This window comes from Actinomadura chokoriensis (assembly GCF_039529475.1).
GTDB classification, from domain to species: domain Bacteria; phylum Actinomycetota; class Actinomycetes; order Streptosporangiales; family Streptosporangiaceae; genus Spirillospora; species Spirillospora bangladeshensis.
In genome coordinates this window covers 1-54841 of record NZ_BAAAMW010000026.1, presented here as the reverse complement: position 1 = coordinate 54841, position 54841 = coordinate 1, and the positions used below count along the sequence as shown (strand labels likewise).

55 protein-coding genes and 2 pseudogenes (1 of these 57 cut by a window edge) are annotated in these 54841 nt (G+C 73.6%); 22 read left to right on the top strand and 35 right to left on the bottom strand.

Annotated features, from left to right (window positions below; all coding sequences use genetic code 11):
• From ABFX46_RS36275 to ABFX46_RS36260, 4 genes are all read right to left on the bottom strand, one after another.
• Positions 1-1039 carry the 5' portion of an acyl-CoA dehydrogenase family protein gene (locus ABFX46_RS36275; protein ID WP_346048494.1) on the bottom strand. Its footprint begins 110 nt before the window's first position, so only the first 1039 of its 1149 coding nucleotides appear in the window; it begins with the start codon at positions 1037-1039; its stop codon lies beyond the left edge, outside the window.
• A 4-nt stretch (positions 1040-1043) separates the two neighbouring features.
• Positions 1044-1967 carry a hydroxymethylglutaryl-CoA lyase gene (locus tag ABFX46_RS36270; RefSeq protein ID WP_346048572.1) on the bottom strand — a complete coding sequence of 308 codons (924 nt, stop codon included), beginning with the start codon at positions 1965-1967 and terminating at the stop codon, positions 1044-1046.
• Between the two features lie 76 nt (positions 1968-2043).
• Positions 2044-3996: an acetyl/propionyl/methylcrotonyl-CoA carboxylase subunit alpha gene (locus tag ABFX46_RS36265; RefSeq protein WP_346048493.1), complete on the bottom strand. Its 1953-nt coding sequence runs from the start codon at positions 3994-3996 to the stop codon at positions 2044-2046.
• Between the two features lie 8 nt (positions 3997-4004).
• Positions 4005-5618 carry a carboxyl transferase domain-containing protein gene (locus tag ABFX46_RS36260; protein WP_346048492.1) on the bottom strand — a complete coding sequence of 538 codons (1614 nt, stop codon included), beginning with the start codon at positions 5616-5618 and terminating at the stop codon, positions 4005-4007.
• 88 nt (positions 5619-5706) lie between these two features.
• Between ABFX46_RS36260 and ABFX46_RS36255 the strand changes: the two genes are divergently transcribed.
• Positions 5707-6297 carry an SACE_7040 family transcriptional regulator gene (locus ABFX46_RS36255; RefSeq protein WP_346048491.1) on the top strand — a complete coding sequence of 197 codons (591 nt, stop codon included), beginning with the start codon at positions 5707-5709 and terminating at the stop codon, positions 6295-6297.
• On the opposite strand, the gene ABFX46_RS36250 is transcribed toward ABFX46_RS36255, so the two are convergent.
• Complete coding sequence (locus tag ABFX46_RS36250) at positions 6294-7643, bottom strand: extracellular solute-binding protein (RefSeq protein WP_346048490.1); 1350 nt, start codon at positions 7641-7643, stop codon at positions 6294-6296. The two genes, ABFX46_RS36255 and ABFX46_RS36250, sit on opposite strands and share 4 nt — an antisense overlap.
• Positions 7640-9742, bottom strand: coding sequence for a vWA domain-containing protein (locus tag ABFX46_RS36245; RefSeq protein ID WP_346048489.1), 2103 nt, complete (start codon positions 9740-9742; stop codon positions 7640-7642). Before ABFX46_RS36245 ends, ABFX46_RS36250 begins: the two co-directional genes overlap by 4 nt.
• 247 nt (positions 9743-9989) lie before the next feature.
• Here ABFX46_RS36245 and ABFX46_RS36240 point away from each other — a divergent pair, with 247 nt between their 5' ends.
• Entirely contained in the window at positions 9990-11540 is a 1551-nt protein-coding gene (locus tag ABFX46_RS36240) for an AMP-binding protein (RefSeq protein ID WP_346048487.1), read from the top strand.
• A gap of 77 nt (positions 11541-11617) precedes the next feature.
• A complete protein-coding gene (locus ABFX46_RS36235) occupies positions 11618-12952 on the top strand; it encodes a chromosome segregation ATPase (protein WP_346048486.1) in 1335 nt (444 codons plus the stop codon).
• Between the two features lie 114 nt (positions 12953-13066).
• On the opposite strand, the gene ABFX46_RS36230 is transcribed toward ABFX46_RS36235, so the two are convergent.
• The 4 genes from ABFX46_RS36230 to ABFX46_RS36215 are packed head-to-tail and all read right to left on the bottom strand — an operon-like array spanning position 13067 to position 16550.
• The gene (locus tag ABFX46_RS36230; protein WP_346048485.1) at positions 13067-13738 is read right to left on the bottom strand and encodes an adenosylcobinamide amidohydrolase; all 672 of its coding nucleotides are present in this window, start codon (positions 13736-13738) and stop codon (positions 13067-13069) included.
• Between the two features lie 13 nt (positions 13739-13751).
• Entirely contained in the window at positions 13752-14522 is a 771-nt protein-coding gene (locus ABFX46_RS36225) for an ABC transporter ATP-binding protein (protein WP_346048484.1), read from the bottom strand.
• Positions 14519-15592, bottom strand: a complete 1074-nt coding sequence (locus ABFX46_RS36220; RefSeq protein WP_346048482.1) for a FecCD family ABC transporter permease — start codon at positions 15590-15592, stop codon at positions 14519-14521. The genes ABFX46_RS36225 and ABFX46_RS36220 overlap by 4 nt, the downstream gene beginning before the upstream one ends.
• 25 nt (positions 15593-15617) lie before the next feature.
• A complete protein-coding gene (locus tag ABFX46_RS36215) occupies positions 15618-16550 on the bottom strand; it encodes an ABC transporter substrate-binding protein (protein ID WP_487046974.1) in 933 nt (310 codons plus the stop codon).
• 281 nt (positions 16551-16831) lie between these two features.
• Here ABFX46_RS36215 and ABFX46_RS36210 point away from each other — a divergent pair, with 281 nt between their 5' ends.
• Together ABFX46_RS36210 and ABFX46_RS36205 are read left to right on the top strand one after the other, a co-directional pair.
• Positions 16832-17707 (top strand): TetR/AcrR family transcriptional regulator, encoded by an 876-nt coding sequence (locus tag ABFX46_RS36210; protein ID WP_346048481.1) that lies wholly within the window; start codon positions 16832-16834, stop codon positions 17705-17707.
• The gene (locus ABFX46_RS36205; protein ID WP_346048480.1) at positions 17704-18090 is read left to right on the top strand and encodes a VOC family protein; all 387 of its coding nucleotides are present in this window, start codon (positions 17704-17706) and stop codon (positions 18088-18090) included. Before ABFX46_RS36210 ends, ABFX46_RS36205 begins: the two co-directional genes overlap by 4 nt.
• On the opposite strand, the gene ABFX46_RS36200 is transcribed toward ABFX46_RS36205, so the two are convergent.
• Positions 18068-18979 carry a TIGR03564 family F420-dependent LLM class oxidoreductase gene (locus ABFX46_RS36200; RefSeq protein WP_346048479.1) on the bottom strand — a complete coding sequence of 304 codons (912 nt, stop codon included), beginning with the start codon at positions 18977-18979 and terminating at the stop codon, positions 18068-18070. The genes ABFX46_RS36205 and ABFX46_RS36200 overlap by 23 nt on opposite strands.
• A 95-nt stretch (positions 18980-19074) precedes the next feature.
• Positions 19075-19371, bottom strand: a complete 297-nt coding sequence (locus tag ABFX46_RS36195) for a hypothetical protein (RefSeq protein ID WP_346048478.1) — start codon at positions 19369-19371, stop codon at positions 19075-19077.
• Between the two features lie 102 nt (positions 19372-19473).
• Here ABFX46_RS36195 and ABFX46_RS36190 point away from each other — a divergent pair, with 102 nt between their 5' ends.
• Positions 19474-20229 carry an alpha/beta hydrolase gene (locus ABFX46_RS36190; RefSeq protein WP_346048477.1) on the top strand — a complete coding sequence of 252 codons (756 nt, stop codon included), beginning with the start codon at positions 19474-19476 and terminating at the stop codon, positions 20227-20229.
• A 117-nt stretch (positions 20230-20346) separates the two neighbouring features.
• Positions 20347-21246: a hypothetical protein gene (locus ABFX46_RS36185; protein ID WP_346048476.1), complete on the top strand. Its 900-nt coding sequence runs from the start codon at positions 20347-20349 to the stop codon at positions 21244-21246.
• 9 nt (positions 21247-21255) lie between these two features.
• Here ABFX46_RS36185 and ABFX46_RS36180 read toward each other — a convergent pair whose 3' ends face one another.
• From ABFX46_RS36180 to ABFX46_RS36170, 3 genes are all read right to left on the bottom strand, one after another.
• Positions 21256-21591, bottom strand: a complete 336-nt coding sequence (locus ABFX46_RS36180) for an MmcQ/YjbR family DNA-binding protein (protein WP_346048570.1) — start codon at positions 21589-21591, stop codon at positions 21256-21258.
• 57 nt (positions 21592-21648) lie between these two features.
• Positions 21649-21828, bottom strand: coding sequence for a hypothetical protein (locus tag ABFX46_RS36175; protein WP_346048475.1), 180 nt, complete (start codon positions 21826-21828; stop codon positions 21649-21651).
• A 148-nt stretch (positions 21829-21976) separates the two neighbouring features.
• Complete coding sequence (locus tag ABFX46_RS36170; protein ID WP_346048474.1) at positions 21977-23530, bottom strand: carboxylesterase/lipase family protein; 1554 nt, start codon at positions 23528-23530, stop codon at positions 21977-21979.
• A 333-nt stretch (positions 23531-23863) separates the two neighbouring features.
• Between ABFX46_RS36170 and ABFX46_RS36165 the strand changes: the two genes are divergently transcribed.
• Positions 23864-24766: a PDR/VanB family oxidoreductase gene (locus ABFX46_RS36165; RefSeq protein WP_346048472.1), complete on the top strand. Its 903-nt coding sequence runs from the start codon at positions 23864-23866 to the stop codon at positions 24764-24766.
• 4 nt (positions 24767-24770) lie between these two features.
• Here the strand turns inward: ABFX46_RS36165 and ABFX46_RS36160 are convergent, their stop codons facing one another.
• On the bottom strand, positions 24771-25709 hold the full coding sequence (locus tag ABFX46_RS36160; protein ID WP_346048471.1) for an alpha/beta hydrolase: 939 nt from the start codon (positions 25707-25709) through the stop codon (positions 24771-24773).
• A gap of 125 nt (positions 25710-25834) precedes the next feature.
• Here ABFX46_RS36160 and ABFX46_RS36155 point away from each other — a divergent pair, with 125 nt between their 5' ends.
• The 6 genes from ABFX46_RS36155 (at position 25835) to ABFX46_RS36130 (ending at position 31331) form a co-directional block, all read left to right on the top strand.
• Complete coding sequence (locus ABFX46_RS36155; RefSeq protein ID WP_346048470.1) at positions 25835-27061, top strand: helix-turn-helix domain-containing protein; 1227 nt, start codon at positions 25835-25837, stop codon at positions 27059-27061.
• A gap of 141 nt (positions 27062-27202) precedes the next feature.
• Positions 27203-27847, top strand: a complete 645-nt coding sequence (locus ABFX46_RS36150) for an ABC transporter permease (RefSeq protein ID WP_346048469.1) — start codon at positions 27203-27205, stop codon at positions 27845-27847.
• Complete coding sequence (locus tag ABFX46_RS36145) at positions 27844-28866, top strand: ABC transporter ATP-binding protein (RefSeq protein WP_346048468.1); 1023 nt, start codon at positions 27844-27846, stop codon at positions 28864-28866. The genes ABFX46_RS36150 and ABFX46_RS36145 overlap by 4 nt, the downstream gene beginning before the upstream one ends.
• The gene (locus tag ABFX46_RS36140) at positions 28863-29630 is read left to right on the top strand and encodes an ABC transporter permease (RefSeq protein ID WP_346048467.1); all 768 of its coding nucleotides are present in this window, start codon (positions 28863-28865) and stop codon (positions 29628-29630) included. Before ABFX46_RS36145 ends, ABFX46_RS36140 begins: the two co-directional genes overlap by 4 nt.
• Positions 29631-29665: 35 nt before the next feature.
• A complete protein-coding gene (locus ABFX46_RS36135) occupies positions 29666-30649 on the top strand; it encodes a glycine betaine ABC transporter substrate-binding protein (protein ID WP_346048466.1) in 984 nt (327 codons plus the stop codon).
• A 94-nt stretch (positions 30650-30743) separates the two neighbouring features.
• On the top strand, positions 30744-31331 hold the full coding sequence (locus ABFX46_RS36130; RefSeq protein WP_346048465.1) for an HU family DNA-binding protein: 588 nt from the start codon (positions 30744-30746) through the stop codon (positions 31329-31331).
• 33 nt (positions 31332-31364) lie between these two features.
• On the opposite strand, the pseudogene ABFX46_RS43645 reads toward ABFX46_RS36130, so the two are convergent.
• From ABFX46_RS43645 to ABFX46_RS36115, 4 genes and pseudogenes are all read right to left on the bottom strand, one after another.
• Positions 31365-31784, bottom strand: a pseudogene (locus ABFX46_RS43645) (acetyl-CoA hydrolase/transferase C-terminal domain-containing protein); the annotation flags it as partial.
• Between the two features lie 321 nt (positions 31785-32105).
• Positions 32106-32381: pseudogene (locus ABFX46_RS43640) on the bottom strand (4-hydroxybutyrate CoA-transferase); the annotation flags it as partial.
• Between the two features lie 215 nt (positions 32382-32596).
• On the bottom strand, positions 32597-33217 hold the full coding sequence (locus ABFX46_RS36120; protein WP_346048463.1) for a CBS domain-containing protein: 621 nt from the start codon (positions 33215-33217) through the stop codon (positions 32597-32599).
• Positions 33218-33350: 133 nt separating this feature from the next.
• A complete protein-coding gene (locus ABFX46_RS36115) occupies positions 33351-34742 on the bottom strand; it encodes a GntP family permease (RefSeq protein ID WP_346048462.1) in 1392 nt (463 codons plus the stop codon).
• Positions 34743-34878: 136 nt separating this feature from the next.
• Between ABFX46_RS36115 and ABFX46_RS36110 the strand changes: the two genes are divergently transcribed.
• Positions 34879-35673 (top strand): FadR/GntR family transcriptional regulator, encoded by a 795-nt coding sequence (locus ABFX46_RS36110; RefSeq protein ID WP_346048461.1) that lies wholly within the window; start codon positions 34879-34881, stop codon positions 35671-35673.
• Here the strand turns inward: ABFX46_RS36110 and ABFX46_RS36105 are convergent.
• On the bottom strand, positions 35610-36461 hold the full coding sequence (locus ABFX46_RS36105) for a DUF72 domain-containing protein (protein WP_346048460.1): 852 nt from the start codon (positions 36459-36461) through the stop codon (positions 35610-35612). The two genes, ABFX46_RS36110 and ABFX46_RS36105, sit on opposite strands and share 64 nt — an antisense overlap.
• A 149-nt stretch (positions 36462-36610) precedes the next feature.
• Here ABFX46_RS36105 and ABFX46_RS36100 point away from each other — a divergent pair, with 149 nt between their 5' ends.
• A complete protein-coding gene (locus tag ABFX46_RS36100; protein WP_346048459.1) occupies positions 36611-37024 on the top strand; it encodes an OsmC family protein in 414 nt (137 codons plus the stop codon).
• A gap of 15 nt (positions 37025-37039) precedes the next feature.
• On the opposite strand, the gene ABFX46_RS36095 is transcribed toward ABFX46_RS36100, so the two are convergent.
• The 9 genes from ABFX46_RS36095 to lexA all read right to left on the bottom strand — a co-directional run bounded on the left by ABFX46_RS36095 (position 37040) and on the right by lexA (position 45007).
• Positions 37040-38434: a B12-binding domain-containing radical SAM protein gene (locus ABFX46_RS36095; protein WP_346048458.1), complete on the bottom strand. Its 1395-nt coding sequence runs from the start codon at positions 38432-38434 to the stop codon at positions 37040-37042.
• An 88-nt stretch (positions 38435-38522) separates the two neighbouring features.
• Positions 38523-39947, bottom strand: coding sequence for a mycofactocin biosynthesis glycosyltransferase MftF (gene mftF, locus ABFX46_RS36090; protein ID WP_346048457.1), 1425 nt, complete (start codon positions 39945-39947; stop codon positions 38523-38525).
• Positions 39944-40684, bottom strand: a complete 741-nt coding sequence (gene mftE / locus ABFX46_RS36085; protein ID WP_346048456.1) for a mycofactocin biosynthesis peptidyl-dipeptidase MftE — start codon at positions 40682-40684, stop codon at positions 39944-39946. The genes mftF and mftE overlap by 4 nt, the downstream gene beginning before the upstream one ends.
• 1 nt (position 40685) lies before the next feature.
• Positions 40686-41891: a pre-mycofactocin synthase MftD gene (mftD, locus tag ABFX46_RS36080; RefSeq protein ID WP_346048455.1), complete on the bottom strand. Its 1206-nt coding sequence runs from the start codon at positions 41889-41891 to the stop codon at positions 40686-40688.
• 44 nt (positions 41892-41935) lie between these two features.
• The gene (gene mftC, locus ABFX46_RS36075; protein ID WP_346048454.1) at positions 41936-43189 is read right to left on the bottom strand and encodes a mycofactocin radical SAM maturase; all 1254 of its coding nucleotides are present in this window, start codon (positions 43187-43189) and stop codon (positions 41936-41938) included.
• Positions 43186-43461 carry a mycofactocin biosynthesis chaperone MftB gene (gene mftB / locus ABFX46_RS36070; protein ID WP_163064634.1) on the bottom strand — a complete coding sequence of 92 codons (276 nt, stop codon included), beginning with the start codon at positions 43459-43461 and terminating at the stop codon, positions 43186-43188. Before mftB ends, mftC begins: the two co-directional genes overlap by 4 nt.
• A 9-nt stretch (positions 43462-43470) precedes the next feature.
• Complete coding sequence (mftA, locus tag ABFX46_RS36065) at positions 43471-43593, bottom strand: mycofactocin precursor MftA (RefSeq protein WP_346048453.1); 123 nt, start codon at positions 43591-43593, stop codon at positions 43471-43473.
• Between the two features lie 73 nt (positions 43594-43666).
• Positions 43667-44308 carry a mycofactocin system transcriptional regulator gene (mftR, locus tag ABFX46_RS36060; RefSeq protein ID WP_346048451.1) on the bottom strand — a complete coding sequence of 214 codons (642 nt, stop codon included), beginning with the start codon at positions 44306-44308 and terminating at the stop codon, positions 43667-43669.
• A gap of 36 nt (positions 44309-44344) precedes the next feature.
• Complete coding sequence (lexA, locus tag ABFX46_RS36055) at positions 44345-45007, bottom strand: transcriptional repressor LexA (RefSeq protein WP_346048450.1); 663 nt, start codon at positions 45005-45007, stop codon at positions 44345-44347.
• 107 nt (positions 45008-45114) lie between these two features.
• Between lexA and ABFX46_RS36050 the strand changes: the two genes are divergently transcribed.
• Complete coding sequence (locus ABFX46_RS36050; protein WP_346048449.1) at positions 45115-45441, top strand: histone-like nucleoid-structuring protein Lsr2; 327 nt, start codon at positions 45115-45117, stop codon at positions 45439-45441.
• 296 nt (positions 45442-45737) lie between these two features.
• Positions 45738-45974, top strand: coding sequence for a hypothetical protein (locus ABFX46_RS36045; protein WP_346048448.1), 237 nt, complete (start codon positions 45738-45740; stop codon positions 45972-45974).
• On the opposite strand, the gene ABFX46_RS36040 is transcribed toward ABFX46_RS36045, so the two are convergent.
• A complete protein-coding gene (locus tag ABFX46_RS36040; protein ID WP_346048447.1) occupies positions 45958-46227 on the bottom strand; it encodes a metal-sensitive transcriptional regulator in 270 nt (89 codons plus the stop codon). The genes ABFX46_RS36045 and ABFX46_RS36040 overlap by 17 nt on opposite strands.
• Positions 46228-46457: 230 nt before the next feature.
• Between ABFX46_RS36040 and ABFX46_RS36035 the strand changes: the two genes are divergently transcribed.
• The 4 genes from ABFX46_RS36035 to ABFX46_RS36020 all read left to right on the top strand — a co-directional run bounded on the left by ABFX46_RS36035 (position 46458) and on the right by ABFX46_RS36020 (position 50076).
• Entirely contained in the window at positions 46458-47819 is a 1362-nt protein-coding gene (locus tag ABFX46_RS36035) for an MBL fold metallo-hydrolase (protein ID WP_346048446.1), read from the top strand.
• Positions 47820-47901: 82 nt separating this feature from the next.
• Complete coding sequence (locus ABFX46_RS36030) at positions 47902-48480, top strand: rhodanese-like domain-containing protein (RefSeq protein WP_346048445.1); 579 nt, start codon at positions 47902-47904, stop codon at positions 48478-48480.
• Positions 48477-49379: a sulfite exporter TauE/SafE family protein gene (locus ABFX46_RS36025; RefSeq protein ID WP_346048569.1), complete on the top strand. Its 903-nt coding sequence runs from the start codon at positions 48477-48479 to the stop codon at positions 49377-49379. The genes ABFX46_RS36030 and ABFX46_RS36025 overlap by 4 nt, the downstream gene beginning before the upstream one ends.
• A gap of 82 nt (positions 49380-49461) precedes the next feature.
• Positions 49462-50076: a class I SAM-dependent methyltransferase gene (locus ABFX46_RS36020; protein ID WP_346048444.1), complete on the top strand. Its 615-nt coding sequence runs from the start codon at positions 49462-49464 to the stop codon at positions 50074-50076.
• A 104-nt stretch (positions 50077-50180) separates the two neighbouring features.
• Here ABFX46_RS36020 and ABFX46_RS36015 read toward each other — a convergent pair whose 3' ends face one another.
• The 4 genes from ABFX46_RS36015 to ABFX46_RS36000 all read right to left on the bottom strand — a co-directional run bounded on the left by ABFX46_RS36015 (position 50181) and on the right by ABFX46_RS36000 (position 54481).
• Positions 50181-51797, bottom strand: a complete 1617-nt coding sequence (locus ABFX46_RS36015; protein WP_346048443.1) for an FAD-dependent monooxygenase — start codon at positions 51795-51797, stop codon at positions 50181-50183.
• 401 nt (positions 51798-52198) lie between these two features.
• On the bottom strand, positions 52199-52843 hold the full coding sequence (locus tag ABFX46_RS36010) for a methyltransferase family protein (protein WP_346048442.1): 645 nt from the start codon (positions 52841-52843) through the stop codon (positions 52199-52201).
• A 290-nt stretch (positions 52844-53133) separates the two neighbouring features.
• Positions 53134-53508 carry an ArsR/SmtB family transcription factor gene (locus ABFX46_RS36005; protein WP_346048441.1) on the bottom strand — a complete coding sequence of 125 codons (375 nt, stop codon included), beginning with the start codon at positions 53506-53508 and terminating at the stop codon, positions 53134-53136.
• A 115-nt stretch (positions 53509-53623) separates the two neighbouring features.
• The gene (locus ABFX46_RS36000; protein ID WP_346048440.1) at positions 53624-54481 is read right to left on the bottom strand and encodes an SAM-dependent methyltransferase; all 858 of its coding nucleotides are present in this window, start codon (positions 54479-54481) and stop codon (positions 53624-53626) included.
• Between the last annotated feature and the right edge of the window lie 360 nt (positions 54482-54841).

The following is a 54841-nucleotide window of genomic DNA, read 5'->3' as shown; positions in this document are numbered from 1 at the left end:
ACTCGTTCATGAACCCGTAGCCGCCGAAGACCTGCGTGGCGTCGCGGGCGTTGTCCATGGCGGCGTTGGACGCGACCAGCTTGGCGATCGCCGCCTCCTTCTTGAACGGCTCGCCGCGCAGCATCTTCGCCGCCGCCGCGTAGTAGGCGAGCCGGGCGGTGTGCGCCCGCGTCTCCATGTCGGCGATCTTGAACTGGATCGCCTGGTAGCGGCCGATCTCCTTGCCGAACGCCTCCCGCTCCCGGACGTAGCGGAGCGACTCGTCCACGCAGCCCTGCGCGAGGCCGACCGACAGGGCGGCGATCGCGATGCGGCCCTCGTCCAGGATGCGGAGGAACTGGGCGTAGCCCCGGCCGCGCTCGCCGACCAGGTTCTCGGCGGGGACCCGCACGTCGTCGAACGACAGCTCGCGCGTGTCGGACGACGACCAGCCCACCTTGGAGTACTTGCGCCCGACCGTGAAGCCGGGAGTGCCGTTCGGGACGAGGATCGTGGAGATCTCGTTCTCGCCGGTGAACGCCGTGACGGTGACGAACGCGGTGATGTCGGTGCCGGAGTTGGTGATGAACGCCTTCGACCCGTTGATCACCCAGGAGTCGCCGTCCAGCCGGGCGGTGGTCCGCATGCCGCCGGGCACGTCGGAGCCGCCGCCCGGCTCGGTCAGCCCGAACCCGGCGAGCCGCTCACCGGAGGTGAGCAGCGGCAGCCAGCGCTCCTTCTGCTCCCGGGAGCCGAAGCGGTAGATCGGCATCGCGCCCAGCGAGACGCCCGCCTCCAGCGTGATCGCCACGGACGAGTCGACGCGGGCGAGCTCCTCCAGGGCGAGGCACAGCGTGAAGTAGTCGCCGCCCATGCCGCCGTGCTCCTCGGGGAACGGCAGCCCGAACAGCCCCATCTTCCCCATCGCGGCGACGATCTCGTACGGGAACTCGCCGCGCTCGTACAGGTCCCCGATGACGGGGGCGACGCTCTCGCGGGCGAACCGCTCGACCGTGCGCCGCAGCTCCTCCTGCTCGTCGCCGAGCCTGAAGTCGATCATGGTCTTACTCCGATTCCGGGGACAGTGCCTGGACGACGCGGGACGGGCTCGGACGGCCCAGGTGCCCGGCCATCCAGCGGCTGGTGGAGACGAGCTTCGCGAGGTCGACGCCGGTGTCGATGCCGAGTCCGTTCAGCATCCAGACGAGGTCCTCGGTGGGCAGGTTGCCGGTGGCGCTCTCGGCGTACGGGCAGCCGCCGAGGCCGCCCGCCGACGCGTCCACGACGGTGACGCCCGCCTGGAGCGCGGCGAGGGTGTTCGCGAGCGCCTGCCCGTAGGTGTCGTGGAAGTGGACGGCGAGCCGCTCGGTGCCGATGCCCGCCTCGACGAGCGCCCTGATCAGGGCGGTGACGTGGCCGGGCGTGCCGACGCCGATCGTGTCGCCGAGGCTGAGCTGGGAGCAGCCCATCTCCATCAGGCGCGACGCCACGGACACCACCTGCGGGATGGGGACGTCGCCCTCCCACGGGTCACCGCACACCATCGAGACGTAGGCGCGCACCCAGAGGCCCTCGGAGCGGGCGCGGTCCACGACCGGGGCGAACATCGCGAGGGACTCCTCCACCGTGCGGTTGAGGTTGCGGCGGGCGAACGTCTCGGTCGCGCTGCCGAAGACGGCGATCTCGGTGACGCCGTTGGACAGCGCCCGCTCCAGGCCCCGCTCGTTCGGGACGAGGACCGGATAGCGCAGCCGCGGCGAGCGCGGCAGGATGTCCAGGAGCTGCTCGGCGTCGGCGAGCTGCGGGACCCACTTCGGGTGCACGAAGCTGGTCGTCTCGATCGTGCGCAGGCCCGCGTCCGCCAGCCGGGTCACGAACTCGGACTTCACGTCGACCGGGACGACCGCCTTCTCGTTCTGCAGCCCGTCCCGCGGCCCGACCTCGTAGATCGTGACCCGCTCGGGGAGCCCGGACAGGGGAACCCGCATCGTCATGCTCTCCTTCCTGGGGGGCGACCCCCGGACCCCCGGGGCGGGAGTCCCGACGGTCCTCGCCTCGCCGCGGTCATCGCGCCTCCTCGATGACGGCCAAGACCGCGTCCAGCGCGACCTGCGCGCCCGCGCGGACCGGTAGCCGCGCCACCACGCCGTCGAGCGGCGCGGTGACCGTGTGCTCCATCTTCATCGCCTCGACGACCACGAGCGGCTGCCCGGCCTCGACCCGGTCGCCCTCGGCCGCCTTCACGGCGAGGACCGTCCCCGGCATCGGGCTGCGCAGCACGCCGTCGCCGGCGGCGGCCGACGCGGCGCCGCCCTCGGCGCGGACGTGCTCGCTCAGCGCCCACGCGCGCCCGCCGCGGCCGAGCCACAGCGTGCCGCCGTCGCGGGCCGCCGCGAACGAGGTCGTCCTTCCACCGTAGGTCAGGACGAACGGGCCGGTCAGCGACGCGGCGACCGGTTCGCCGCCGCCGATCGCGACGCGGGCGGACGCGGCCCGGCCCTGCACGCGGACCTCGACCGGGTCGCCGCCGGACGGCGTGATGATCCACGGCGCCCACGCGTGCGCGCCGGGCCGCCAGCCGTCCGGGATGTCCCACGGGTCCCCGCCGCCGTCCGGGCCGGCTTCGAGGGCGCGCATCCGCTCCAGCGCGGCGGCGGCGAGCACCTCCGGCGGGACGGTGTCGCCCGAGGTCAGCTCGTCCAGGGCGCGCTCGACCAGGCCCGTGTCCAGGTCGCCGGACACGACCGAGGGATGCCTCAGCAGCGCCCGCAGGAACGCCACGTTCGTCGGGACGCCCAGCAGCGTGTACGAGGCGAGCGCCCGGTCGAGGCGGTGCAGGGCCTCGGCGCGGTCGGCGCCGTGGACGATCGCCTTGGCGAGCATCGGGTCGTAGGAGCCGCCGACCTCGGTGCCGACGTCCAGCCCCGAGTCGACGCGGACGCCGTCGGGCTCGCTCAGCGCCAGCACGCGCCCGCCCGTGGGCAGGAAGCCGCGCGCCGGGTCCTCGGCGTAGACGCGGGCCTCGATGGAGTGGCCGTCGAGCCGGACATCGTCCTGCGTGAACGGCAGCGGCTCGCCGCAGGCCACCCGGAGCTGGAGCTCCACCAGGTCGAGGCCCGTGACCAGCTCGGTGACCGGGTGCTCGACCTGGAGGCGGGTGTTCATCTCCATGAAGAAGAACTCGTCCGGGCGGTCGGCGGAGACGATGTACTCGACCGTCCCCGCGCCCACGTACCCGACGGCCTGCGCGGCGGCGACGGCGGCGGCGCCCATCCGCGCGCGGGACGCCTCGTCCAGCAGCGGCGACGGCGCCTCCTCGATGATCTTCTGGTGCCGGCGCTGCAGGCTGCACTCGCGCTCGCCGAGGTGGACGGCGCCCCCGTGCGCGTCGGCGAAGACCTGGATCTCGATGTGCCGGGGGTTCTCCACGAACCGCTCGGCGAGCAGCGTGTCGTCGCCGAACGAGCCGCGCGCCTCGCGGCGGGCGGACGCGATCGCCTCCGGCAGCTCCGCCGCGTCCCGGACGAGCCGCATGCCCTTGCCGCCCCCGCCCGCGGACGGCTTGAGCAGCACCGGCAGCCCGACCTCCAGCGCGGCGGCCTCCAGCTCGGCGTCCGAGAGGCCCGGCTCGTCCCGCCCCGGGACGACCGGGACGCCGGCCGCCGCCACGGTCCGCTTCGCGCGGATCTTGTCGCCCATCGCGTCGATCGCCCCGGCCGGCGGGCCGATGAACACCAGCCCCGCCTCGCCGCACGCCCGCGCGAACGCCGTGTTCTCCGCGAGGAACCCGTACCCCGGGTGGACGGCCTCCGCCCCGGAGACGCGAGCCGCCTCGATCACCGCCTCGATGTCCAAATACGACGGGATGCGGAGGGCCTCGTCAGCCTCCCGCACGTGCCGCGCCCCCGCGTCGGCGTCGGTGTGGACCGCGACGGAGCGGACGCCGAGCCGCCGCAGCGTGCGGAACACGCGGACGGCGATCTCCCCGCGGTTGGCGACCAGGACGCTGTCGAACATCAACACCCTCACATCCGGAAGACGCCGTAGCCGACCGGCTCCAGCGGTGCGTTGGCGGCCACCGACAGCCCGAGCCCCAGCACGCGCCGGGTGTCGAGCGGGTCGATCACCCCGTCGTCCCACAGCCGCGCCGTCGAGTAGTACGGGTTGCCCTGCGCCTCGTACTGCTCGCGGATCGGCGCCTTGAACCCTTCCTCGTCCGCGGCGGGCCACTCCTCGCCGCGCGCCTCCATCTGGTCGCGGCGGACGGTCGCGAGGACGCTCGCGGCCTGCTCGCCGCCCATGACCGAGATGCGGGCGTTCGGCCACATCCACAGGAAGCGCGGCGAGTACGCCCGGCCGCACATCGCGTAGTTGCCGGCGCCGAACGAGCCGCCGATGACGACGGTGAACTTCGGGACGCGGGCGCACGCGACGGCGGTGACCATCTTCGCGCCGTGCTTGGCGATGCCGCCCGCCTCGTACTCGCGCCCGACCATGAACCCGGTGATGTTCTGCAGGAACACCAGCGGGACGCGGCGCCGGTCGCACAGCTCGATGAAGTGCGCGCCCTTCTGCGCCGACTCGCTGAACAGGATGCCGTTGTTGGCGACGATCCCGACCGGGTGCCCGTGGATGCGGGCGAACCCGGTGACCAGCGTGGCGCCGTACTCCTTCTTGAACTCTTGGAAGCGGCTGCCGTCCACGATCCGGGCGATCACCTCGCGCACGTCGTAGGGGGTGCGCGAGTCGGGCGGGACGATCCCGTACAGCTCGGACGGATCGGCGGCCGGCTCCTGCGACGGGACGACGTCCCACGGGCGCGGCTCGCGCGGGCCGAGCGTGGAGACGATGTCGCGGACGATCCGCAGCGCGTGCGCGTCGTCCTCGGCGAGGTGGTCGGTCACGCCGGAGGTGCGCGAGTGCAGCTCGCCGCCGCCCAGCTCCTCGGCCGTCACGACCTCGCCGGTCGCGGCCTTCACCAGCGGCGGCCCGCCGAGGAAGATCGTTCCCTGGCCGCGCACGATGACGGCCTCGTCGCTCATCGCCGGGACGTAGGCGCCGCCCGCCGTGCACGAGCCCATCACCGCCGCGATCTGCGGGATGCCCAGCCCCGACATCACGGCCTGGTTGTAGAAGATGCGGCCGAAGTGCTCGCGGTCGGGGAACACCTCGTCCTGCCGGGGCAGGAACGCGCCGCCCGAGTCGACCAGGTAGACGCAGGGCAGCCGGTTCTGCAGCGCCACCTCCTGCGCCCGCAGGTGCTTCTTCACCGTGACGGGGTAGTACGTCCCGCCCTTGACGGTGGCGTCGTTGGCGACGACCACGCATTCGCGGCCGGAGACGCGGCCGACCCCGGTGATGATCCCGGCGCCCGGCGCCTCGTCCCCGTACATGCCGTCCGCGGCCAGCGGCGACAGTTCCAGGAACGGCGAGCCGGGGTCGAGCAGCGTGTCGACCCGGTCGCGGGGGAGCAGCTTGCCGCGCGCGACATGCCGCTCGCGGGCCCGCTCGGAACCGCCGCGCCCCGCCCGGTCGACCCGGTCGCGCAGCTCGGCGGCCAGGGCCTCGTTGTGCGCGGCGCTCGCCTTGAACGCCTCGCCCGCGACGTCGGCGCGGGTGCCGATCTCGGGTCCGCCCATGCCCCCTCTTCCGGTTAACGGTCATTAACAATGCTCAGCGAAGACCGATGTTAACGCTGATTAACAACTCTAGTCTAGACTGCCCCGCATGACCTCCCAACGGGCCGAGCAGCTCACCGGCGCGCCGAACCCGCGCCGCGCCGAGATCCTCGGCGCCGCCGCCGAGCTGTTCGCGCGCCGCGGCTACCACGGCGCGTCCATCGGCGACCTCGGCCGCGCGGTCGGGCTCACCGGGCCCGCCCTCTACCGGCACTTCAGCGGCAAGGAGGCCGTGCTCGCCGAGATGCTCCTCGACATCAGCGAGCGGCTGCTCGCCGAGGGCGTCCGCCGCGCCGCCGACCCCGACCCCGCGCGCGCCCTCGACGCGCTGCTGCGCTGGCACATCGCGTTCGCGCTCGACAACCCCGCGCTGATCACCGTGCACGAGCGGGAACTGGACAATGTGCCCGAACCGCAGCGGCACCGCGTCCGCCGCCTCCAGCGCGCCTACGTGGAGGAATGGGTCGCCGTCCTGCGCAGGCTGGCCCCCGGCCTGCCGGACGACCGGACGCGCGCCGCCGTCCACGCGTGCTTCGGCCTGCTCAACTCCACCCCGCGCAGCGCCGCCGGCCTCGACCGCGGCGCCATGGGCGACCTCCTGCACGCCATGGCCCGCGCCGCCCTCGAAGGCGCCCGCTAGCAGGACGCGGTGCGCCCGTCCAGGGACCGCTCGACCGCCCGCGCGAACGACTCGGCGTCCGTCCCCGCCCGGTCGAAGATCTTCTGGACGCAGCCCCGGAACGTGCCGGTGAACGTGCTGTAGTGCGGCGTCACCGGGCGCGGCGCGGCCCGGCCCAGCGCGGTCACCACGGCCCGTCCCAGCTGGGTGAGCTGCTCCTCGTCGGGCAGCTCGACCTCGCCCGGCCCGGGCACCTGCCCGGTGAGCGACGAGCACGCCTGCACCTTCACGTCGGCGGGGGAGTGGCGGCCCGGCGAGAGGCCGAGCGCCGAGTAGCGGCCCGGCGCGAAGCCCCCGCAGGAGAACAGCAGCCGCTGGCTGCCCGTCCCGCTCAGGAACTCCACCAGATCGGCGGCGTCGTCGGGGTTGGGGGAGTGCTTGGACACGGCGAGGTTCTGCCCGCCGAGGACGGTGCGCCCCGGCAGCGCGGTCACCCCGAACCGCAGCCGCGCGCCGTCGCGCATCCGCGGCTCGGACGCGAGGGCCGAGAACGCGTACGGCCAGTTGCGCATCAGCCCCGTCCCGGACGCGAACGCCTCGATGCTCTGCGCCTCCCCGTACTGCCGCGACGCCGCGAGCGGCCCGTGCACGCGCGGCGCCAGCCGGGCGAGCGCCGGGTACACCTTCGTCCGGAGGTCGGCCTCGCTCGGGCGGCGCGCTCCCGTCAGGCGCCCGGCGCCGCCGTCGTTCCACACGGCCTCCAGCGCGTTCACCGTCAGGCCCTCGTAGTCGGCGAGCTGCATCGCGACGCCGGCCGTGAGGAGCCCCGGCCACGCGGCCGGCGGCGTCACGCCCTCCCGGTGGTAGAGCAGCCCGACGTCCACGTTGAACGGGACGGCGTACTGCTCGCCGTCCCACTCGCCCGTCCGCAGCGCGGCGGGGAAGAAGTCGTCGAGATCGCCGATGCCGTCGAGCGGGCGCAGGTAGCCGGCGTCGGCGAACTGCGCCGTCCACGTGTTGTCCATGATGAGGACGTCGTAGGCGCAACCGCCCGACTCCTCCACCGCCTTGATCTGGCTGTGCTGCAGATCGGTGGACTCCGACACCTCCACCATCGTCGCGTGCGGATGCGGGCGGCCGTCCGGGTAGCGGCCCTCGTTCCACTGCCGGATCAGCGCGCGCCGCTGGTTCTTCAGGCTCACGTCCGTGCCGCCGGCGACGAACAGCTCGGACCGGTCGCAGCCGCCCTTCATCGCCGGGTACGACGCGTCCGGCCACAGGACCACGGCCAGCCACGCCACCAGCACCAGCGCGGCCCCCGCGGCGGCGCTGACCCAGGCCCTCCGGCGGTGCGGCAGCGGTCTCATCGCAGCTCCGACAGCAGTTCGGCGGCCTGCTCGGCCTCGGGCGCGTCGGTCAGCGCCACGCAGCCCTTCCCGTCCTCCGGGGCGAGCGCGGCCGCGATCTCCTTCACCGGCGAGGAGCCGCACGTGGCCGGGCCCGTCAGCACCACCGTCAGCCGCACTCCCGGATGCCGCTCGCGGAACTCGCCCGACAGCCACGTCACCCGCGACCCGAGCGCCGGGTTGCCGGCCGGGCTCTGCCCGTCGGTGACCAGGATGAGCTGCTGCCTGCCCGGCCCGAGGTCGGCCGCGGCGATCGCGTCGCTGAGCGGCTGGTCGGCGCCGCCGGACGCGACCGCCTGCAGCCGGCTCGTGATCGCGTTCTTCTGGTCCGGGGACGCCGCGTCCCGGGGGACGTTCCCGAACGTCTCGGGGCTGCTCGGCGACGCCGTCGCCGACGACACCTGCAGGCCCGCCCGGTCGTTGCTCTGCAGTTGCGACACCAGGCTGCGCAGGAACGACGTCCCGCGGGCGAGGCGCGAGCCGCCGCGCGCCTGCGCCGCGCCGCCCATCGACCCGGACACGTCCAGCATCAGCGACACCGACGTCCGGGGACGGGCCGCGCCGATGCGGTTCAGCGTGTCCTGGACGCCCTCCGGCGGCTGTAACCCGACGACGGTCGGCATCACGCGGTTGCCGACGACGCCCTGCAGCCGCGACAGGTAGTAGTGCCGGGTGTCGCCCTCGCGGGCGGGCGGGATGACGCCGCGGTCGTCGCGGAAGCCCTGCAGGGTGAGCGGGTTGCGGTCCAGCCATCGGCGGAACGCGGTGACCGCCGCGTCCCGCTCCCGCGTGTCCTGGCCGCGCCATCTGACCTGGACGAACGGGTAGTCAAGCGTGGGCAGGTCGGTCGCGTAGTAGGGGTTCAGCCGCCAGTCGGCGTACGGGGCGGCGTCCGGGTCGACGGCGCCGCAGCGGTCGCCGAGCGGGCGCCCCAGGTCGTAGTCGTGCAGCACCTGCTCCGGCACGGCGACCGCGATGTCGTCCGGCGGGTCGGACTGCTGCGCGGCGGCCCGCTCGCGGAACCGGCACAGCAGCGACACCGCGTCCGGCGCGACCAGGTCGGCGGGCTCGGCGAACCGCTCGTCCGCCGCGTCGCCGCCCGGCGTGGCGCCGTACAGCGCGGGCGTGACGGCGAGCGCCGCCGCCGAGGTCTCCGGGACGGGACGGGCGATCGCGCGCAGCCGCACGCCCGCGTCCGCGACCCGCTCCAGCAGCGCCGCCGTGCTCGGCGCGATCGGCGCGGCGATCGGGTCGGCGACGGACTCGTGCGCCCGGGTGAACAGCGCCAGCACCAGCGGCGACGTCCCGACCGAGCCGCGCACCCGGAACACCGGGTCGCCCTTCGCGGACGGCGCGCCGCCTCCCGCCGTCGCCGCCGTGGTCTGGCCGGGGCCCTTCGGGACGAAGTCGTACTCCGCCGTCGACGACGGGATCCAGATGTCGGGCTGCGGGCCGAACAGCTGCTGGTCGTCGGCGTGGCCGGCGTCGGCCGCCTCGCTGCGCCGCCACAGCAGCCGGAACCCGTCGTACAGCGGGACAGGCCCGGCCTCCGGGACGACCGTGACGCTGTACTCGCGGCAGCCGCGGTCCTCGCTGTCGTCGGCGAACTCGGCGGCGGCGGCGCGCAGCGGCGTGAGCGTCTCCGGCGCGGTCAGGACCCGCAGGTCGAGCGGCTGCCCGCAGGAGCCGGTGCGCTCCCCGAGCCGGACGGCGGCCGTCCCGGCGAGCAGGACCAGCGCCATCGCCGCCGCGCCGCCGAGGCCCCAGGCGAGCGTCGCGCCGCCCCACCGCAGCGTCCGCGACACGCGTTCCAGGACGGCGTGCGCCGTGCGCGGGTAGAAGGCGAACAGCGCCCCCGTCAGCACCGCGACGACCAGCAGCGTGACCGCCGCGTTCAGCCAGAAGGCGCCGTGCACCAGCGTGACCCCGATGCTGACGATGACGGTGGAGCACAGGTCGAGGAACATGACCTGCAGGAACCTGCGGAGCCAGGGCGGGAGGCCGTCAGGGCGCTCCGGCGGCCGCGACCGGCCGCCCCGGCCGCCCTGCGGTCCCGTCATGCACGCCCCATCGCCGCGTAGGTCTCGATCCTCGGCCCCCCGGCACTGACCGAGTTCATGATACGTAACCGGGCCGTCGCGGTCAGGTGAGTTCGCTGACCGGGGCCGGTCGATCCGCGCGCCTCCTCCCGCCCCGCGCCTGCCAGGCCGCGCCGGTCGCCGGAGTCTCTTGACGTACCGCCAGCAAGGCGGGTCAGATGGATTCCGAGGTCGCCCGGCCATCAGTCCCGGACAGAGGAGATGCCGTATGGGTGTCGAGGGTGTCGGCTTCTACGAGATCGCACGGAACGACCCGGACCGCCCCGCCGTCCTGGCCGACGGCGGGACGGTGTCGTACGGCGGGCTGCACGCCGAGGTGAACCGCCTCTCGCATGCGCTCGGCGGCATCGGCCTCGGCCCCGGCGACGTGCTGGCGACCGTCCTCGGCAACCGCCGCGAGTTCCTCACCGCGATGCTGGCCGCTATGCAGTCGGGGCTCTACCTCGTCCCCGCGAGCCGCCACCTGACCACCCCAGAGATCGGCTACATCCTCGCCGACTCCGGCGCCAAGGCCGTCATCACCGAGAGCGCGTTCGCCGCCGCGGTGTCGGCCGCCGCCGACGAGGCCGGCATCCCCGCGGAGGGACGGGTGAGCGCGGACCCGGCCGAGGGGTACCGGCCGATGGCCGAGCTGTGCGCCTCGGGCAGTGCCGAGCCGCCCGCCAAGCGGCAGATGGGCTCGGTCATGCTGTACACGTCCGGGACGACGGGACGGCCGAAGGGCGTCCGGCGGCCGCTGCTCGACATCCCGCCCGAAATGCTGTTCGAGGTCATGCGGGGCACGCTGATGAAGCACCTGAGCCTCGAACCCGGCGACGACGAGGTGCACCTCGTCGCCGGGCCGCTGTACCACTCGGCGCCCTGCGTCCACGCGCTGATGGCGCTCAGCCTCGGCCACGCCGTCGTCGTCTCCGGCCACTTCGACCCCGAGCGGACCCTGGAGCTGATCCAGCGGCACCGCGTCACCAACGCGCTGATGGTGCCGACCATGTTCCACCGCATGCTCGGGCTGCCGGACGACGTCCGGGCGAAGTACGACGTGTCGTCCTTGCGGCAGGTGTTCCACACCGCCGCGCCCATCCCGCTGGAGACCAAGCAGCGGATGATGGACTGGTGGGGGCCCGTCCTCTACGAGTACTACGGCTCCACCGAGAGCGGCCCCGTCGTGGTCGCCGCCCCGCACGAGTGGCTCGCCCACCCGGGCACGGTCGGGCGCGCGGTCGAGGGCGTCCAGATCAAGATCCTCGACCCGGAGGGCGCGGAGCTGCCGCCGGGGGAGACCGGCCTGATCTACGCGAGCGGGCAGCCCGGCTTCGAGTACCACGCCGACCCGGACAAGACCGCCGCGTCCATGCACGGCGACTTCTACACGCCCGGCGACCTCGGCCACCTCGACGCGGACGGCTGGCTCTACATGAGCGACCGGCGCACCGACCTCATCATCTCCGGCGGCGTCAACATCTACCCCGCCGAGATCGAGGCGGTGCTGCTGCAGCACCCGGCGGTCGGCGACGCCGTCGTGATCGGAGTCCCGGACGAGGACTGGGGCCAGTGCGCCGTCGCCCTCGTCGAACCGGCCGGCGGCGCCGAGCCGGGCGGCGGGCTGGCCGCCGACCTGCTGGAGTTCTGCGGGCCGCGGCTGGCGAAGCTGAAGCACCCGCGCCGGATCGAGTTCCGCGCGTCGCTGCCGCGCACCCCGTCCGGCAAGCTCAGCCGGCGGCGCGTCCGCGAGGACTACCTGGGGGAACGCTCGGACTGAACCCGTCGCAGCGCGCCGATCGAAACTCGCCGCCGGAAACGTCGAACGCCTCCCGCGTCCCGTGCGTACAACGGCACATGGAAGACCAGAAGGTCGCCCCGCTCGACGACGTCGCTCCGACCACCGCCGCCCCGACGAAGACCGACCTTCCCGTCATCACCGACCCGGCCGCCTACGCCGAGGGGGAGGCCGCGTCCGGCGGCGGTCCCGGCGAACCCGGCCCGGCCGCCGATGACGACCGCGCCGGGATCGCACGCCTCGGTGACCCGGTCGCGGTCTGGCCGTGCGCCGGCTGCGGACGGCCCGTGCCGCAGCCGGTGCGCGGCGCCCGCACCGTCCGCTACTGCCAGGACGGCGGCGGCGCGTGCGAGCGGGCCGCGCGGGAGGCCCGCGAGCGGGGGCTGGAGTCCCCGGGGCTCACCGGGCAGGTCGCCTGGGCGTGGGAGATGGTCGACCGGCTGGAGGGCGTCGCCGACCGGCTCGCCGGCTCGCTGATGTCGGAGCTGAGCGTCGCCGGCGTCGAGCGGCGGATCGCCGACGCCCGCGCCGACGCCGCCGGGCACATCGCCATCGCGCAGCGCGAGCGGGACGCCTCGCAGCGGCAGGCCGAGCTGGCGTGGCGGGAGACCGCGACCGCGCGGGCCCGCGCGGAGGCCGCCGAGCAGGAGGCCGCGTCCGCCCGCGCCACCGCCGAGCGCCTCACCGCCGAGCGCGACGCCGCCCGGCAGGAGTCGGCGGACGCCAAGGACGAGGCCGAGGCGGCGAAGGCGGCCCGGCTCGCCGCCGAACGCGAGCGCGACCGCGTCGCCTCCCGCGAGGGGGAGCTGCTGGCGTCACTGGAGAGCGCGCGGTCCGAGCTCGTCGCCCTGCACGGGCGGGTCTCGCAGGCCGAGACGCTGGTCGAGGGGCAGCGGGTCGAGGCCGCCGCCGCCGAGCGCACCGCCGAGGACCTGCGCTCCGCCGTCCGCGACGCCGAGGCCAAGCGCGGGCAGGCCGTCGCCGACCGCGACCAGATCCAGGCGCGGGCCAGCGAGCTGGAGCAGCGCAACTGGCAGCTGGCCCGCGCGGCCGACGAGCTGCACGCGGCGGTGCGGGCGCTGACCGCCGAGCGGGACGCCGCCCGGGCCGAGGCCGACCGGGCGCGCCGCCGCGTCGACGCGCTCACCGCGCTCACCGACCGCCACGACACCGGGCCCCGCCCGGTCGCCGACCGGGAGCCGCCGACCGGGCTGCACGCGCTGCCCCCGGTGAACGGGATGCCCGGGGGCTCCCTGCTGGACGGGGGCGACCCGCTCGCCACCGACCCGCGCCTCGGCCCGCTGAGCCGGAACGGATACCCGGACCGGAACGGGCATCCCGACCGCAACGCGCATCCGGACCGCAACGGACATCGCCTTCCCCATGCCGGCTGACGGTCACGCCGGCGGAGTACCGCACACAGGTAGGAGGTGAGGCCCAAGCCCCCACACTGCACTGGCCCTGAAACCGGCCGCCGTACCGCACCGGGGTGGTACGGCGGCCGGTCGCTAGCCGCGGCCCTCCAGGTAGCGGACGTAGTCGAGGGCCCCGGCGCGGACCGCCGCGTGGACGGCGCGGGCGATCCGCGCGCCCCACACCGAGCGGGGACCCGCGAAGACCTCGGGCTCGCCCTCGGTCGCCGCCGCCACGCAGACGGCGTCGGACGCGGTGCCCGTGCACGGGAAGCCCGCCTCCAGGAGCGCCTGCGTCTTGGCCTCCGTCGCGGTGATCACCGCGTTGACCAGGGCCGCGTCGCTCAGCGGGACGGGCACGGCGACGACGATGTTGACGGTGCCGGGCGTCCAGGCGTCCAGCGGCGCGAGTTCCGGGTCGGGGGCTCCCGCGGGGGACGCCGCCCAGGTCGGGACGCGCAGCCCGACCGTCGCCGACACGTGCACGCCCTCGTCGTCCCGTCGCATCGTGCGGGTGACGGAGGCGGCGGTGAGCATTCCGACACCGGGCCCGTGCAGGCCGTTGGCCGCCGCCAGCTCCGTGAGGTGGACGACCGGGTCCGTGCGCGAGTAGGCGCCCGCGACCTGCGCGTTCAGCACCCACCCCGCCGGGCCGATGCCGCCGCCCAGCATCGCCGACGAGATCATCCGGTGCCCGGCGCCCGCCCGCCACACGGTCGCGGCGAGGCGCTGCCCGTCCTCCACGCGCCACACGGTCTCCAGGTTCACGCGGTCTCCAGCTTCACGGGCGCTCCAGGGACAGGACCGGCCGGCCGCCCGGCCCGGTGGCGACGTGGACGCGCGCGTCGAAGTGCTTCTCGACGACGGCGCGGGTGAGGACCTCCTCGGGCGTGCCCGCCGCGGCGACCCGCCCGCCGGAGATCAGGACGAGGGCGTCGGCGTACTGCCCGGCGAGGGTCAGGTCGTGGATCGTGGTCACCACGGTCAGCTCGTCCGACAGCCGCAGCTGGTCGACCAGCTCCAGCACCTGCTGCTGGTGGCCGATGTCGAGCGCGGTCGTCGGCTCGTCCAGCAGGAGGACCGAGGTCTGCTGCGCGAGGGCGCGCGCCAGCACGACCCGCTGCCGCTCGCCGCCGGAGAGGTGGTCGAGGGGACGGGCCGCGAAGCCGGTGAGGTCCAGGCGGTCGAGGACCTCCTCGACGATGGCGCGGTCGCGGGCGCTCTCCCGCCCGAGGTGCGGGATGTAGGGGGAGCGTCCGAGAAGGGTGTAGTCGTACACGGTCATGCCGACGGGGAGGTTCGGGGCCTGCGCCGCGTAGGCGACCTTGCGGGCCCGCTGCCTCGGTTTGAGCTTCTGGAGGTCCTCGCCCGCCACGCTGATCCCGCCGCGCGAGGGCACGAGGCCGAGGACCGCGCGCAGCAGCGTCGACTTCCCGGCGCCGTTCGGGCCGATGACCGCCGTCCACGACCCGGCCGGGACGTCCAGCGACACGCCCGCGAGCACGGGGCGGCCGCCGAGCGCGACGTCCAGGTCCCGCACGCTGACCGTCATGTCTCCACCTGCCTGCGGGACGCGCGCAGCACCGCCACGAAGAACGGCCCGCCGATGAACGCCGTCACCACGCCGAGCGGGAGCTCACCGGGGCTGATCAGCGTCCGCGCGACCAGGTCCACCACCTCCAGGAACGCCGCGCCGCCGAGCAGCGACAGCGGCAGCACCACCCGGTAGGAGCCGCCCGCCAGCCGCCGCACGATGTGCGGCACGACGATGCCGACGAACCCGATCAGGCCGCTCACCGCCACCGCCGACGCCGTGGCGAGCGACGCCGCGACCAGCACGGTCAGCCGCACCCGCGGCGCCGACAGGCCGAGGCTCGCCGCCTCCTCGTCGCCGACGCTCAGCACGTCCAGCAGCCGGCCGTGCGCCAGCAGGACGACCGTGGAGACGAGCGCGTACGGGGCGACCAGCGCGAGCTGGTGCCAGTCCGCCGAGCCGACGCCGCCGAGGATCCAGGAGAAGATCCGCTGCAGCTCCTCGGCGTTCATCTGCTGGAGGAACGTCTGCACCGCGGCGAGGAACGACGACACCGCGACCCCGGCCAGGACCAGCGTCGCCGCGCCGTTGCGTCCCGCCGTGCGGCCGAGGGCGTACGCCAGCAGGACGCCGCAGATCGCGCCCGCGAAGGCGGCGAGCGGGACGCCGTAGCCGGGGTCGCCGGGCACCAGGACGATCACCAGCGTCGCCCCGACCCCCGCCCCCGCCGCCGCGCCCAGCAGGTACGGGTCGGCGAGCGGGTTGCGGAACACGCCCTGGTAGCCGGCGCCGGCCATGGCGAGCATCCCGCCGACCAGCGCCGCCATCAGGGCGCGCGGCACCCGCAGCTCGAACAGGACGCTCTCGTCGATCACCCCGAACCCGGAGTCGACGTGCACGAACGGGATCCGGTCGGCGAGCGCCTTCAGGACCCCGGCGACGGGCAGGCCGGCCGCGCCCACCAGCACCCCGGCCAGCAGGGTCGCCGCGAGCAGGGCGGCCGCCACCGCGAGCGGCAGCGGCCGCAGCCTGGCCTGGGCCGGCGCCGCCCGCCGCCGCGCCGGGCGGCGCGGGCGCGTGCCGGTCATGGGCGCGCGTCCCGGAACGCGGGGGTCACTGCACCTTCTGGACGGCGTCGCCGATCGCCTTGACGAACTCGGGCAGGCGGGGCCCCCAGCGGGAGGCGATGTCGTCGTCCAGCTCGACCACGTTCCCGTTCTTCACCGCGTCCAGGTCGGACCAGCCGGGGCGCTTCGCCAGCGCCGCCGCGTTCTGGCCGCAGCACTTGGTGTCGGCGAGGAAGATGAGGTCGGGGTCCTGCTTGAGCACGTACTCGCGGGACAGCTGCGGGTAGCCGCCGGTCGCCTTCTCGGCCTCGTCCGCGACGTTCCGGAGGCCGAACATGCCGTAGACCTGTCCGACGAACGTCTTGGACGTCACCGAGTGCAGCTGGTTGTCGAGCTCGTGGTAGTACGTCAGCTTCTTCGCCGACACGGCCTTGGACGACGCGGCGACCGTCTTCTCGATCTCCGCCTTCATGCCGTCGGTGAGCTTCTTGGCCTCGGCGGCGTGGCCGGTGGCCTGGCCGAGGTCGTTGATCTCGTCGTAGGCGTCGTCCAGTTCGGTCGCGGCCGGCTCCAGCAGGACGGGGATCTTCACCTTCTCCAGCGCCTTCACGACGCCGTTGAGGTCGTCGGACACGACGACGAGGTCCGGCTTGTAGGCGATGATCGCCTCGGCGTTCGGCTTGAAGCCGGACAGCTTCGAGCGCGGCGCCTCCGCCGGGTAGTTCGAGTAGTCGCTGACCGCCACGACCTGCGGGCCGGCGCCGATCGCGAACAGCGTCTCGGTGTGGGTGGGGGAGAGCGAGATGATGCGCTTCGGCCGGGCCGGAACGGTCACCGCGCCGTTCGCCGCCTGGACGACGACGGTCTTCGCGCCGCCCGCCCCGTCCTCGCCGCCCTTGCCGCCGTCGCCGCCGCATGCGGCCGTGACCAGGGCGACACCGATCGCCATCACCGCGCCGAGAGTACGTACGGGTCTCACAGAAGCCTCCAGGCTGCCTGGGAAGCCGCGGCCCGCTCAGGGACGGATCGCCCTTCCACGAGGTCGATAATCGTCGGCGCGCGAAGGAGGCGACCTGGCTCGGCCACTTCGAGAGGGGCACCACAGTTGCGGGACAGCGCCGGGTTCACACCGGACTTCGCTCCTGGGCGCGCAGCACCGCAACGGTATCAGCCACCGAATCCGGATCTGTCCGGATACACCGGAGTGAGCACTCACTTCGGTATTGACGGAGTGAGTGCTCACTCCGTACGGTGGAGCGCATGGAGGCCACGAGCCGGCGCCGCGCGCCGGGAATGAGCCCGCAGCAGCGGCGGGAGATGATCGTGCGGACCGCGCTGCCGCTGGTCGCCGAGCACGGCACCGCCGTCACCACCGGTCAGATCGCCCGCGCCGCCGGCATCGGCGAGGCGACGATCTTCCGCGTCTTCGCCGACAAGGACGAACTGCTGGACGCGTGCGTCGCCGAGGCGCTGCGCCCCGACCACGTCCTCGCGGAGATCGAGGCGATCCCCCTCGACCAGCCGCTGACCGCCCGGCTCACCGAGGCGAGCGCCGCGATCGAGGCCTACCTGGCCCGCATGGGCCTGGTCATCGGCGCCCTCCACGCCACCGGCCGCCCGGCCCGCCGCCTCCCCACCCCCGAACCCCCCGGACGCGACGCCCCGACCGCCGCCCCCAGTGATGACGCCGGTCGCGGGGGGCCGAGCGATGACGCCGGGCGCGGGGGGCCGAGCGGCGACGCCGGGCGCGGAGAGGCGAGCGCTGACCCTGGGCACGGCGCTGCGAGTGCTTCCACCCAGCGAGGCGGGGCGAGCGGGGAGGCCGGTGACGGTGGGGCTGCGGGGGAGGAGGCAGGGCGCGGTGCGCGTGGGGGCAAGGGCCGGGGTGCCGGGGATGCGGGGGGTGACGTCGGGCGCGAGGCGGCGATGAACCGGACGCGGGACGCCATCGCGGAGTTGTTCGAGCCCGAGCGCGACCGGCTGCGGCTGCCTCCCGAGCAGATCGCGAGCCTGTTCATGGGCCTGGCGTTCACCCGCGCGCGTCCGCCCGCCGGTCACGCCGCGTCCAGCCCGTCCATGGAGGAGTACCTGGACGTGTTCCTGCACGGTGCCCTCAAGGAAGGAACCGCCGAATGACGATCAGCCTGAACCACACCATCGTGACCGCCGCCGACAACGACGAGGCCGCCCGCTTCTTCGCCGGCGTGATGGGCCTGGAGTACACGGGCGCGCACCCGCAGGCGCGGCATTTCGTCCCGATCCGGGTGAACGACGGCCTCACCCTCGACTTCCTGACGGTCGCGCACCCGCAGGGCCACCACCTGGCCTTCGACGTCGACGCCGTCACGTTCGACACGGTCGCCGACCGCCTCGACGCCCGCGAGATCCCCTACGGCGACGAGCCCGCGCACGCCGACAACGGGCGCGTGGCCGAGCCCCACCCGCTCGGCGGGCGCGGCCTGTACTTCTCCGACTCCAGCGGCAACCTCTACGAGCTCATCGCGCCGCCGCGGACGTGAGGAACCGCCGGGTGCGCTCGCGGTCCTCGCCCGTCATGTACTCGGCGGCGACGAAATCGGTGACGCCCGCCGCGGCCAGCTCCTCCAGCTTGGCCGCGACCGCGTCCTCGTCGCCGACGACGGCGAGGCCGGCGGGCCCGTCGACGCCCTCCCGGTCCATCATCGCGCGGTAGGACGGCAGGCTCCCGTAGATCTCGAACGTCCGGGCAGCCTGCTCCCGCGCGCGCTCTGGGTCACTCGTGACGCATATGGGCAGTGCGCAGACCACGCGTGGGGCGCCGCGTCCGGCCGCCTTGGCCGCCGCCGTGATGGTGGGCGCGACGTGGTCCCGGACGGTGACGGGGCCGGTCATCCAGAGAACCGTCCCGTCCGCCCTCTCTGCCGCAAGCTTCAGCATCTTCGGGCCGAGCGCGGCCAGCAGCACCGGCACGCGTCCCTCGTTGGGGACGCTCAACCCGATGTTGCCCTGCAGCGTCTCGCCCTTGAAGGACGCGTTCTCGCCGTTCAGCAGAGGAAGCAGCACCGACAGGTACTCGTCCATGTGCCGGAGGGGGCGGCCGTAGTCGTACCCGTACATGTCCTCGATGACGACCTTGTGGGAGAGGCCGATGCCGAGCGTCAGCCGTCCGTCGAGGGCGAGCGCCGCCGTCCGCGCCTGCTGCGCCAGGACGGCGGGGTGGCGCGGGTAGGTCGGCACCACCGCGGTGCCCAGCTCGATCTCCGGGACGCCTCGTCCCGCCACGGCGAGCGCCATGAGGGCGTCCACGCCGAAGATCTGCGAGATCCAGGCCGAGGGGAACCCGTCGTCGGCGGCGCGCCGCACGTCGTCCGCCAGCTTGGCCAGCGCGTCCGCCCCGCCGCGCTCATTGAGCAGAACACCAACCCGCACAACGACCTCCCTTGAACGTGTAATGCGATCCTTACACACCCGCACCACGAAGGCGCGGACTGCCGGCGGACGCCGCGACGCCTGGTGCGGAGGACCTACCCGCCGTCCGGGCCACCGCCTCCCGGCGCGTACATGCGCGCCAGCTCCCGGTCGTTCTCCGCCCACCGGCGATGCCGCGCGGCCGACTGCAGATGCAGCTCGGCCTCCTCCGGATGCGCGGCGGCCATCCCCTCCAGCAGCGCGGCGGCCCGCTCGTGGGCGCGCGCGGAGGACACCATCACCTGGGACGCGTAGTCGTCGGCCTCACGCCGGTGCGACCGGGGCGCCCCAGGGCCGTCCACCGGTCCGTCCGCGCGGGCCGTCACCCGCAGCGCGCGGTCTTCGCCGTCCATGCCCGCCAGCCCGTAACCCGAGACACGTCCGCTACCTACCCAGCAACCCGTCGGTTCAGCCCCGCGCGGCCGGATCGGGGACGCGCCGCCGCATGACCGATCATGGAGGACGTGACGACACCCGAACCTCTCACGCTGTTCACCGCCGACGGCGTCCGGATCGACGCGGGCCATCTGCGGGGCGGCGGCGACGTGTGCTTCGTCCTGGCGCACGGGTTCACCTGCTCGTGGCGGCAGCCCGCCCTCCGCCGGATCGCCGGCGCCCTCAACGCGCGCGGCGGCGTCCTCGCCCTCGACTTCCGCGGCCACGGGCGGTCGGGCGGGCACTCGACGGTCGGCGACCGGGAGGTCCTCGACGTCGACGCGGCCGTCACGGCGGCCCGCCGCCGCGGCTACCGGCACATCGCCGTCACCGGGTTCTCCATGGGCGGCGCCGTCGTCGTCCGCCACGCGGCCCTGCACGGCGGCGTGGACGCGGTGGTCTCCGTCAGCGCGCCGGCCCGCTGGTACTACCGCGGGACGGTGCCGATGCGGCGCGTCCACTGGGTGATCGAACGCCGCCTGGGCCGGCTCGCCGTCCGGCTGGCCCGGGGCACCCGCATCGCCGCGGCGGGCTGGGACCCCGTCCCGGAGGCGCCGCACGAGATCGCCGGACGGATAGCGCCGGTCCCGCTCCTGGTCGTGCACGGCGACGCGGACGCGTTCTTCCCCCTGGAGCACGCCCACCAGCTGTACGGGGCGGCGTCCGAGCCCAAGGAACTGTGGATAGAGCCGGCGTTCGGCCACGCCGAGGTGGCCGCCACTCCGGACCTGATAGAACGCATAGCGAAATGGGCGACAGATGCCGTTTCGCCGTAATCGCTGAAGCGAAGTTATCCACAATTCTTCGGCGCCGCCCGCCCACACGCCCGCCCCGGGCATCCTCGCTTCATGACCTCCGCCGCCCAGGACGGAGGCCAATGCGAAGGAGCCCCGATGAACGCCGTCAACCTCACCTGGAAGCGCACGTCCGCCGACTCGATCGTCCCCGTCGGCCCCGGCGTCTATTTCGTCCCCGCCGAGGGCGATTCCCTCACCGCACGGGCAGCGGCCTTGAGCGGCCTCCTCCCGCATGAAGCCGTCGTGGCCCGCCGAACCGCCGCCTGGATATGGGGGCTGGACGTCTTACCGCCGGGAGTGAACGAGGCCGACTGGGGCGTCGAACTCATAACCCCTACCCCATCCGGCACTGACGTGATCAGCGCCGGCACCGTCGCCTTACCGCCCGATCACGTCCAGGAGCATTCCGGAGTCCGCCTCACGTCCCCGACCCGCACGGCACTGGACTGCGCCCGCTGGCTTCCCCGCCGGGAAGCGGTCGCCGCGCTCGACCAGTTCCTCCGGCGCGGCACCGCCGGCGAGCAGGTCACTGCGATGGCCCGAACCCTGCCCGGCTACCGCGGCAACACGCGATTACGAGAAATCATCCGCCTGTCCGACCGCGGGGCGGCCTCACCGGGCGAGACATGGATCCGCGTCGCCGTCATCGACACCGGCTTCCCACGCCCGCGCACCCAGGTACCGGTGAAAGGCCCGCGAGGCCAACCGCTCTACATCGACCTCGGCTACCCGGAATTCCGAATCGGCCTCGAATACGACGGCGAACGCCACCACACGGGCCGCCGGGCCCGCACCCACGATACGACGCGCCGCCGCTGGCTGGCCAAGGAGATGCGCTGGGAGATCATCCCCGTCACGAAGGACTTCCTCCCCCGCCCGACCCCTTACCTGGAGGCCCTCCTGACCGCACTGCTCCACCGAGGCTGGAACCCCGACAACGCCACCATGGACCGAATCGCCGCACGCCTGGCGACACTGAAACGCCGCCCCCGCTGACTACGGGGCTCAGTCCTGGTCGAGCTGGTTGACCAGACGCTTCGGCGCGATCAGCCGATAACTGTCCTCGATGAGCTCGGCCATCTCGTCCCAGTCATGGTCGACGTCGAGGCGTGCCCCCACCCACCCCTTGCTCCCCACGTACTTCGGAACGAAGAAGCGCTCGGGCCCCTCCGCCACGAGCGCCTCCTGCACACCCGGCCCGGCCTTGAACGTCATCGAGAGCCCGTCCTCGCTGGTCATCACGACCAACTTGTCCCGAACCCGAAAGGAGGGCGCCGTATGCCCCCCGAACGGCTTCTCCACCATCTCCGGCAGCGACAAGCAGATCTCCCGAATCCTCACAAGCGCGTCCAATCCCACCTGCGCCACCCCTCCCGAAACCCAGCAAGCCCGCCAATCCTAAGCAGCCCCTAGGACAGAAAAGCAGCGACGCACCCCGCCCTCGCCGGTCAGGTCCAGGCCGTGCTCACGGGCCTGGGCCACCAGCCGGCCGACCAGCTCCTGATCGACCCCGGCCGCCTGCGCGGCCAGGTTGTCGGACTCGGCCACCACGGCCTCCGTGCTCGCTTCGGGTGTCATGTGTCGCTCCTTGATCAGGAGTTACACCGAAAGCCCTACAGTCCCGCAACGCGCCCGCGCACCCTTCCTCGGGGGGTCGCTAGGAGGACGAGGGATGGGCGCGGCCTTGGGAAGCGGTAGGCCGCGTCCATCCCTCGGTGGTCAGCGGTTATGGAGAGTCTTGGGTTAGGGGGAGTGGGGCGAACGTGTGGGTGCTCCAGAGGGCGCGGGAGTGGTTGTTCGGGTACGGGGTGGTGGTCGGGGTCGTGTCCAGGACGTGGGTTAGGTGCTGTGAGGTGTCGAAGGGGGGCCAGCCGGGGGCGGAGGTTTTGGCGAAGGTCGTCCAGGCTGTGCGGATGGTCGCCGAGAGGGCTGCGGCCTCGGTCGTGTCGGTGATCAGGAAGTCGGCGATGCCGCCGGTGAGGTTGCCCCAGACGAGCGGGACGTCCAGGGCGTGGCAGGCGCCCAGGGGGCCGCCTTGCCATGCGAGTTCGTACAGGTGGACGCGTCCGCCGGCGGTGGCGTGCGCTTCGGCGAGGTGCAGGGTCGGCATTCGGAACAGCCAGTCGGAGAGGACGAGTTCGTAGAGGGTCTCCGGTGAGGCGTCCGGGAAGGTGGCGCGGTAGGCCGCAGGGTCCGGGGCGAAGATCTGCAGGGCGGTGGCGGCCTGGTGGTCGGTGAGGCGGCCCTGCAGCGCGGTGAACAGGCGGTATTCGTCGCGGTTGTGGCCGAGGACCAAGGGGATGTCGCGCGAGGCGCCGGCCTTGACCGCTTCCCACGGGGTTCGCGGCAGCACATCGCCGTCGACGACCGGGGAGAACGGGGTGACGGTGTGGGCGACCTGGCCCCATCGGGGATGGTCCGCCATGGTGGCGATCACCTGGTCGACGATCCGCATCAGGTGGGTCGGGGTGAGTGCGGCGAGGTCCTCCCGGGTGGGGAGGCGCTGGCCTCGGCCGTGCCCTAGGGGGTTCGCGGGGAGTGCGGTGGGGTCGTCTCGCAGGCTGGTGAGTGCCTCGGCGGCGATGACGGAGCCGATGTCGTCCGCGAGAGGCCGGGAGAAGAAGGGGCCCGGGACGCTCTGCATGATCGCCCGGTGGAACAGGCCCTCGGCGCTCGGCATCGCGAGGAGCGCCGCGATCGAACCCGCCCCCGCGGACTCGCCGAAGACGGTGACGTTGCCGGGATCGCCGCCGAACGCCGCGATGTTGGCGTGCACCCAGGTGAGGGCCGCGACCTGGTCGAGCAGGCCGCGGTTCGCGGGGGCGCCCTCGATCTGCCCGAAGCCCTCCATCGCGACCCGGTAGTTGAACGTCACGATGACGACGCCGTCTCGGGACAGGGCGGTGCCGTCGTACTCCGGGGCGGACGCATGCCCGGTGATGTACGCGCCGCCGTAGACCCACACCATGACGGGCAGGCCGGCGCCGCCCGGATCCGGAGTCCAGACGTTGCAGGTCAGCCAGTCGTCACCGGTCGTCTCGGGGACGGCGAGACCGAGCCTGGACGACTGCGGCGGGGGAGGGCCGAACCTGGTCGCGGGGCGGACGCCGTCCCAGGGCTCGGGCGGCTCCGGCGCGGCGAAGCGCAGCGCGCCGACCGGCGGGCGCGCGAACGGGATGCCGCGGAAGACGGTGATCCCGTCCTCGCGCACGCCGCGCACGCCGCGCACGCCGCGCACGGCGCCGGTCGCGGTGGCGGCCTCGGCCACGTCCCTGGTCATGGATCACCTGTCTCCGGGAGGGGTGTGTCGTGATCCTTTCTGGCGGCGGGGGTTCGGGGAGCCGGTTCTTCCGCTCGACGGAAGGGCCACTGGCGGCCAGTGGCGGCACCGGTGAAGGTCGTGGGGACGAACGCGTCGGCGGCCGGTGTGAGCCGGGTCAGGCCGCAGCGGGCGGTTGCGCCGGCTTGGGGCGGCCGGCGCGGGTGGGCGCGGGACCGTTCGGGCGCCGGTGGCAGGTCCGCCCGGCGGGGGAGTTGGGAGTGCCGTTGCGGGGCGGCCGTTCGAGAAGGGTCGTGCCTGGTGGTTGACCGCATGTCGCCGGATGGAGGGCTTGTGGAGGTCGTCGTCGATGCAAGGACGGTCCTCGCCGACGATGTCGTCGGGCTGACGTTGCGTGCGGCGGACGGCGGTGACCTGCCGGCCTGGCGGCCCGGAGCGCACATCGACGTGCTGCTCGGTGACGACCTCGTCCGGCAGTACTCGCTGTGCGGGGATCCGGGCGACACCCGGACGTGGCGGATCGGCGTCCTCAAGGAGGGCCCGGGGTCCACGGCCGTGCACGAGCGGGTCCGGCCGGGGGATCGGCTCACGGTCCGCGGGCCGCGCAACAACTTCGCGCTCGAGGACGCACCCCGGTACGTCTTCCTCGCCGGCGGCATCGGCATCACGCCGATCCTGCCGATGGTCGCCGCCGCCGAGGCGGCCGGCGCCGACTGGCGGCTGCACTACGGCGGGCGGCGGCGCTCCGCCATGGCGTTCGTCGACGAACTGTCCCCGTTCGGCGAGCGAGTCGAGATCCGGCCCCAGGACGAGTTCGGGCTGCTGGACCTCGACGGCATCCTGGCCGGCCTCGCGCCGGACGCGCTCGTCTACTGCTGCGGTCCGGAGCCGATGCTCGCGGCGGCCGAGGAGCGGTGCGCCGCGCTGCGCACCGAGCGGTTCTCCCCGAAGCCGGTCACCGGGCCGGAGGAGGCGTTCGAGGTCGAGTTGTCGCTGAGCGGCCGCACCCTGCGGATCGAACCGGGCCACTCCATCCTGGAGACCGTGGAGAAGGCGGGCGTCAGCGTCCTGTCGTCCTGCCGCGAGGGGACGTGCGGGACCTGCGAGACCCCCGTCCTCGAAGGCGAGCCCGACCACCGGGACTCCGTGCTGACCGAGGCGGAGCGCGCGGACGGCGGGTTCATGATGATCTGCGTGTCGCGCGCCCGCGGGCCCCGCCTCGTCCTCGAACTCTGAGCGGTCAGCCGGGGTGGAGGGCGCGGCGGAGGGCGCCGAACCGGTCGGCGTTCATGCGCTTCGTCACCGCCGCGTCCGGCACGAGCGTGGAGCCGTGGAACGTGCCCGGATAGTGGTGGATCTCGGTCGGGACGCCCGCCTGGACGAGCCGCTGCCCGTAGGCCAGCCCCTCGTCGCGCAGCGGGTCGAACTCGCAGGTGGTGACGTAGGCGGGCGGCAGCCCGGACAGGTCCTCCGCGCGGGCGGGCGCCGCGTACGGGGACACTCCGGCGGTGCCGCGGACGCCTTCGCCGAGGTAGTAGTCCCAGCTCAGCTCGGCGTTGGGGCGGTGCCAGATCGGCGTGTCGGTGTAGGCGCGCATCGACGGGGTGTCGAGCCGGTCGTCCAGCTCGGGGATGCCGAGGAACTGGAAGCACAGGGCGGGCCCGCCGCGGTCCTGGGCCAGCAGCGCGACCGCCGCGGACAGCCCGCCGCCCGCGCTCTCACCGCCGACCGCCAGCCGGTCCGGGTCGACGCCGAGGTCGCCGGCGTGCGCGGCCGTCCAGGACAGCGCGGTGTAGCAGTCCTCCAGCCCGGCGGGGAAGGGGTGCTCGGGCGCCAGCCGGTACTCGACCGACACCACCACGGCGCCGACCTCGGCCGCGATGCTCGCCGCGTCGTCGTGGTACAGGTCGACGCTGCCGAGGGCGAACCCGCCGCCGTGGATGAACACGAGTCCGGGGAGGACGCCGTCGTGCTCCGCCGGCCTGAAGATCCGGACCGGGACGCCGGGCTCGCCCGGAACCGTGACATCGCGGGTCTCGATCGGGACCGGCGGCGTGTACGCGGGCCTGTTCCCGAACATCTCCGCCTCCTCCCGGCGGACCTTCGCGATATCGGCGATCGAGAGATGCGGGATCATCGGGATCCACGGGACGAGTTCCGGATCGTAGGCGTAGGTCACCACGGGCTCCTCTCGCGCGGCGTGCGCCCCCAGTGTCCGGCGTCCGGGCCCGCCTGCCCAGCCGCCATCCGCCGGAGAAAACCGGCGCGAAGGCCGCCGACCGTCGGGTGCCGTACGCTGCCGTCATGAAGGGCCTGCTCCTGCGGCTTTCGGCGCTGGACGCCGATGCGGAGAACGCCGTCCGGGTGATCAGCTTCTTCGACGGACTGATCGCGGCGAAGGTCAGCCCGCAGACCCTCGTCCGCGAGACCGCCCGGCTCGCCGAGTGCCCCGCCGGCCTCGCCGACCCCGCCACCGGCCTGACCTTCCGCGCCGACCCAGCCCCCCGACCCCCCACCCCGACCGACGTCCCACGCGACATGCGAGTTGGTGTCCCGGGTGACGCTCCAACCGCCGCCCTGAGCGATGACCCGCGCGACGACCCGCGCGGCGTGCCGGGGGGCGTGCCGGGCGATGACCTGCGCGGTGTGCCGGGCGGCGTGCTGGGCGGTGGCCTGCGTGATGACCCGCGCGGTGTTTCGCGTGGTGCCTTCGTCAGTGTTTTGGGTGGGGTGGCTGGTTTTGTGGGTGGGGTGGTTCGGGAGATTTCTGGGGCGGGGTGCGTGTGGCTTGGGAGGAGTGAGGCGCTGCCGCTTGATGAGTTGGTGTTGGAGCGGTTCGCGATTGCCGCGCGGTTGCTGTTGGAGGCCGCGCCGCGGGAGGGGGGTGGCGGGCTTGTCGAACTGGTCCTCTCGGAGGACGTTGGGGAGCTTGAACGGTGCCGGGCGCTGCGGTTGTTGAACGTTGAACCCGCTGAGCGGGTGCGCGTGCTGGTTGTTGAGGGGAAAGTCCCGGACGGGGTGCGCGGGATTGGTGCGCATGCCGTGTCGCTTGGACGCGTCCATGCCGTCTTCGTTAGGGCGCTGCCTGAGCGGTTTCCGCGTGGTGTCCGCGTCGGGGTCGGGGGCGCGCTGCCCGCCGTCGAGGCGCCCGCGTCGTTGCGGCAGGCCCGTACCGCGCTGCGCTTCGCCGGGATGGGGTCCGACGTCGTCCATTACGACGGGCTCGGCGCGCTCGCGGTCGTCGCCGCGCGGATGCGGGACGAGGACATCGCCGCCGTCCCGGACGTGGCCGCGCTGGACGCGCTCGCCGCCGAGCCGAACGGGCCGGGCACCCTCGCCGTCCTCGCCGCGTTCTGCGCGACCGGCTCCGCCCGCCGGGCGGCCGTCCGGGTGCACCGGCACCACAGCACGATCGCCGCCCGCCTCGCGCACGCCGAGGCGCGGCTCGGGTTCTCGTTCTCGACGCCCGATGGGCGGCGCCGGCTGGACCTGGCCGTCACGCTGCGGCACCTGCGCGACCGGCCGGAGTGACGGCGGGCCCTTGACAGATCTGTGCCCCGGGACGTTATTGCACGACTGATCGTCAATAGGCAACCTCTGAACCATGGGAGACGCGAGTAACACCGTTCTCGTCCGGGCTCCCGCCGCACCGCGCGGACGCGGGAGGCGGCGATGAGCTTCTCCGAATACCTCTCCGAACGCTGGCCCGAGATCGCCCGGCTGGCCGCCGAGCACGCCGAGGTCGTCCTGATCGCCGTCGCCCTCGCCGCCGTGATCGGGATCGGGCTCGGCATCGCCGTCGAGGGCCGCCCGCGCGCCAGGGGGCTCGCCCTCGGCGTGGCGGGCACCATGCTGACCGTCCCGTCCCTGGCGCTGTTCGGCCTGCTCATCCCGCTGTTCGGGCTGGGCCTCGCGCCGACGATCACCGCGCTGGTGCTGTACGCGGTGTTCCCGATCCTGCGCAACACCATCACCGGGCTCGACGGCGTGCCGGGCCCGGTGGAGGAGGCGGCCCGCGGCATGGGGATGGGCCCGGCGGCCCGCATGCTGCGGATCAGGCTCCCGCTGGCCTGGCCGGTCGTGCTCACCGGCGTCCGGGTGGCCACCATCATGACGGTCGCGATCGCCGCGATCGCCGCCGCCGTCGCGGGCCCCGGCCTCGGCGGGCTGATCTTCGGCGGGCTGGCCCGGATCGGCGGGGCGAACGCGCTGAACGACACCCTCGCCGGGACGCTCGGCGTCGCCGTCCTCGCGCTCGTCCTGGACCTGCTGTTCGTCGCGCTGTCCCGCCTCACCACCGCCAGGGGGCTGCGATGACCGGGCCCGCCGCCGCCGAGATCGGCGAGGACGCCGCACCGGAGCGCCCGGAGATGATCCGCCTGGAAGGGGTGAGCAAGCGCTACCCCGGCCAGGACGCCCCGGCGGTCGACGACCTCACGCTCGGCGTCCGGGAGGGCGAGATCGTCGTGCTGCTGGGGCCGTCCGGCTGCGGCAAGACGACCACGCTGCGGCTGATCAACCGGCTGATCGAGCCGACCGCGGGCCGGATCCTGCTCGGCGGCGAGGACGTCACCCGCGCCGACCCCGACGAGCTGCGGCGCCGCATCGGCTACGTCATCCAGCAGGTCGGGCTGTTCCCGCACATGACGATCGCCGCGAACATCGGGGTCATCCCGCGCACGCTCGGCTGGCCGAAACGGCGCGTGCGGGACCGCGTCGACGAGCTGCTCGACATGGTCGGGCTCGACCCCGGCACCTACCGGGGCCGGTACCCGAAGGAGCTGTCGGGCGGGCAGCAGCAGCGCGTCGGGGTCGCCCGCGCGCTCGCCGCCGACCCGCCCGCGATGCTGATGGACGAGCCGTTCGGCGCGATCGACCCCATCACGCGGGAACGGCTCCAGGACGCGTTCCTGGAGCTCCAGGCCAGGATCGGCAAGACGATCGTGCTCGTCACCCACGACCTCGGCGAGGCGCTCAAGCTCGGCGACCGGATCGCGATGCTCGGGCAGCGGGCGAGGCTCGTCCAGTACGACGTGCCCGCGGCGATCCTCGCCGAACCGGCCGACGAGTTCGTCGCGTCGTTCGTCGGGACGGGCGCGGCGATGCGGCGGCTCCGGCTGGTCGAGGCCGGCTCCATCGCGCTGCGCCCCGCCGGGCCCGGCGATCCCGGCGGCGCGACCGTCCGGTCCGGCCAGTCGCTGTACGAGGCGCTGGACGCGATGCTGCGAGCCGGGACGGAGACCGCGACCGTCCTGGACGAGGACGGACGCCCCGCCGGCACGATCTCCTGGTCCACGATCGTCCGCGAGACGCCTTCCAAGGGCGGCGGACGATGACCGTCACCGCCGTCCCCGAGCGGGCGGCGTCCGGAGAGGAGGCGCGCGGGCGGACGGGCCTGCTGGTCACACCGGTCTTCCTCCTCGCGGTGTGCGCGGCGCTCTACCTCTACCTGCGCGGCCTCGACCTCGACCCGATCGAGCGCCGCTCCATCAACCGGACCGAGATCGTCCACCAGTTCGGCGAGCACATCCGGCTGGTCGCGGTGTCCACGGCGCTCGTCCTCGCGATCGCGATCCCGCTCGGCGTGCTGCTGACCCGGCCGCGGCTGCGCCGGCTGTCCGCCCCGTTCCTCGCGCTCGCCAACGCGGGGCAGGCCGTCCCGTCCATCGGGGTGCTGGTGCTGCTCGCCGTCACGGTCGGCATCGGCTTCCAGAAGGCGGTGATCGCGCTCATCCTCGTGTCCGCGCTGCCGGTGCTGCGGAACACGATGGTCGGCCTGCAGGGCGTCGACCGGTCGCTCATCGACGCCGGGCGCGGCATCGGCATGTCCAGGACGGCGGTGCTGTTCCGCGTCGAGCTGCCGCTCGCCGTCCCGGTGATCCTGGCGAGCGTCCGCGTCGCGGTGATCCTGAACGTGGGCAGCGCGACGCTCGCGGCGTTCACCAACGCGGGCGGGCTCGGCGACCTGATCAACACCGGCATCGCGCTGAACCGCACCCCGATCCTGCTGACCGGCAGCGTCCTCACGGCCGTGCTCGCCATGGCCGCCGACTGGCTCATCGGACTCGTCGAGCACGTCCTGCGCCCCCGCGGCCTGTGAACCGCGAGGGGTCGAACCCCTGAGGAGAGTCACCCATGCGCTTGCTCCCGTCCGGAACCTCCCGCATTGCCGCGTCCGTCGCCGCCTCCGTCGCCACCCTCGCCCTGACCGCCGGATGCTTCAGCTCCAGCGGCACCGAGGCCAAGGCGGGCAGCCTGGCCGAGGGCAACTCGCTGAAGGGCGCCACGCTCACCGTCGGGTCCAAGGAGTTCACCGAGCAGCTCGTCCTGTGCCAGGTCACCGCGCTCGCGCTGCGGTCGGCGGGCGCGACCGTCCACGAGAAGTGCGGCCTGCAGGGCAGCAACACCACGCGCGCGGCGCTGACGTCCGGCAGCATCGACATGTACTGGGAGTACACGGGGACGGCCTGGATCAACTACCTGAAGCAGACCGAGCCGATCGGCGACCCGGCCGCGCAGTACAAGGCGGTCGCCGAGCAGGACCTGGCGAAGAACCAGGTCAAGTGGCTTGGGGCGGCGCCCGCGAACAACACCTACGCCATCGCCGTGAAGACGGCGACCATGCGGCAACTCGGCATCGAGAATCTGTCGGACTATGCGGCGCTGGCCAAGCGCGATCCGTCGAAGGCGTCCACCTGCGTGGCGAGCGAGTTCGCCGGACGCAGCGACGGGTGGCCCGGCCTCCAGAAGGCGTACGGGTTCACGCTCCCCAAGGCGAACGTCGCGACATTGGCCGAAGGCGCCATCTACGACGCCATCGGGAAGGGCGATCCCTGCAATTTCGGGGAGGTCGCCACGACGGACGGACGCATCAAGGCGCTGGCTCTGACGCCCGTTCCGGACGACAAGAGCTTCTTCCCCGTCTACAACCCGGCTCTCACCGTCCGGGACTCGGTCTACCGGAAGAACCCCGCCATCGGGAAGATCGCGGACCCGATCGCGGCGGCGCTGACGGACTCGGTTCTGCAAGAGCTCAACGGCGAGGTCGATATCAAGGGCAAGCAGCCCGCGGAGGTCGCCGAGACGTGGCTCCAGTCCAAGGGGTTCATCGGAAAGTGAGGGAAACGCGGGCCGGGATGCCGATTGCCGGGTCCCGGCCGCCCCGCCGCACTACGCTGAGCAGCACATATCGCCACAGTGAAGGGCATGGCGCATGAACCGCAGTGAACTGGTCAAGGCCGTGGCGGAGCGCGCGGGGAGCGACGAGTCCGCCGCCCGCCGGCACGTGGACGCCGTGTTCGACACCGTGATGGACCGCGTGTCCGCCGGGGAGCGCGTCATCGTGACCGGGTTCGGGACGTTCGACAGCTTCGCCCGCCCGGCCCGCAGCGCCCGCAACCCGCGCACCGGGCTGCCGGTCGAGGTGCCCGCCGCGCAGGTGCCGCGGTTCCGCACCGGGCAGACGTTCCGCAACCGCGTCGCCGGCGACGCCCCCGGCCCGGCGCCCGCCGTGGAGCCCGCCGCCGCCCCGGAGGCGGAGGCCGCGGTGACGGTGGCGATCGAGGCCGAGGCGCCGGCCGCGAAGAAGCCCAAGGCCGGCAAGAACGGAAAGAACGCCAAGGACGGAAAGGGCGCCAAGAAGGCCAAGAGGAACGCCGAGCCGGCGAAGCCCTCCGCGAAGGCCGAGGCGGTCGCCTCCCTGCCCGCGAAGGACGGCAAGAACGCCAAGAACGCCAAGAGCGCCAAGGGCTCGAAGAAGAAGGCGGGCAAGGCGAAGGACCGCGTCAAGGCCGGCAAGTAGCACGCCGGCAAGTAGCAAGCCGGCGAATAACAGTCAGTGGAGGGGGAAGCCCAGTTCGCGGCCCTCGTCGCGTAGTGCGTCGCGTGCGGCCGGGTGCGCCACCCGGTCGACGATCTGCTGGGCCTGCGACAGCGCGTCCCGGCCCCAGATCGTGGCGGTGCCCTGCTCGCTCACGATGAAGCTGTGCTGGAACGAGGTGACCGGCCCCGACAGCCGCGGGATGACCGTGGACACGTCCGCCTTCGGGTGCCAGGACGGGAGCGCGATGACCGCCCGGCCGCCGGGGGAGTGCAGCGCGCCCACCACGAAGTCGGTCTGCCCGCCGAACCCCGAGTAGATCACCCCGCGCACCCGGCTGGCGTTGGCCTGCGCGTACAGGTCGACCTGGAGCGCCGAGTTCACCGACACCAGCCGGGGCCGCCGCGCGATCAGGCTCGGGTCGTTGGTCTTCTCGGTGCGCAGCATCCGGACGCGCTCGTTGCGGTCGGCCCAGTCGTAGAGCTCCTCGCCGCCGAAGGCGAACGAGGCGGTGATCGGCGTGTCGGGGTCGAGCGCCCCGGCCTTCTCCAGCGCGAGGACGCCGTCGCTGAACATCTCCGACCAGATCCCGAGGCCGCGGCGGTCGAGCAGGGAGGCGAGCACCGCGTCCGGGACGGCGCCGATGCCGAGCTGCAGCGTCCCCCGCTCGGGGACGAGCGCCGCCACCCGGCCGCCGATCTCGCGGGCGACGTCGCCCGGCGGGCGCGGCACCGGGCTCGCGAGGGGCTCGTCCGACTCGATCGCGTAGTCGATCTCGTCGACCGTCATGACGGCGTCCCCGAAGGTGTGCGGCATCCGCGGGTTGAGCTGGGCGATGACGAGCCCGCCGCGGGCCCGCACCGCCTCCACGGCGGCGGGCAGGATGTTGACCTCGATGCCGAGGGACACGGTCCCGTCGCGCGGCGTGGACGTCTGGACGATCACGACGTCGGGCGGCAGCGGCCCCTTCAGCAGGTTCGGGACGAGCGACAGCCGCGACGGGAAGTACCGCAGGTTCGCCTTGCCCCGCATGCCGGCACCGACGAACGGCGTCTCCAGGTCCACGCCGTCGCGCTCCGGCAGGTCGCCCTGCGCGTTCAGCATGAACAGCCGGTACTCGGCGGCGGCCCCGTCCAGGACGGCGAGGGCGCGGCGCGGGGCGGCGAAGTTGCCGCCCGCGACCACGCGCGGCCGTCCCGGCAGGCCCGCGAGGACGGCGCCGAGGTGGGATTCGGATATGACGCGCATCAGGCATGCCCCCGGGCGGTGGTCTCCCGGATCGACACGCGGGTGACGCCGGGTACGGTGCGGGCGAGGATGTCGGCGATCCGGCGGGCGGGCTCGTCCGCGCCGCCGCCGCTCAGTTCGACGGCGCCGTCGCGGACGGACACGTCCCAGTGCCGCCCGTCCGGTCCGTACTCGCCGATCGCGGCGAGCACGTCGTCGCGGATGCGGGCGTCGCCGCGGGCGAGGATCGCGATGAGGTCGCGGCGGCTGACGATGCCGACGAGCCCGGAGTCGGCCACCACCGGGACGCTCTTGATCCGCGTCCGCATCATCGTGTCGGCGAGCGTCGCGACGTCCGTGGTGGGCCGCGCGGTCTCGACGTCGCGGGTCATGACCTCCTCCACCAGGCGCGGCGCGGGGGCGTCGGTCGTGGCGACCGGCCGGGCGAAGGCGCGCGGGTCCCGCTCGAACACGCCGCGCAGGAGGTCCATCTCGCTGACGATGCCGACGAGCCGCCCGGCGCCGTCCACGACGGGCAGGGCGGTGATCGCGTGCTCGTGCAGGACGCGGATCGCCTGGCGGATCGTGGCGGACGGCGGGACCGTGACGACGGGCGAGGTCATCGCCTCCCGGACCAGCATGGCCTCTTCTCCTTCCGGCGAGGACGCCGTTCACCTACCCGGGCGGGACGGTCCCGACCCTGCCCGTCCATGATCGTCCGTCGTGCCGGCCGGGGCCCAGGGCCGAACGTCCCGATCCCGGGCCCCGGCCGGGCTAGACGACGATGCTCAGCAGCAGGACGAAGACCAGCCCGCACACCGAGACGACGGTCTCCATCAGCGACCACGACTTGACGGTCTGCCCGACGCCGAGCCCGAAGTACTCCTTCACCAGCCAGAAGCCCGCGTCGTTGACGTGCGAGAAGAACAGCGAGCCGGCGCCGATCGCGAGCACGAGCAGCGACGTCTCGCCGCTGTCCAGCGACCCGGTCAGCGGGGCGAGGATGCCGGCGGCGGTGACGGTCGCGACGGTCGCCGAGCCGGTGGCGAGCCGGATCAGGACGGCGACCAGCCAGGCGAGGAACAGCACCGAGAAGCCGCTGTCCTTGACCCAGTCGGCGACCAGCTCGCCGATCCCGGTCGCGATCAGCGTCTGCTTGAAGCCGCCGCCGGCCGCCACGATCAGCAGGACCCCGGCGATGGGCGGCAGCGACTCGGTCAGCGACGCCGAGATCGACCGCCGGTTCATGCCGGCGCCGAGGCCGAACGTGAACATGCCGACGACGACCGCGATGAGCAGCGCGATCAGCGGGGTGCCGAGGTTGTCGAGGACGGTGCGGACGCCGTCGCCCTCGTCCAGGGTGATGTCGGCGATGGCCTTGCCCAGCATCAGCACCACGGGCAGGAGGACGGTGGCCAGCGTGATGGGGAAGGACGGGCGGTGCCGCAGGATCTCGTCCTCGGCGCTCTTCCCCTCCTCCTCGGCCCGGTCGATGTAGAGGTGGGGCGGCATGACGTCCACCCAGCGGGCCGCGTACCGGGCGAACACCGGCCCGGACAGCGCGATCGTCGGGATCGCGACCAGCACGCCGAAACCGAGGGTGAGGCCGAGGTCGGCCTTGAGCGCGTCGATGGCGACGAGCGGGCCGGGGTGCGGCGGGACGAGCCCGTGCATCGCCGACAGGCCGGCGAGCGCCGGGATGCCGACCGCGATCAGCGACAGCCCCGAGCGGCGCGCCACCAGGAAGATGACCGGCATCAGCAGGACGAGGCCGATCTCGAAGAACATCGGCAGCCCGATCAGCGCGCCGACGAGGGCCATCGCCCACGGGAGGAACGCGCGCCGCGACCGCCCGACGATCGTGTCGACGATCTGGTCGGCGCCGCCGGAGTCGGCCAGCAGCTTGCCGAACATCGCGCCGAGCGCGATGAGCGCGCCGACGCCGGCCGCGGTGTCGCCGAAGCCCTTGCCGAAGGCGTCGATCGCGTCGGACATGGGGAGCCCCGCGATGCCGCCGACCAGCAGCGCGCCGAGCGTGAGGCTCAGGAAGGGGTGGACCTTGAAGTAGGTGATCAGTACGACGATCAGCGCGATGCCGGCGAGGGCCGCCGGCACGAGCCGCCCGCTCGACGCCGCCGGCGCCGCGGCCAGCAGGATCGGGTGCATTCGTCATCCTCCCTGGGAGCGTGGCGAAGATGATGTCTGCCCGAGTGTGACTTTATGACCTGCTCATTACAAGGGGCGGAAGCGAAAAAGCATACTTTTAAGCAAGCGGGACGGCGCTTCGTGTGATGATTGGGCCATGGTGGACCACCCGCAGGCCGGGCTGCACGGCAGCGTCCTCGACCGGCTCGGCACGCTGATCACGTCCGGCGAGCTCGGCGCCGGAGAGGTGCTGCGGATCGAGCAGCTGGAGGACCGGTTCGGCGTGTCCCGCTCGGTGGTGCGGGAGGCGATCCGCGTCCTGGAGTCGATGGGCATGGTCACGAGCCGCCGCCGGGTCGGCGTCACCGTCGCCGAGCGGGCGCGCTGGAACGTGTTCGACCCGCAGATCATCGGCTGGCGGCTGGACGGCCCGGGCCGCGACGAGCAGCTGCGCTCCCTCGGCGAGCTGCGCCGCGGGCTGGAACCGGTCGCCGCCGCGCTCGCCGCCCGCCGCGCCACGCCCGCGCAGTGCGGCGCGCTGACCGGAGCGGTCATGGAGATGGCGGTGCACGGCCGGTCGGGCGACCTGGAGTCCTACCTCACCGCCGACGTCCTGTTCCACCGGACGCTGCTGGAGGCGTCCGGCAACGAGATGATGGCCGCGCTCAGCGGCGTGGTCGCCGCCGTCCTCGCGGGCCGCACCCACCACCACCTGATGCCCGCCCACCCGGAGCCGGCCGCGATCCGCTGGCACGCGGAGGTGGCGCAGGCCGTCCAGGCGGGCGACGCCGACGCCGCCGAGCGCGCCATGCGCGACATCGTCGACGAGGCCACGCGGGCGATGCTGGACGGCGTTGACCAGCACGCCGGTGACGAGAACGGCGGTGGTCAGAACAGCGTCGGCGGCTCCGCCGGCACCGGCTCGGGGAGCGGCTCCACCTCCGGCGCCTGAGCCCGCACCTCGTCGTGGAACCGGCGGGCCAGCGCGAGGGCGTCCGCGTTGTCCGGCGTGTGGACGAACACGGTCGGGGACCGCCCCTCGCGCACCCACTCGGCCGCCTTCTCCACCCAGAACCGCCAGCCCTCGACGGTGCGCTCGGTGTCGTCCCGCCCGAGGTACCGGACGATCGGACGGTCGGTGAGCGCGTCCGACCGGCGCGGCACGCGCGGCTTCTTCGTCCACGCGTCCCGCTCGGCGTCGCTGGTCGGCGGGCTCTGGAAGAAGGCGGTGGTGTCGAACGGGACCCACTCGGCGCCGGCCCGGCCGAGCACCCGCTCCAGGTCGCGCGCGCATCCCGCGTCCTCGAAGAACGCCCGGTGCCGCACCTCGACGGCGCAGCGGTGCGCGGCCGGCAGCCCGCGCAGGAACGCGGCCAGCGTCCCGACGTCCCCGGGGCCGAGCGAGCCGGGCAGCTGGATCCAGAGGGCGTGGGTCCGCGACTCCAGCGGCTCCATCGCCCACAGGAACGACCGCAGCTCCTCGCCGGCCCCGGTGAGCCGCCGCTCGTGCGTGACCGTCTTCGGCAGCTTCACCACGAACCGGAAGTCCGGGGCGGTCTGCTCCGCCCACGACTCCACCGCGCTCCGCGCCGGCGTCGCGTAGAAGGTGGTGTTGCCCTCCACCGCGTCGCACCAGCTCGCGTAGGCGCGCAGCCGCTCGCCCGGCGGCAGCGACGGCGGCAGGAACCGGCCCTGCCACCGCGCGTGCGCCCACATCGCGCACCCCACATGAACCCGCATGCCGCCCGACGCTACCGAACTTCCCGCCGGTGCCGAACGTCCGTCGGTGCCGAGCGTCCCGCGTGCCCGGGACCTTCGGCACTACCCCGGTGCGCCGCCGCGGTCGGAAGCTGGAGTACACGCCACCACGAGCAGAGGAGATGGTCCGGGTGAGGGAGATTCTGGTCGTCCACCGCGAGAACGACGCCTTCGCCGTGCTCGTCCGGGACCACGTGATCCACGTGGACCAGCCGTACTCGGCGGGCGGGATGGACGTCGGGCCGACGCCGCTGGAGCTGTTCGTCGCGGCGCTGGCGGCCAGCGCGGCGCACTACGCGCGCCGGTACCTGTCCAGGCACGGCCTGCCCGCGGCGGGGCTGGAGATCACCGCCGGCTACACGATGAGCCCGACCGTCCCGACCCGCGTGTCGCACGTCGACCTGCGGGTGCGCCCGCCCGCCCGGCTCTCGGCCGTGGAGGTCGACGGGCTGGTCGCCGCCGTCGACCGCTGCACCGTGCACAACTCGATCATCGACGCGCCGCGCATCGGCGTGCACCTGGCGGGCGAGGCCCGCGCCGCCTGACCCCTGTTCCGTTCTTCACGCCGTGCGCCGCCCGGCCCGGTGCGCGGGGCGGCTGCCGAAGCCGGCCAGGACCGTCTCCAGGAGCGGCAGCGCGCGGCCGGCCCGCCTGGCGCGGATGACGAGGTCCCAGGCGGGCTCGAACTTCTTCCAGCCGCCCGCGTAGGCGGCGTGCCGTGCCTTGCCGCGCAGGGTCGGCTTGGTGGCGGCGCCGCGCAGGATGGACCCCCACCGGTAGAAGTCGCGGTAGGCGCGCCAGTAGCCGTCCTCCAGCTGCCGCGCGGTCATCTTCGCGGGCCTGAAGACGACCGTCCGGGTGTCGTACCTGTCCCAGTCGGAGTGGAGGAGCCGGTCGGCCTTCGCCATCCGGTCGTAGAGCCGCGTGCCCGGATACGGGGTCAGGATGTGGAAGGTCGCGGTCTCGATGCCCTGGCCGATCGCCCACTCCACCGTGCGGTCGAAGACGGCGGGGTCGTCCTCGTCCATGCCGAACACGAAGCTGCCGTTGACCATCACGCCGTTGTCGTGCAGCCGGCGGACCACCGCGCCGTAGTCGCGGTCGATGTTCTGCCATTTGCGCTGCTCGGTGAGGTTGCCGGCGTTGACGGTCTCGAACCCGACGAACAGGCTGCGCAGCCCGGACTCGGCGGCCTTCTCCAGCAGCCCGGGACGCAGCACCGCCTTGACCGTCCCCGCCGCCTGCCACAGCCGTCCCATCCCGCGCATCCCGTCGAACAGCGCGGAGGCGAACCGGGCGTTGCCGAACAGGTGGTCGTCCAGGAAGTACAGGTGCCGGCCGGGCAGCCGGTCGATCTCCGCGAGCGCCGCGTCGACGGTCTGGGTGTAGAAGGACTTGCCGCCCTCGAAGAACGCCTCCTTGTAGCAGAAGTCGCACACGTGCGGGCAGCCGCGCGACACCACGATCGAGTTCGGCACCAGGTACCGCTCGCGGGCGATCAGGTCGCGGCGGATCGGCGGCAGCCCCGCGAGCGTCCGCTCGGACGAGTCGTAGCGCGCCGCGGGACGGCCGGCGCGCAGGTCGGAGAGGAAGCGCGGCCAGATGTCCTCGCCCGGACCGCAGAAGACCGTGTCCGCGTGCCGGGCGGCCTCGTCCGGGAGCGAGGTGACGTGCAGCCCGCCCAGGCACACGTGGGCGCCGCGGCCGCGGTACAGGTCGGCCAGCTCGTAGGCGCGCCGCGCCGAGGTGATGTACACCTGGATCACCACGAGGTCGGGCTCGTCGGACGTGTCGACCTTCTGCACGTGCTCGTCGGTGATCGTCACCTCGTCGTCCGGGCCGAGGTACCCGGCGAGCGTGGCGAGGCCCAGCGGCGGGAACAGCGAGTACTTGATCGGCCGGAAGAAGGGCGAGGTCGCCTCGGTCAGGGCCGGCAGGATCATCTTCACGCGCATGCCCCATTGGACGCCGCGGAGCCGCGCCGTTGGCGGTCGCGGTGCGCAGATCGTGTGAAGATCCCGTGCCGGTGCCCCCCGGGGCGGATCACGACCGCCGGGGGAGCCGGACGTCGGGGAGCAGGGGGGCGGCGGAGCGGGCGCGCGCCGCCGACGCCGTGACACCGGACCCGTAGGCGACGTCCTCGGCCAGGCGCAGGGCGGCGTAGCGGACCGGGCCGATGGCGGGACGCCGCGTCACCCACTCCAGCGCGATGGGAGCGGCCATGAGGACCGTCGCCGCGCGGGCGGCGCGGCTGCGCGGGGAGGCGGCCAGGGCGAGCAGGCCGACGGGCCACCACTCGCGGCGCAGCATCTGCCCGACCGTGGCGGCGTCGGCGGCGGCCCCCTTGGCGACGATGGTCGCGGCGAGGTCCCAGCCCGTCGGCAGCCCGGAGAGGCGCTTGGCCAGCAGCGCGGTGGCGAGGCCCGCGCACGCGGCCGCCGGGACCGGGTGCCCGCGGGCGAGCAGGCCGAAGGCGGCGAGGTTCCACACCGAGGGACGGGCGGGCGCGAGCCTGCCGGGATGGCGGCGGGCCAGCTCGGCGGCGGACGTGCCGTACTCGTGTCGCCGCCTCGCCCACGCCACCGGGTGCAGCCGCGGCGTGTGCGCGGCGTGAGTCGAGGGCTCGTAGCGGACGTTCCACCCGCGATCGCTCAGTCGCCAGACGAAGTCGACGTCCTCGCCGAGCCGCAGGTCCTCGTCGAAGACGCATCCGTCGAGCGCCGCCACCCGCACGAGCAGCGTCGCGGTGGGCACGAAGCCGAGCTTCCCGCCCGGACGCACCAGGGCCGGCCGGAGGCCGAGGTCGAGCGACGACCGGGCGGCCTCGTAGCGGGCCAGCAGCCGGGCGTCGCTGGCGCGCGGCACGATCCGGGGCGCGACGGCCGCGACGCGCGGGTCGTCGAAGTGCGGCATGAGGACGTCCAGCCAGCCGGGCGCGGGCCGGCAGTCGGAGTCGACGAACGCCACGAACGGGGTCTCCGCGAGCCGCAGCCCGGTGTTGCGCGCGGCGGCGGGCCCGCGGTTGCGGTCGTGCCGGACCAGGCGGGCACCGTGCGCGGCGGCGGCGCGGCGCAGCGGTCCGGGGTCGGGCGTGCCGTCGTCCACGACGATCACCGGGACGCCCGCCACGGAGGCCAGGCACCGCTCCAGCTCGCCGGCGCGTCCGTAGGCCGGGATCACGACCGTCACGTCGTGCGGGCCGGTGCGCGGGGCCGGGACCGGCCGGGCCAGCCCGTAGTCGAGGAGCCGGCGGGCCAGCGCGCGCCCGGTGGGCGAGGGGTCGGCCAGACCCCCGCCGCCCGCGCGGCGCAGCGCCGCGAGATGCGGCCGGGCGGCCTCGTGGAGCCGCACCAGCCTCCAGGGCGAGCCGCCGGTCGCCACGAGGCCGTCCGCCCAGAGGGACGTGCCCGCGTCCAGCGCCACGGGGAAGTCCGCGGGAAGCGGCCAGGAACGCCGGCGGCCGCTCATGCCCGGCGCCCCGGGGACGTGACGCCCGGCTCCAGCAGGCGCCCGCGGGCGTCCACGCGCCCGCCCTCGACGCGTCCCGCGACGGACGCCACCATGGCCGCCACGATCTCCCGCCCCCGGTCGGCGGACGCTCCCGCCGGATCGCCGAGCACCCCGGACGGCGAGGCGGCGCGGACGCCGCTTGCGATCAGGTCGGGCATCAGCTCGCCCAGCGGGCGCGTGTTGCCGGTGACGGCGCCGAACGGCCGGACCAGGTGCGGTGCCAGGTGCAGCATGACCGAGGTCTCGGTGAATCCGGCGTGGGCGTCGCCGCCGGGGGTTTCGCACCCGGTCCAGGCGGTGTCGTGGCCTTCGGCGCGCATCCGGCCCACAGCGGCGTCCAGGGTGGGGACGTTGCCGCCGTGGCCGTTGACGAAGACGACCCTCCCGGCCCACAGCGCCAGCGAGCGCACCGTCTCCACGAGCAGCGCGTCCAGCGCCGCGTGGCCGATCGAGACCGTGCCGGGGAAGCCGGCGTGCTCGCCGCTGGCGCCGTAGGGGATCGCGGGCGCGACCAGCACCCGCGCTCCGGGCAGCGCGCCGGCCGCGCCCTCGGCGACGGCCTGGGCGATCACGGTGTCGGTGGAGAGGGGAAGGTGCGGTCCGTGCTGCTCGGTCGAGCCGACCGGGACCAGGACCGGCGGAGCGTCTCCGACGTCCGGCCAGGCCGCTGCCGCCAGCGCACGGTCGCGGGCCACGTCAGCTCGCGGGACGGCCGGAGCCGGTTTCGCCGCCCAGTGTCAGCGCGAAACCGGGCGGGATGTACAGGTCGTCGCGGCAGAGCTCGTGGACGGAGGAGTGGCCGAGGCCGAGCACGGCGGAGTCGAGGCCGCCGCGCATGATGTCCAGGACGTTCTCCACCCCGGCCTGCCCGTTGGCGGCCAGGCCCCACAGGTAGGCGCGGCCGATCAGCACGGCGCGGGCGCCGAGCGCGAGGGCCTTGGCGACGTCGCCGCCGCGCCGGACGCCGCCGTCCAGCAGGACCTCGATCTGGTCGCCGACCGCTTCGGCGATGGACGGCAGCACGCGGATGGTGGCGGGTGTCGTGTCGAGGTTGTTGCCGCCGTGGTTGGACACCGACAGGGCGGTGACACCGGCGTCCACGGCCTTCTTGGCGTCGTCGACCCGGGTGACGCCCTTGAGGAGGAACGGCCCGCCCCACTCCTTGCGGAGCCAGGCCACGTCCTCCCAGGTGGGAGGCGGGGTCTGCATCCATTCGCCGTAGGCGCCGAAGAAGGTCGGCGCGGGGCCGTCCGGCGGCTTGAGGTTGGGGGTGGTGAGGTCGGGGATGCGTCCGGTCCTGGCGAACCGCCACAGCCACCCCGGGTGGGGCAGGACGCCGGGCGCCATCTTCACCGCGGTCTTCAGATCGATCTTCTCGGGGATGGTGGGGCTGCCCCAGTCGCGGCCGTTGGAGAACGACCAGTCGAGCGTGGCGATGAGCGCCTTGGCCCCGGCCCGCCGGGCGCGGTCCATGCGCTGGACCATGGTGTCGCGGTCCCCGCTCCAGTACATCTGGAAGAACACGTTCGGGTTGGCTTCGGCGACCTCTTCGACGGGCCTGCTCGCGAACGAGCTGAGCCCCATGATCACGCCCCGGTTCGCGGCGGCGCGGGCCACCGCGACCTCGCCGTCCGGATGCACGGCCTGGACGCCGGTGGGGGAGATCAGCACCGGCATCGAGGTCTCCACGCCCATCACCGTGGTGGCCAGGTCCCGGTCGGCGTGGTGGCCGGCGACGTGCGGCGCGAACCCCAGCTCGGCGAACGCGGCGGTGTTGCCGTCGACCGTCCGTCCGCGCTCCGACCCGGCGACCAGCGCGCCGTACACCATGTAGGGCAGCCGCTTCTTGGCCCGGCGTTGAGCCTCGGCGACGGTCTCGAACCAAGGGTTCTTCAACGGCATGGTGTCGTCTCCTAGCCAGAGATGGCGGCGGGTGGAACGCCCGGTCAGCCGAGCCGCAGGCCCGCGAGGGGGTCTTCGGCGCAGTCGCTCACCGGAGGACGGTCCAGGCCGGGGCGGCGGGTGAGCGTCACCGGCACCGGTCCCGTCCGGCGGGGGGCGGTGCGGTGGGAGTGGTCGGCGGACGGCCTGGGGATGCCGGACCGGTCGCCGGGCCGTCCGGCGAGCAGCTTCTCGCCGTGGCCCTGGACGCACTCGGGGTCGGGTCCGTCCAAGGGCAGGCCGGTGAAGAACTTGGCCGCCATGCAGCCGCCCTTGCACGTGTCGTAGAACGCGCACGAGGTGCACGCGCCGCCGTTCTGGGGCTCCCGCAGGTCCTGGAACAGCTGCGACTCGCGCCAGACCCCGGTGAACCCGCCGGCGTCGCGGACGTTCCCCGCCAGGAACTCCTCGTGGATGGCGAACGGGCAGGCGTACACGTCCCCGACCGGGTCGATCAGGCACACCACCCGTCCGGCGCCGCACAGGTTCAGCCCCGGCAGCGCCTGCCCGTAGGCCGACAGGTGGAAGAAGGAGTCGCCGGTCAGCACGTCCTCGCCGTGCGCGACGAGCCAGTCGTACAGCTCCCGCTGCTGCGCCTGCGTGGGGTGCAGCTCGTCCCACACGTCGGCGCCCCGGCCGGACGGACGCAGCCGCGTCAGCCGCAGCTGCGCGCCGTAGGCGTCGGCGATGGCCTTGAACTCGTCCATCTGCGGGATGTTGTGCCGGGTGCAGACCACCGACAGCTTGAAGTTCGTCATCCCCGCGTCGGCGAGGTTGCGCATCGCGCGCACGGCGGTGTCGTAGGAGCCGGCGCCGCGGACCGCGTCGTTGACCTCGGCGGTCGCCCCGTCCAGCGAGATCTGCACGTCGACGTAGTCGTTGGCGGCCAGCCGACGCGCCGCCTCCGGGGTGATGCGCACCCCGTTGGTGGAGAACTTCACGCCCACGTGGTGGGCGGTGGCGTAGTCAAGCAGCTCCCAGAAGTCGGGCCGGACGGTCGGCTCACCGCCGCCGATGTTGACGTAGAAGACCTGCATGGCCTCCAGCTCGTCGATGACGGCCTTGGCCTCGGCCGTGGACAGCTCGCGCGGGTCGCGCCGCCCCGAGCTGGACAGGCAGTGCGCGCAGGACAGGTTGCAGGCGTAGGTCAGTTCCCAGGTCAGGCAGATCGGCGAGTCGAGCCCGTACTCGAACAGGTCGACCAGCCGCGCTCCGGGCCGGGCTCCCCTGCTCTCCGCCGTCGGGGCATCCGCGGTCATGGCGTCCTTTCCACGAGCATGGCCGAGCGGGCGAGGGCGCCGAGCGCGGCGCCGTACCGGGGCAGGTCGGACGCGGGGACCTCGGCCCGCGTGCAGGCGTCCCGGGCGGTGGGCGCGTCCTCCAGGTTCCGCACGACGTCCAGCAGCCGGCGGTCCTTCAGGAACGACAGCTTGCGGGTGCCGAAGTGGTAGAGCAGCGCGCCGAACGGTTCGGGCCGCACCGAGACCTGCGGATGCAGGTCCCAGGCGCGGTCGAGGTCGATCCCGGGCATGGCGGCGGTCTAGTAGACGCCGCACATGCCGTCGATCGAGACCTCCTCGATCAGCGATTCGGCGAGTTCGGCTTCCGCGGACTCGTCCCGCGTGCCGTCCTCGATCTGGTCGGTGGTTGCGGTGGTGTCCAAGACGTCCTCCTCAGAGCGGGCCGGCGGCCTTGGCACGGATACTAAGTGCATCGAGTGCCAAAAGGAAGGGCGGCTAGGACGCGGTGGCGGCGGCGCCGTCGACGACCGGCGCCAGCCCGGCCGCCACGTGCCGGATCGCCTCGTCCAGGAGGTCGGACAGCGCCGTCTCGTCGCCGCCCGCCAGCCACTGCTCGTAGGCCGAGACGGCGGCGGCCAGCGTGACGTGCCCGGCGAGCCGGGGGACCATCGCCGACGCGGGCAGGCCGGTGCGCGCGGCCACGAACTCCGTGACGACCGCCCGCCAGGACGCGTAGCGCAGCGTCGCGTCGGCCTGCAGCGTCGGCACCCCGAGGATGAGCTGCATGCGCTGCCGGTGCCAGGGCACCTCCCGCGGATCGAACCGGTTGAACTCCACGACCGCCCGGCGCACCGCGTCCATCGCCGGGACGTCCGGACCGGCCTCCGCGAACAGGTCGCGCAGCCACCGGAGCCGGCCGTCGAAGTCGCCCCAGACGATGCCGCTCTTGGACGCGAAGTACCGGAAGAACGTCCGCCGCCCGATCCCCGCCGCCGCCGCGATGTCGTCGACCGTGGTCTCGTCGAACCCCTTGCGCGCGAACAACTCGAAGGCCAGCCGCTCCAGGGCGGCCGGCGAGGTGACCCGCGGCCTGCCCATGGCGCGCCGTGCGGCGGCCTTCCCGCCTCCCGAGCTCACCCGACCAGCTTCCCACGCCCCCGGGCAGCGCGGGGGTCAGCAGCTGCGGATGACCGAGACGACGACCCCGAGGACGGCGGCCTCGTCGCCGTCGATGACGTCGTAGGCGGGGTTGCGCGGTTCGAGCCGGACGTGGCCGTCGCGGCGCCGGTACACCTTCACCGTGGCCTCACCGTCGATCATGGCGGCGACGATCTGGCCGGAGTGCGCCTCCTGCTGCTGGCGGACCACGACGATGTCGCCGTCGCAGATCGCGGCGTCGATCATCGAGTCGCCGCGCACCCGCAGCCCGAAGACGGTGCCGCGCCCGGTGATCTCGCGGGGCAGCGCCAGCGTGTCGTCGACGTGCTCCTCGGCCGTGATCGGGATGCCGGCGGCGATGTGCCCCACCACGGGCACGGCCACCGGGCCGTCGGACGGCTCCCGCGCCGGCGCCTCCCGCAGGAACATGCGCGTGTCGACCGGCCGCGACACCGCGGTGCCGCGCCGCAGGAACCCCTTGTCCTCCAGGCTCGCCAGGTGCCGCGACACCGACGACGGTGACCGCAGCCCGACGGCGTCCCCGATCTGGCGCGTGCTCGGCGCGTACCCGTACCTGACCACCCAGTCCCGGATCATGGCGAGGATCCGCTGCTGGCGCGGGGGCAGGGCGGAGGCGTCCAGGTCCCCGAACGGATCAAGATCACTGTAAGCGGTCACGGACGAGAGTGTAGAGGCGGCGGCGGCGCTCCGCCGTGATCTCGGGGGCGCGGCGGAATCGGCTACGGTCGGGGTCACTCGGGAGAACGACGAGACGGGGAGCGCACATGGCACGGCAGGTTCGCATCATCAAGACGGACGACCTCGACGGCGGCGAGGCCGACGAGACGGTGTCGTTCGCCATCGACGGCAGGACGTACGAGATCGACCTCAGCGAGGACAACGCCCGCAGGCTGCGCGGGATGCTGCACGGCTACATGGAGAGCGGCCGCCGGCTGAAGGCCGTCCGGGGCGGCCGGCCCGCGGCGCGCGGCGCCGGCGCCCGCGAGCGCAGCGCCGAGATCCGCCAGTGGGCGAAGGACAACGGCATCGAGATCAACGACCGCGGCCGCATCCCCGCCACGGTGATCGAGCGGTACGAGGCCGCCCGCTGAGCTGACCCGGGCCCGCTCGTCCGCCGATGGTCAACGGCGATCCCTTCGTTGGGCCGGCGCTGTGCGCCAAGGCGACCGAGCGGATCCGCCTCGGTGTCGGCGTCACCTCGCCGGCCCTGCGGTCGGCGCCGGCGAGCGCCGCCGCGCTCGGCGGCCTCGATGGCGGTGCTGGAGCGCTTCACGCGCCAACTGCAGGACCTCACGGCGGGACGTGCGCTTCCTCCACGTCGGGCCCTACGTCAACACCGAGGACCCGAGGACCCGAGGACCCCTACGGCCCGGCCGCGCGGAACTCCATGGGGCACGTCGCCATGGCCCTGCTCACCTTCGCCGCCGGCAACCCGGCCTTCCGGGACGGGCTGGAGCCCGGCGAGCGCGGCGCCGTCCAGCGGTTGCTGGACCGGCGCGGCACGACCGCCACGGCCGGCGACCGGCATTTCGTCCTCTCCGAGAACTACCTGGTTCGCCGAGCTGTCCTGACCGGCCGGGGCGCGCCGCGAGAGCGGCGCGTGTCGGTCAGGCGAGGCTCATGAAGAGCTTCTCCAGTTGAGCGCGGTCCAGTTGGGCCTGATCGGGGTCGGCGCCCTCCCGGACGCACTGCTCCAGGCCCGTGGCGATGATCTTGAAGCCGGCGCGGTCCAGTGCCCGGGAGACCGCCGCGAGCTGGGCGATCACGTCCTTGCAGTCCCGCTCGTTCTCGATCATCTGGATGACGCCGCCGAGCTGCCCCTGCGCGCGCCGCAGGCGCACGAGGACGTCGGCCAGCGAGTCCGCCTCGAATTTCACGTCGTTCCCCCTTCTATACCCGCCAGGGTATAAGGCGCTCGCCCGTCCATGTCTTCCCCAGTGATACCCCCGGGGGTATTTGCGCATCGCCCTCCTCTTCGCCTAGCCTGCCTCCAAGATACCCCCAGGGGTATGTACGGAGCCGGCGGCCGGCGGCACCGCCGCCGCGGATCCGCCTCGTGCACGGGATGCGCGAGAGCGCCGCCCGACGAGTGGAGAGAGGCATTCCAGTGATCGAGATCGTTCCGATCGACACCCCGACGCTCGGGGATCGCAGCTACTTCGCCACCGACGGCGAGGTCGCGTTCGTGATCGACCCGCAGCGCGACATCGACCGGGTGCTCGCCCTGGCCGAGGAGCGGGACGTGGTGATCCTCGACGTCTTCGAGACCCACATCCACAACGACTATGTGACCGGCGGCCTGGCGCTGGCCCGCGCGACGGGCGCCGCCTACCACGTCAACGCGGCCGATCCGGTGGCCTTCGAGCACGACGCGGTGGCCGACGGCGACGTGGTCGAGGTCGGCGCGCGGATGCGCGTGCGGGTCATGGCGACCCCGGGCCACACGTTCACGCACCTGGCCTACGTCCTCGACGTCCCGGGCCGTGCGCCCGCCGTGTTCACCGGCGGCTCGCTGCTCTACGGGTCGACCGGACGGCCGGACCTGCTCGGGCCGGACCACACCCACGACCTGGTGACCGCCCAGTACGGGTCGGCACGGCGGCTGGCGCGCGAGCTCCCCGACGACGCCGAGATCTTCCCCACCCACGGGTTCGGCAGCTTCTGCTCGGCGACCCAGTCTGAGGCCGCGGCGTCGACGCTCGGGCGGGAGAAGCGCACCAACCCGGCCCTCGTCCTGGACGAGAAGGAGTACGTCGAGACCCTGCTGGACGGGCTGGACGCCTGGCCGGCCTACTACGCCCACATGGAGCCGGCCAACACCGCGGGACCGGAGGCGCCGGACCTGTCGGAACCGCGCCGCGCGGACGCCGCCGAGCTGCGCCGCCGCATCGAGGCGGGGGAGTGGGTCGTCGACCTGCGGACCCGCACGGCGTTCGCGGCCGGGCACATGGCGGGCACGCTCAACTTCGGGCTGGACGGCGGTTTCGCCACCTACCTCGGCTGGCTCGTCCCGTGGGGCACCCCGCTGACGCTGCTGGGGGAGACGCCCGAGGACGTGGCGGCCGCCCAGCGCGAGCTGGTCCGCATCGGCATCGACCGCCCGGCCGCGTCGGCCACCGGCGGCCCGGAGCGCTGGGCCGGCGAGGAGGACCTCGCCTCCTTCCCGCGCGCGTCGTTCGAGGAACTCGCCGCCGTCCGGCACCACCGCCCGGTCGTGGTCCTGGACGTGCGCCGGGCCAAGGAGTGGGACGCCTCGCACATCGACGGCGCCGTGCACGTCCCGCTGCAGGACCTGCCGCGGCGCCTGGACGAGGTGCCGGGCGGCGAGGTGTGGGTGCACTGCGCGGGCGGCTACCGCGCCGCCATCGCCGCCTCGCTGCTGGCCGCCGCCGGGCGCCGCGTGGTCGCCGTCGACGACGAGTACGCCGCCGGCGTCCGCGCCGGCCTGCCGGTCGTCGCCGCCGCCTGACCTCGAGACCATCACCGATCCCTGGTTCCGGACCCGGCCCGCACCGGGCCCGGGACCGGCCCTCCGACGAAGGAAGACCGCCATGCCCCGCCTGTCCCCGAAGATCGACGCCGCGTCCCTGCGCGACCTCCTCGCCGCCCCGGACGCGCCCCGCCTGCTGGACGTGCGCACCCCGGCGGAGTTCGCCGCGGCGCACATCCCCGGCTCCTACAACGTCCCCCTCGACACGCTGCGCGAGCACCGCGCCGAGCTGCGCGGCTCCCTGGACGGCGTCGTGCTCGTCTGCCGGACCGGCGCCCGCGCCGCCCAGGCCGACCGGGCGCTCGGCGAGGCGGGCATGACCAACGTGCACATCCTGGACGGCGGGATCGCCGCCTGGGAGGCGGCGGGCGCGCCGCTCAACCGGAACCGGTCCCGCTGGGACCTGGAACGGCAGGTGCGGCTGGTCGCCGGCGTCCTCGTGCTGACCGGCGTCGTCGGCGGGCTCGCCCTGCCGGGGCTGGAATGGCTGGCCGCCGCGGTCGGCGCCGGCCTGACCATCGCGGCCCTCACCAACACCTGCATGATGGGCATGCTCCTCGCCAAGCTGCCCTTCAACCGCACGACGGCCTGCAACGCCGAGAGCATGGTCGCGCTCCTCCGGGACGGGCGGTCGTGTTGACGCTCGCGCTGACCCTGCTCGCCGCGCTCGCCGTCGGCGTCTCGCTCGGCCTGCTCGGCGGAGGGGGGTCCATCCTCACCGTGCCGGTCCTGGTCTACGTGGCCGGTGTGGAGACCAAGCAGGCGATCGCCATGTCCCTGTTCGTGGTGGGAGCGACCTCGCTGGCCGGCGTCCTGCCGCACGCCCGCGCGGACCGCGTCCGCTGGCGCACCGGGCTCCTGTTCGGCGGCGCAGGCATGGCGGGCGCCTACGCGGGCGGACGGCTCGCCGCCCACATACCGGGCGGTGTGCTGCTGGCCGCCTTCGCGGTGATGATGGCCGTGACCGCGGTCGCGATGCTGCGCGGCCGTCCCGCCACCGCGGGCGGGCACGTCGAACGCCCGATCTTCCGGATCCTGGGCGAAGGGGTGACCGTCGGACTGGTCACCGGGCTGGTCGGTGCGGGCGGCGGCTTCCTCGTCGTCCCCGCGCTCGTCCTGCTCGGCGGTCTGTCCATGCCCGCCGCGGTCGGCACCTCGCTGCTGGTCATCGCGATGAAGTCCTTCGCCGGGCTGGCCGGCTACCTCTCCAGCGTCCACATCGACTGGCCGCTGACGCTCGCGGTGGCCGGCGCGGCGGTGGTCGGCGGCCTCGCCGGTTCGCGCCTGGCCGGACGCGTCGACCCGCAGCGGCTCCGCCGGGCCTTCGGCTGGTTCGTCCTCGTGATGGCCGCGGTCGTGGTGACCCAGCAGGCGCCGGCGGCGGTACGCGACGCCCTCTTCGGCACCCCGGCCGGCTGGGCGGCGCTCGGCGCCGCCGTCGTGGCGGTGAGCGCCGCGCTTCTGAGGCACGGCGCCAAGCGGCACGGGCCGCCCGCCGCCCGCAGCGCGGAACGCGCGGCCCCGCCCGTGCGTCGGTGATCGACCGGGCCCGACTGGAGAGACTGTTCCCGACGCCCATCGACGTGGCCGCTCTCCGGCCCCGAACCAGGAGGAGGAAACCGTGGACAGCTCAGGGTGGGACCGCCGGTACGCCGGCAGCGAACTGGTCTGGTCGGCCGGGCCCAACCGGTGGGTCGAGGAGGTCGCCGCGGACCTTCCGGTGGGCCGCGCCCTCGACCTGGCCGCGGGGGAGGGGCGCAACGCGCTGTGGCTCGCCGAGCGCGGCTGGACGGTCACCGCGGTCGACTTCTCCGCCGTCGGGCTCTCCCGCGCCCGGTCGCTCGCCGCGCGGCGCCTCGGCGACCACACCGACCGCCTCCGGCTGGTGGAGGCCGACCTGCGGGAGTACGCCCCGGCGGGCCACGCCTACGACCTGGTGGTCGTCGCCTATCTGCAGGTCGGCGAGGAGGTCCGGCGCCCCGCCCTGCGTGCCGCCGCCGACGCGGTGGCTCCCGGCGGGCTGCTGCTCGTCGTGGGCCACGACAGCGACAACCTGGCGCACGGTGTCGGCGGACCGCAGGACCCCGCCGTGCTGTACACCGCGCAGGATGCGGCGTCCGACATCGAGGGGAGCGGCCTCGGCATCCTCCGGTCGGAGGCCAGGACGCGGGAGGTCGCCACCGACGAGGGGCCGCGCACTGCCATCGACGCCTTCCTACTGGCGCGCCGGCAGTGACCCGCGTCCTTCACGCGATCGCCCCGGCCTCCGCACGCACGAGTCCAACACCGTGCACGCGGAGGCCGAGGGAGTGATCGTCAGGGCCGTCCCGCTTCCCGGTGCTAGCGGAACAGGAGCCGGTTCATGACGTCCTCGATCGTGCCGCGAGGATCGTCGGCGGGGTCCGCCGTCCGCCAGCCGATGACGCGGTCGGGCCGGACGATCACGGCCCCGCGAGCCCCGATGCCGTAGACCTCCGCGAAACGCTCCTCCTTGTCGACGAGCGGGCCGGTGGCGGCAACGGTGTGGGCCTTCAGCGGGATGCCCAGGGACGCGGCCACCGAGGCGGCGGCATCACACCACGCCCGACCGTCCGGTCCGGCGAGCAGGACGAAGCCCTCACCGAAGAGGTCGAGGGTTGAGATCGGTGCACCGTCCTGTTCGAGCGAGAGGTGCGGCGCCCGGGTGCCGGCCCGTCCGGTGGGGGTGCGCGGGTCCTCCAGAGGCGGCTCCTCCGTCGCCGCGGAAGAGTCGGCGGCCTCGCCGTAGACGAAGCCCAGCTCGATGGACGCGTCATCGAGCGGATCCATCAGATCGTCCTTGGGGAGGGAGGAGTCCACCCGGAGGACGTAGCGCGTGTACGCCTGCTCGACGGTCAGGCGGCTGATCGGCCTGCGTTCCGCGTCGTAGGTGTCCAGGAGCCGCGGTCCCGCCGCGCCGCCGTGCACCATGGCGAGTTTCCAGGCGAGGTTGTGCGCGTCGGCGATCCCGGTGTTGCCGCCGAACCCGCCGGTCGGCGGCATGACGTGCGCGGCGTCACCGGCGAGGAAGACGCGCCCGTCCCGGAAGCGCTCGGCGGCCGCGGCGGCCGCGCTCCACCTCTGCACGTTGTCGACCTCGACGGGGAAGTCGGGCCCGGCGCCGAGCGCCGTGCGCACGAGGTCCGCGCACCGGGCGGTGCTGATGCCCTCCCCGACGTTGCTGTCGCGGGAGCCGTCCGGGCCGATGGTCGCGAAGACGGCGAGGAACCCGGAGTCGGCGGTGATCGAGAACCGGAAGAACCCCAGCAGCTCGGGATGGTTGACGTACACCACGCTGAGGTTGCGGTCGCCGAGCATCTCGCGGACGTCGGCCTTGAAGTAGATGGTGACGCAGTCGGCGAAGCCGCCGCGTCCGGCCATGTCGATGCCCAGCCGCTTGCGGACGGCGCTGTGCGCGCCGTCGGCCGCGACGAGGTACTCCGAGCGCACGGTCTCTTCCGCATCGCGGTCACGTGACCGTATGACGGACGTGACGCCGGTGTCGTCCTGTTCGAAGCCGACGAGCTCGGTCCCGAAGCGGTGCTCGGCGCCGAGGTCCCGCGCGCGGTCGCGCAGCAGGGGCTCCAGGCCGATCTGGGTGATGAACAGCCGCGAGGTCGGGCTGAGCCCCTCGACCCCGTCGTTGTAGGACCGGTAGAAGTACTGCAGTTCCCTGCCGCCCAGGCTCTCGACGGCGATGATCGCTCCGTTCTGGACGAACTCCCGCTCGGCGGCGGCGTCGACGGCCTCCTGCACGCCGACGCTGCGGAAGACCTCCATCGTTCCCTGGTGGAACGAGGCGGCCCTGGGGTGGATCGCGGTACCCCGGTGCTGCTCGACCAGCATGTGCGGGACTCCGCGCGCCGCCAGCTGGAGCGAGGTGGTCAGCCCGACAAGGCTGCCCCCCGCGATGAGCACCGGAACCTCGTGATCGGCCATCGGATTCCATCCCTCCCGTCGCCGCGTGGGCGGGAGCCCGTTCCGAGCCCTGCTCTCACGCTGAGAGCAGACGTCACCACTCGGGCCGGTCGCGCGACCCTCAAATCGTACACCTGTCCGTACAGCGGACAAGAGGCAAAATCCAATCCATCAGAACCGGGAGACGAGCCGAAGGCCGGGCACCGGTCGGAGCCGTCCCAGCGCGGCGGCGCTCGACGACGACCTGCCCGGCATCCGCGAGTTCGTCCCTCGTCCGCCGCATGTCTCTGCGCGGCGACCACTGTTGCGAGCCCGCTCCACGCCACCCACCGCCGCCGGGTGAGCAGCAGGAACGCCGCCGCCGGGAACCGGAGGCCGCCGTCGTCCAGGCGGGCGCGACGTTCACCGCAGCAGCGTGCGCGTCACCGCCGGACACTCGGGTCGGCGAGGGGCAGGCGACCGAGGCCGGGCAGGAACCGGCCGATCCGGGCGGCGTAGGCGGCGTAGGCGTCGCCGTGCACGCGCAGCAGGTAGGGCTCTTCGACGGCGCGGACCTGCATCTCGATCGCCGCCACGGTCAGCACCAGACCGGCCAGGGCGACGGCGTTGGGCACCATCGCGGCCAGTCCGGCGGCGGTGGCGATCATTGCGGTGAAGATGGGATTGCGGGCCAGCGCGAACGCTCCGCCGGTGACCAGTTCGGTGCGTTCGCCGTCCTGGACGCCGATCCGCCAGGAAGCGCCCATCGAGGTCTGCGCAGCCAGCGTCGCCACGACCCCGGCCGCGGCCAGCGCCAGCCCGACCGCCTGGATGGCACCGTGGTCCAGCACGGTGATGGCAGGCAGCCCGGCCAAGGCGGCGATGGGACCGGCGGCGCCGATCAGCAGGGCACCGGTGAACAGCACCCGGGCCCACCACTGCACGGACCCCTTGTCCAGGCCGGCGCCGCGGAAGCCGGTGTCGCCGGTTCGGCGCCACTGCAGGAAGGAGCGCAGCCCGAACGCCAGCACGGCCCAGACCGCATAGACGACCAGCGCGACGATGGCCACGATGTCCTCCGAGTTCATTGTTCGGCGAAGAGTGGGACGACTGCGGGTCAGGAGCAGCAAGCGCAGCCGGGCTCGCAGGCCGGCCCGGTGGTAATTGCGGTGTCGTCGGCGGCTGCGGAGTCAGCGGTGACGTAGGCGGCGAGCGCGAAGAACGGCAGCGCGATGATCCGCCGGAGGCGCTGTTCCCGTCGTTCCGGCCCGTTCGGGGATGCGAGCGGTGAACTGCCAGGCGACCGCGTCCGCCGGCCACCGGATCCGCCGCGCCATGACCGCCCGGGGCCGTGGAGCCGCGTCCAGCGACTGCGCGGTCATGCCCGCGGCGCGGAATCGGGGGCGCAGGCGCCGACCGGTCGGTCGGCGGCGCCGCCGTAGGTGGGGCAGAGCGCGACGGCCCGGTCGGTGGCGGACAGCAGGTGCTCGGCCGAACGCAGCAGGTCCAGCAGTTCGGGCGCGGCGATGGAGTAGAACGACTGGCGGCCCTCGGCGCGGTAGTCGACCAGCTTGCAGCCGCGCAGGCAGGCCAGATGCTTGGACACCGTGGACTGGGCCAGCTCCAGCTCGCGGGTCAGGTCCACCACCCGCGCCTCACCCAGCGCGAGCCGCTGCACGATCGACAGCCGCACCGGATCGGCCAGCGAGTGGAACAGCGCCGCCGCAGGGGCCAGCCCGTCCAACGAAGTCATCCCGCAATCGGAATCAATCGCCATATCGCGATGATAGCGCCGAACCGTGGACGATCGTCAAGGCGCAGCCGGCGGATGCGCTCCAAGCGGTCCGGTCGCGAGGCGCGCAGACCGGTCACGGCTTTCGCAGGACGCCGCCGTACTCGCAGACGTCTCGTCCCATCCTGGAGGCGCCGGCGAACTGGGCCAGTTCGTCGGGGACGGGCGGCAGGGGCGGCTGGTCCGGATCGGGTCGCCAGTGCAGCAGGTTGACCAGCCCCGGCGCGACCGGCTCCAGCCCGTCCAGCAGAAGCGCGCCGACCTCCTCGCGGGTGCGGTTCCGCCAGGGGATGCCGGCGCCGTTCATCCGTGCGTCGAGCTCGGCGGCACGGTCGGGGTCGGAGCAGACGACCTGCGAGAACGCCAGGTGGCTGCCGGACACCGCCCTGTCCATGACGGTGTGCAGGATGCCGCGTGGATCGTCGGCGTCGGTCAGATGGTGCCCGACCGACAGGAACAGCACCGCCAGCGGCTCGTCGAAATCGATGAGCCGCTCGACCTCGGAGTGGTTGAGGACGGCGTCCAGGTCGCGGAAGTCGGCGTTGATGACAACGGTCGAGCCGTCCCCGGCCAAGAGCGCGCGACCGTAGGCGAGCACGATCGGGTCGATGTCGACGTAGACGACACGGGCGTCCGGCGCGAACTGCTGGGCGACCTGGTGGACGTTGTTGTCGGTCGGCAGCCCGCACCCCATGTCGAGGAACTGTCGGATCCCTGCCTCCGTGGCCAGATACCGCACCGCCCGGTACAGGAACAGCCGGTTCTGCCGGCTGATGTCGATCGACTCGGGAAAGGCGGGCGCGGTCTTCAACGCGAAGTCGCGGTCGACCTGGTAGTTGTCCTTACCGCCGAGCGCCCATCCGTACACCCGGGCCGACGCCGGTATGTCATCACGGATCTCGATCGGCGATTCACGCTCTTCGGTGGCCACCATGCGCTCCGATCCCGTAGTCACTTGCCCGACGGGCCAACGGTAACCGCCGCCCCGACCCCGCAACCGATCTTCCTCCGCCCCCGTCCACCCCTGGCCACCACCCCTCGCAGCCGCTCCAGAGGGCTACGATCACTCGGTGCCCGCTGTCCCGCCGTCGTTTCGCTTCTCCTCATCCCCCCGGACCAGCTGGGGATCGTCGAAGGCGCCCCAGGCGTGGACCGGTCGGTCTTCGGCCTCAGTGCGTGTTTGAGAAGGATCTCGTTATTGGTATGTGAGGGGGCGTGGGCCTTGGCGGACGGCGGGCCGGCCGCCGCGGGCCAGGCGGCGGGTCATGAGGCCGATGGCGGCCCAGCGGATCAT

Excerpts from the sequence above, each read along its gene's own strand:
- ABFX46_RS36140 (WP_346048467.1), top strand. The coding sequence starts at position 28,863 with ATGACCGTCACCGCCGTCCCCGAGCGGGCGGCGTCCGGAGAGGAGGCG.
- ABFX46_RS36235 (WP_346048486.1), top strand. The coding sequence starts at position 11,618 with ATGGAAGACCAGAAGGTCGCCCCGCTCGACGACGTCGCTCCGACCACC.
- ABFX46_RS36260 (WP_346048492.1), bottom strand. The coding sequence starts at position 5,618 with ATGGGCGGACCCGAGATCGGCACCCGCGCCGACGTCGCGGGCGAGGCG.
- ABFX46_RS36105 (WP_346048460.1), bottom strand. The coding sequence starts at position 36,461 with ATGCGGGTTCATGTGGGGTGCGCGATGTGGGCGCACGCGCGGTGGCAG.
- ABFX46_RS36120 (WP_346048463.1), bottom strand. The coding sequence starts at position 33,217 with ATGCTGGTCCGGGAGGCGATGACCTCGCCCGTCGTCACGGTCCCGCCG.
- ABFX46_RS36210 (WP_346048481.1), top strand. The coding sequence starts at position 16,832 with ATGGAGGCCACGAGCCGGCGCCGCGCGCCGGGAATGAGCCCGCAGCAG.
- ABFX46_RS36150 (WP_346048469.1), top strand. The coding sequence starts at position 27,203 with ATGAGCTTCTCCGAATACCTCTCCGAACGCTGGCCCGAGATCGCCCGG.
- ABFX46_RS36240 (WP_346048487.1), top strand. The coding sequence starts at position 9,990 with ATGGGTGTCGAGGGTGTCGGCTTCTACGAGATCGCACGGAACGACCCG.
- ABFX46_RS36130 (WP_346048465.1), top strand. The coding sequence starts at position 30,744 with ATGAACCGCAGTGAACTGGTCAAGGCCGTGGCGGAGCGCGCGGGGAGC.
- ABFX46_RS36190 (WP_346048477.1), top strand. The coding sequence starts at position 19,474 with ATGGAGGACGTGACGACACCCGAACCTCTCACGCTGTTCACCGCCGAC.
- ABFX46_RS36255 (WP_346048491.1), top strand. The coding sequence starts at position 5,707 with ATGACCTCCCAACGGGCCGAGCAGCTCACCGGCGCGCCGAACCCGCGC.
- ABFX46_RS36185 (WP_346048476.1), top strand. The coding sequence starts at position 20,347 with ATGAACGCCGTCAACCTCACCTGGAAGCGCACGTCCGCCGACTCGATC.
- ABFX46_RS36145 (WP_346048468.1), top strand. The coding sequence starts at position 27,844 with ATGACCGGGCCCGCCGCCGCCGAGATCGGCGAGGACGCCGCACCGGAG.
- ABFX46_RS36015 (WP_346048443.1), bottom strand. The coding sequence starts at position 51,797 with ATGGCCGATCACGAGGTTCCGGTGCTCATCGCGGGGGGCAGCCTTGTC.
- ABFX46_RS36010 (WP_346048442.1), bottom strand. The coding sequence starts at position 52,843 with ATGAACTCGGAGGACATCGTGGCCATCGTCGCGCTGGTCGTCTATGCG.
- ABFX46_RS36250 (WP_346048490.1), bottom strand. The coding sequence starts at position 7,643 with ATGAGACCGCTGCCGCACCGCCGGAGGGCCTGGGTCAGCGCCGCCGCG.
- ABFX46_RS36205 (WP_346048480.1), top strand. The coding sequence starts at position 17,704 with ATGACGATCAGCCTGAACCACACCATCGTGACCGCCGCCGACAACGAC.
- ABFX46_RS36175 (WP_346048475.1), bottom strand. The coding sequence starts at position 21,828 with ATGACACCCGAAGCGAGCACGGAGGCCGTGGTGGCCGAGTCCGACAAC.
- ABFX46_RS36195 (WP_346048478.1), bottom strand. The coding sequence starts at position 19,371 with ATGGACGGCGAAGACCGCGCGCTGCGGGTGACGGCCCGCGCGGACGGA.
- ABFX46_RS36135 (WP_346048466.1), top strand. The coding sequence starts at position 29,666 with ATGCGCTTGCTCCCGTCCGGAACCTCCCGCATTGCCGCGTCCGTCGCC.
- ABFX46_RS36045 (WP_346048448.1), top strand. The coding sequence starts at position 45,738 with ATGGGGCACGTCGCCATGGCCCTGCTCACCTTCGCCGCCGGCAACCCG.
- ABFX46_RS36050 (WP_346048449.1), top strand. The coding sequence starts at position 45,115 with ATGGCACGGCAGGTTCGCATCATCAAGACGGACGACCTCGACGGCGGC.
- ABFX46_RS36225 (WP_346048484.1), bottom strand. The coding sequence starts at position 14,522 with ATGACGGTCAGCGTGCGGGACCTGGACGTCGCGCTCGGCGGCCGCCCC.
- ABFX46_RS36000 (WP_346048440.1), bottom strand. The coding sequence starts at position 54,481 with ATGGTGGCCACCGAAGAGCGTGAATCGCCGATCGAGATCCGTGATGAC.
- ABFX46_RS36265 (WP_346048493.1), bottom strand. The coding sequence starts at position 3,996 with ATGTTCGACAGCGTCCTGGTCGCCAACCGCGGGGAGATCGCCGTCCGC.
- ABFX46_RS36095 (WP_346048458.1), bottom strand. The coding sequence starts at position 38,434 with ATGCGCGTGAAGATGATCCTGCCGGCCCTGACCGAGGCGACCTCGCCC.
- mftF (WP_346048457.1), bottom strand. The coding sequence starts at position 39,947 with ATGAGCGGCCGCCGGCGTTCCTGGCCGCTTCCCGCGGACTTCCCCGTG.
- ABFX46_RS36170 (WP_346048474.1), bottom strand. The coding sequence starts at position 23,530 with ATGACCAGGGACGTGGCCGAGGCCGCCACCGCGACCGGCGCCGTGCGC.
- ABFX46_RS36245 (WP_346048489.1), bottom strand. The coding sequence starts at position 9,742 with ATGACGGGACCGCAGGGCGGCCGGGGCGGCCGGTCGCGGCCGCCGGAG.
- ABFX46_RS36155 (WP_346048470.1), top strand. The coding sequence starts at position 25,835 with ATGAAGGGCCTGCTCCTGCGGCTTTCGGCGCTGGACGCCGATGCGGAG.
- ABFX46_RS36270 (WP_346048572.1), bottom strand. The coding sequence starts at position 1,967 with ATGCGGGTTCCCCTGTCCGGGCTCCCCGAGCGGGTCACGATCTACGAG.
- ABFX46_RS36110 (WP_346048461.1), top strand. The coding sequence starts at position 34,879 with ATGGTGGACCACCCGCAGGCCGGGCTGCACGGCAGCGTCCTCGACCGG.
- ABFX46_RS36030 (WP_346048445.1), top strand. The coding sequence starts at position 47,902 with ATGCCCCGCCTGTCCCCGAAGATCGACGCCGCGTCCCTGCGCGACCTC.
- mftB (WP_163064634.1), bottom strand. The coding sequence starts at position 43,461 with ATGCCCGGGATCGACCTCGACCGCGCCTGGGACCTGCATCCGCAGGTC.
- ABFX46_RS36005 (WP_346048441.1), bottom strand. The coding sequence starts at position 53,508 with ATGACTTCGTTGGACGGGCTGGCCCCTGCGGCGGCGCTGTTCCACTCG.
- mftC (WP_346048454.1), bottom strand. The coding sequence starts at position 43,189 with ATGACCGCGGATGCCCCGACGGCGGAGAGCAGGGGAGCCCGGCCCGGA.
- ABFX46_RS36115 (WP_346048462.1), bottom strand. The coding sequence starts at position 34,742 with ATGCACCCGATCCTGCTGGCCGCGGCGCCGGCGGCGTCGAGCGGGCGG.
- ABFX46_RS36220 (WP_346048482.1), bottom strand. The coding sequence starts at position 15,592 with ATGACCGGCACGCGCCCGCGCCGCCCGGCGCGGCGGCGGGCGGCGCCG.
- mftD (WP_346048455.1), bottom strand. The coding sequence starts at position 41,891 with ATGCCGTTGAAGAACCCTTGGTTCGAGACCGTCGCCGAGGCTCAACGC.